The organism is Corynebacterium sp. HMSC034H07 (genome assembly GCF_001815175.1).
GTDB classification, from domain to species: Bacteria; Actinomycetota; Actinomycetes; order Mycobacteriales; family Mycobacteriaceae; genus Corynebacterium; species Corynebacterium hiratae.
Genome location: NZ_KV819530.1, coordinates 156,463 through 214,133 on the forward strand (window position 1 = coordinate 156,463; position 57,671 = coordinate 214,133).

The 57,671-nt window shown below is 62.4% G+C and carries 54 protein-coding genes (2 of these 54 only partly in view); 38 read left to right on the plus strand and 16 right to left on the minus strand.

Features of this window, described 5'->3' with window-relative positions:
• A protein-coding gene (locus tag HMPREF3009_RS07845) for a DUF3515 domain-containing protein (RefSeq protein WP_070681161.1) crosses the window boundary here: on the minus strand, positions 1–294 show its start. Its footprint begins 621 nt before the window's first position; 294 of the gene's 915 nt are visible here — the first part of the coding sequence; the start codon lies at positions 292–294; its stop codon lies beyond the left edge, outside the window.
• 92 nt (positions 295–386) lie between these two features.
• Between HMPREF3009_RS07845 and HMPREF3009_RS07850 the strand changes: the two genes are divergently transcribed.
• From HMPREF3009_RS07850 to HMPREF3009_RS07885, 8 genes are read left to right on the plus strand one after another with little or no spacing between them, the layout of a single operon-like run.
• Entirely contained in the window at positions 387–1,352 is a 966-nt protein-coding gene (locus HMPREF3009_RS07850; RefSeq protein WP_118783636.1) for a thiamine-phosphate kinase, read from the plus strand.
• 35 nt (positions 1,353–1,387) lie between these two features.
• Complete coding sequence (locus HMPREF3009_RS07855) at positions 1,388–1,996, plus strand: uracil-DNA glycosylase (RefSeq protein ID WP_198531126.1); 609 nt, start codon at positions 1,388–1,390, stop codon at positions 1,994–1,996.
• Positions 1,997–2,006: 10 nt separating this feature from the next.
• Positions 2,007–3,446, plus strand: a complete 1,440-nt coding sequence (locus HMPREF3009_RS07860; protein WP_070681166.1) for a DAK2 domain-containing protein — start codon at positions 2,007–2,009, stop codon at positions 3,444–3,446.
• A 3-nt stretch (positions 3,447–3,449) separates the two neighbouring features.
• Positions 3,450–5,546, plus strand: a complete 2,097-nt coding sequence (locus HMPREF3009_RS07865; protein WP_070681169.1) for an ATP-dependent DNA helicase RecG — start codon at positions 3,450–3,452, stop codon at positions 5,544–5,546.
• A gap of 42 nt (positions 5,547–5,588) precedes the next feature.
• Entirely contained in the window at positions 5,589–6,215 is a 627-nt protein-coding gene (gene rsmD / locus HMPREF3009_RS07870) for a 16S rRNA (guanine(966)-N(2))-methyltransferase RsmD (protein WP_070681172.1), read from the plus strand.
• A 2-nt stretch (positions 6,216–6,217) separates the two neighbouring features.
• Entirely contained in the window at positions 6,218–6,694 is a 477-nt protein-coding gene (gene coaD / locus HMPREF3009_RS07875; protein ID WP_046649077.1) for a pantetheine-phosphate adenylyltransferase, read from the plus strand.
• Between the two features lie 6 nt (positions 6,695–6,700).
• Complete coding sequence (locus HMPREF3009_RS07880) at positions 6,701–7,456, plus strand: sulfite exporter TauE/SafE family protein (protein WP_070681175.1); 756 nt, start codon at positions 6,701–6,703, stop codon at positions 7,454–7,456.
• Between the two features lie 25 nt (positions 7,457–7,481).
• Positions 7,482–8,336: a PPK2 family polyphosphate kinase gene (locus HMPREF3009_RS07885; protein ID WP_070681178.1), complete on the plus strand. Its 855-nt coding sequence runs from the start codon at positions 7,482–7,484 to the stop codon at positions 8,334–8,336.
• 3 nt (positions 8,337–8,339) lie between these two features.
• Here the strand turns inward: HMPREF3009_RS07885 and HMPREF3009_RS07890 are convergent, their stop codons facing one another.
• From HMPREF3009_RS07890 to HMPREF3009_RS07910, 5 genes are read right to left on the minus strand one after another with little or no spacing between them, the layout of a single operon-like run.
• Positions 8,340–8,852 carry a hypothetical protein gene (locus tag HMPREF3009_RS07890; protein ID WP_070516565.1) on the minus strand — a complete coding sequence of 171 codons (513 nt, stop codon included), beginning with the start codon at positions 8,850–8,852 and terminating at the stop codon, positions 8,340–8,342.
• Positions 8,849–9,370 (minus strand): hypothetical protein, encoded by a 522-nt coding sequence (locus HMPREF3009_RS07895; RefSeq protein WP_070516567.1) that lies wholly within the window; start codon positions 9,368–9,370, stop codon positions 8,849–8,851. The genes HMPREF3009_RS07890 and HMPREF3009_RS07895 overlap by 4 nt, the downstream gene beginning before the upstream one ends.
• A complete protein-coding gene (locus HMPREF3009_RS07900) occupies positions 9,367–9,888 on the minus strand; it encodes a YbjN domain-containing protein (protein WP_070516569.1) in 522 nt (173 codons plus the stop codon). The genes HMPREF3009_RS07895 and HMPREF3009_RS07900 overlap by 4 nt, the downstream gene beginning before the upstream one ends.
• A complete protein-coding gene (locus tag HMPREF3009_RS07905; RefSeq protein ID WP_046649083.1) occupies positions 9,881–10,396 on the minus strand; it encodes a YbjN domain-containing protein in 516 nt (171 codons plus the stop codon). Before HMPREF3009_RS07905 ends, HMPREF3009_RS07900 begins: the two co-directional genes overlap by 8 nt.
• 28 nt (positions 10,397–10,424) lie before the next feature.
• Entirely contained in the window at positions 10,425–11,822 is a 1,398-nt protein-coding gene (locus tag HMPREF3009_RS07910) for a TIGR01777 family oxidoreductase (protein ID WP_070681180.1), read from the minus strand.
• 161 nt (positions 11,823–11,983) lie between these two features.
• On the opposite strand from HMPREF3009_RS07910, the gene pyrR reads away from it, so the two are divergent.
• The 29 genes from pyrR to secG all read left to right on the plus strand — a co-directional run bounded on the left by pyrR (position 11,984) and on the right by secG (position 44,331).
• A complete protein-coding gene (pyrR, locus tag HMPREF3009_RS07915) occupies positions 11,984–12,574 on the plus strand; it encodes a bifunctional pyr operon transcriptional regulator/uracil phosphoribosyltransferase PyrR (RefSeq protein ID WP_070681183.1) in 591 nt (196 codons plus the stop codon).
• Positions 12,575–13,546: an aspartate carbamoyltransferase catalytic subunit gene (locus tag HMPREF3009_RS07920; protein WP_070681186.1), complete on the plus strand. Its 972-nt coding sequence runs from the start codon at positions 12,575–12,577 to the stop codon at positions 13,544–13,546.
• A 42-nt stretch (positions 13,547–13,588) separates the two neighbouring features.
• A complete protein-coding gene (locus HMPREF3009_RS07925; protein ID WP_070681190.1) occupies positions 13,589–14,977 on the plus strand; it encodes a dihydroorotase in 1,389 nt (462 codons plus the stop codon).
• 115 nt (positions 14,978–15,092) lie between these two features.
• The gene (carA, locus tag HMPREF3009_RS07930) at positions 15,093–16,256 is read left to right on the plus strand and encodes a glutamine-hydrolyzing carbamoyl-phosphate synthase small subunit (RefSeq protein ID WP_070681192.1); all 1,164 of its coding nucleotides are present in this window, start codon (positions 15,093–15,095) and stop codon (positions 16,254–16,256) included.
• Between the two features lie 30 nt (positions 16,257–16,286).
• Positions 16,287–19,628 carry a carbamoyl-phosphate synthase large subunit gene (gene carB / locus HMPREF3009_RS07935; protein ID WP_070511722.1) on the plus strand — a complete coding sequence of 1,114 codons (3,342 nt, stop codon included), beginning with the start codon at positions 16,287–16,289 and terminating at the stop codon, positions 19,626–19,628.
• Positions 19,612–20,460, plus strand: a complete 849-nt coding sequence (gene pyrF / locus HMPREF3009_RS07940) for an orotidine-5'-phosphate decarboxylase (RefSeq protein WP_070681195.1) — start codon at positions 19,612–19,614, stop codon at positions 20,458–20,460. Before carB ends, pyrF begins: the two co-directional genes overlap by 17 nt.
• A gap of 270 nt (positions 20,461–20,730) precedes the next feature.
• On the plus strand, positions 20,731–21,051 hold the full coding sequence (mihF, locus tag HMPREF3009_RS07945; protein WP_010186801.1) for an integration host factor, actinobacterial type: 321 nt from the start codon (positions 20,731–20,733) through the stop codon (positions 21,049–21,051).
• Between the two features lie 8 nt (positions 21,052–21,059).
• Positions 21,060–21,629: a guanylate kinase gene (gmk, locus tag HMPREF3009_RS07950; RefSeq protein ID WP_070516581.1), complete on the plus strand. Its 570-nt coding sequence runs from the start codon at positions 21,060–21,062 to the stop codon at positions 21,627–21,629.
• Between the two features lie 38 nt (positions 21,630–21,667).
• Positions 21,668–21,970, plus strand: coding sequence for a DNA-directed RNA polymerase subunit omega (gene rpoZ, locus HMPREF3009_RS07955; RefSeq protein ID WP_046649090.1), 303 nt, complete (start codon positions 21,668–21,670; stop codon positions 21,968–21,970).
• Positions 21,971–22,121: 151 nt separating this feature from the next.
• Entirely contained in the window at positions 22,122–23,390 is a 1,269-nt protein-coding gene (coaBC, locus tag HMPREF3009_RS07960; protein ID WP_070681197.1) for a bifunctional phosphopantothenoylcysteine decarboxylase/phosphopantothenate--cysteine ligase CoaBC, read from the plus strand.
• Between the two features lie 115 nt (positions 23,391–23,505).
• Positions 23,506–24,729 (plus strand): methionine adenosyltransferase, encoded by a 1,224-nt coding sequence (gene metK, locus HMPREF3009_RS07965; protein ID WP_070681200.1) that lies wholly within the window; start codon positions 23,506–23,508, stop codon positions 24,727–24,729.
• Positions 24,730–24,740: 11 nt separating this feature from the next.
• Positions 24,741–26,783 (plus strand): primosomal protein N', encoded by a 2,043-nt coding sequence (locus tag HMPREF3009_RS07970; RefSeq protein ID WP_070681203.1) that lies wholly within the window; start codon positions 24,741–24,743, stop codon positions 26,781–26,783.
• A gap of 127 nt (positions 26,784–26,910) precedes the next feature.
• Entirely contained in the window at positions 26,911–27,420 is a 510-nt protein-coding gene (gene def, locus HMPREF3009_RS07975; protein WP_049157473.1) for a peptide deformylase, read from the plus strand.
• Between the two features lie 53 nt (positions 27,421–27,473).
• The gene (gene fmt / locus HMPREF3009_RS07980) at positions 27,474–28,475 is read left to right on the plus strand and encodes a methionyl-tRNA formyltransferase (RefSeq protein WP_049157471.1); all 1,002 of its coding nucleotides are present in this window, start codon (positions 27,474–27,476) and stop codon (positions 28,473–28,475) included.
• Positions 28,472–30,106, plus strand: a complete 1,635-nt coding sequence (locus HMPREF3009_RS07985) for an RsmB/NOP family class I SAM-dependent RNA methyltransferase (RefSeq protein ID WP_070681206.1) — start codon at positions 28,472–28,474, stop codon at positions 30,104–30,106. The genes fmt and HMPREF3009_RS07985 overlap by 4 nt, the downstream gene beginning before the upstream one ends.
• Positions 30,107–30,134: 28 nt before the next feature.
• Positions 30,135–30,812 carry a ribulose-phosphate 3-epimerase gene (gene rpe / locus HMPREF3009_RS07990; RefSeq protein WP_070681209.1) on the plus strand — a complete coding sequence of 226 codons (678 nt, stop codon included), beginning with the start codon at positions 30,135–30,137 and terminating at the stop codon, positions 30,810–30,812.
• On the plus strand, positions 30,809–31,834 hold the full coding sequence (gene ribD / locus HMPREF3009_RS07995; protein WP_083306514.1) for a bifunctional diaminohydroxyphosphoribosylaminopyrimidine deaminase/5-amino-6-(5-phosphoribosylamino)uracil reductase RibD: 1,026 nt from the start codon (positions 30,809–30,811) through the stop codon (positions 31,832–31,834). The genes rpe and ribD overlap by 4 nt, the downstream gene beginning before the upstream one ends.
• 25 nt (positions 31,835–31,859) lie before the next feature.
• Positions 31,860–32,498 (plus strand): riboflavin synthase, encoded by a 639-nt coding sequence (locus HMPREF3009_RS08000; RefSeq protein WP_070681212.1) that lies wholly within the window; start codon positions 31,860–31,862, stop codon positions 32,496–32,498.
• An 11-nt stretch (positions 32,499–32,509) separates the two neighbouring features.
• Positions 32,510–33,772, plus strand: coding sequence for a bifunctional 3,4-dihydroxy-2-butanone-4-phosphate synthase/GTP cyclohydrolase II (locus tag HMPREF3009_RS08005; protein ID WP_046649096.1), 1,263 nt, complete (start codon positions 32,510–32,512; stop codon positions 33,770–33,772).
• Between the two features lie 74 nt (positions 33,773–33,846).
• Positions 33,847–34,329, plus strand: coding sequence for a 6,7-dimethyl-8-ribityllumazine synthase (gene ribH, locus HMPREF3009_RS08010; RefSeq protein ID WP_046649097.1), 483 nt, complete (start codon positions 33,847–33,849; stop codon positions 34,327–34,329).
• 85 nt (positions 34,330–34,414) lie between these two features.
• The gene (locus HMPREF3009_RS08015) at positions 34,415–35,041 is read left to right on the plus strand and encodes a PH domain-containing protein (RefSeq protein ID WP_070681215.1); all 627 of its coding nucleotides are present in this window, start codon (positions 34,415–34,417) and stop codon (positions 35,039–35,041) included.
• Positions 35,041–37,095, plus strand: a complete 2,055-nt coding sequence (uvrC, locus tag HMPREF3009_RS08020) for an excinuclease ABC subunit UvrC (RefSeq protein ID WP_070511746.1) — start codon at positions 35,041–35,043, stop codon at positions 37,093–37,095. Before HMPREF3009_RS08015 ends, uvrC begins: the two co-directional genes overlap by 1 nt.
• A gap of 62 nt (positions 37,096–37,157) precedes the next feature.
• Positions 37,158–38,039, plus strand: coding sequence for an RNase adapter RapZ (gene rapZ / locus HMPREF3009_RS08025; RefSeq protein WP_046649100.1), 882 nt, complete (start codon positions 37,158–37,160; stop codon positions 38,037–38,039).
• 87 nt (positions 38,040–38,126) lie between these two features.
• Positions 38,127–39,125, plus strand: a complete 999-nt coding sequence (gene yvcK / locus HMPREF3009_RS08030; protein ID WP_070681218.1) for a gluconeogenesis factor YvcK family protein — start codon at positions 38,127–38,129, stop codon at positions 39,123–39,125.
• A 101-nt stretch (positions 39,126–39,226) separates the two neighbouring features.
• Positions 39,227–40,216, plus strand: a complete 990-nt coding sequence (gene whiA, locus HMPREF3009_RS08035; protein WP_046649102.1) for a DNA-binding protein WhiA — start codon at positions 39,227–39,229, stop codon at positions 40,214–40,216.
• 443 nt (positions 40,217–40,659) lie between these two features.
• Entirely contained in the window at positions 40,660–41,667 is a 1,008-nt protein-coding gene (gap, locus tag HMPREF3009_RS08040; RefSeq protein WP_070511751.1) for a type I glyceraldehyde-3-phosphate dehydrogenase, read from the plus strand.
• Between the two features lie 207 nt (positions 41,668–41,874).
• Positions 41,875–43,092 carry a phosphoglycerate kinase gene (pgk, locus tag HMPREF3009_RS08045; protein WP_070681220.1) on the plus strand — a complete coding sequence of 406 codons (1,218 nt, stop codon included), beginning with the start codon at positions 41,875–41,877 and terminating at the stop codon, positions 43,090–43,092.
• A gap of 44 nt (positions 43,093–43,136) precedes the next feature.
• Positions 43,137–43,916 carry a triose-phosphate isomerase gene (gene tpiA, locus HMPREF3009_RS08050; RefSeq protein WP_046649105.1) on the plus strand — a complete coding sequence of 260 codons (780 nt, stop codon included), beginning with the start codon at positions 43,137–43,139 and terminating at the stop codon, positions 43,914–43,916.
• A 181-nt stretch (positions 43,917–44,097) separates the two neighbouring features.
• A complete protein-coding gene (gene secG / locus HMPREF3009_RS08055) occupies positions 44,098–44,331 on the plus strand; it encodes a preprotein translocase subunit SecG (protein ID WP_046649106.1) in 234 nt (77 codons plus the stop codon).
• Between the two features lie 113 nt (positions 44,332–44,444).
• Here secG and pgl read toward each other — a convergent pair whose 3' ends face one another.
• From pgl to tkt, 5 genes are all read right to left on the minus strand, one after another.
• On the minus strand, positions 44,445–45,206 hold the full coding sequence (gene pgl, locus HMPREF3009_RS08060; protein ID WP_070681222.1) for a 6-phosphogluconolactonase: 762 nt from the start codon (positions 45,204–45,206) through the stop codon (positions 44,445–44,447).
• Positions 45,207–45,261: 55 nt separating this feature from the next.
• On the minus strand, positions 45,262–46,194 hold the full coding sequence (locus tag HMPREF3009_RS08065) for a glucose-6-phosphate dehydrogenase assembly protein OpcA (protein ID WP_070681225.1): 933 nt from the start codon (positions 46,192–46,194) through the stop codon (positions 45,262–45,264).
• A gap of 21 nt (positions 46,195–46,215) precedes the next feature.
• Positions 46,216–47,667, minus strand: a complete 1,452-nt coding sequence (gene zwf / locus HMPREF3009_RS08070; RefSeq protein WP_369799708.1) for a glucose-6-phosphate dehydrogenase — start codon at positions 47,665–47,667, stop codon at positions 46,216–46,218.
• 209 nt (positions 47,668–47,876) lie between these two features.
• Entirely contained in the window at positions 47,877–48,965 is a 1,089-nt protein-coding gene (gene tal / locus HMPREF3009_RS08075; protein WP_070681228.1) for a transaldolase, read from the minus strand.
• Between the two features lie 41 nt (positions 48,966–49,006).
• Positions 49,007–51,082: a transketolase gene (tkt, locus tag HMPREF3009_RS08080; RefSeq protein WP_198531127.1), complete on the minus strand. Its 2,076-nt coding sequence runs from the start codon at positions 51,080–51,082 to the stop codon at positions 49,007–49,009.
• A gap of 315 nt (positions 51,083–51,397) precedes the next feature.
• Between tkt and HMPREF3009_RS08085 the strand changes: the two genes are divergently transcribed.
• Positions 51,398–52,342 carry a heme o synthase gene (locus HMPREF3009_RS08085; RefSeq protein WP_070681234.1) on the plus strand — a complete coding sequence of 315 codons (945 nt, stop codon included), beginning with the start codon at positions 51,398–51,400 and terminating at the stop codon, positions 52,340–52,342.
• A gap of 4 nt (positions 52,343–52,346) precedes the next feature.
• Here the strand turns inward: HMPREF3009_RS08085 and HMPREF3009_RS08090 are convergent, their stop codons facing one another.
• From HMPREF3009_RS08090 to mptB, 5 genes are all read right to left on the minus strand, one after another.
• On the minus strand, positions 52,347–53,315 hold the full coding sequence (locus tag HMPREF3009_RS08090) for a quinone oxidoreductase family protein (protein WP_049157446.1): 969 nt from the start codon (positions 53,313–53,315) through the stop codon (positions 52,347–52,349).
• A 126-nt stretch (positions 53,316–53,441) separates the two neighbouring features.
• Entirely contained in the window at positions 53,442–54,455 is a 1,014-nt protein-coding gene (locus tag HMPREF3009_RS08095; RefSeq protein WP_070681236.1) for a COX15/CtaA family protein, read from the minus strand.
• Positions 54,456–54,537: 82 nt separating this feature from the next.
• A complete protein-coding gene (locus HMPREF3009_RS08100) occupies positions 54,538–55,299 on the minus strand; it encodes an ABC transporter permease (RefSeq protein WP_070547338.1) in 762 nt (253 codons plus the stop codon).
• A 62-nt stretch (positions 55,300–55,361) separates the two neighbouring features.
• Complete coding sequence (locus HMPREF3009_RS08105; RefSeq protein WP_049157441.1) at positions 55,362–56,276, minus strand: ABC transporter ATP-binding protein; 915 nt, start codon at positions 56,274–56,276, stop codon at positions 55,362–55,364.
• Positions 56,277–56,282: 6 nt separating this feature from the next.
• Positions 56,283–57,671: the 3' portion of a polyprenol phosphomannose-dependent alpha 1,6 mannosyltransferase MptB gene (gene mptB, locus HMPREF3009_RS08110; protein ID WP_049157439.1), read on the minus strand. 348 nt of this gene lie beyond the right edge of the window; only the last 1,389 of its 1,737 coding nucleotides appear in the window; its start codon lies off the right edge, out of view — the gene reads right to left on this strand; its stop codon occupies positions 56,283–56,285.

A 57,671-nucleotide genomic window follows, 5' to 3' on the forward strand; every position in this document is an offset into this window, starting at 1 on the left:
ACCGCAGCGCAGCGTTATCTTGTCCTCCGAGCTCTTCGCCCACGCCGCAGCACCCGCGGGAGCTGGCTCGACAAGATCGACGCGTGGGTACCCCAGTAGTTTGTCTGGCAGCGCATCGACCACGGCGGCGCACTCGGGGGAATCCGCGGCCTCAGATGGGGTGGGAGGCAGCGCCACCGGTTGCTGGGCAGCGGTGGTGAAGACGTATTTTGCCCCAAAAATCACCGCGAAGACCATCGCGATGGCGATCCCGAGTGAGACGTAGATTGCGGTGCGGTTAAATTGGGTATCCATAGGGGCTTATCCTATCGCTGATAGTCCAGGAAGAACGAACGTGGACGGTGCGCACGCGTATAGTGCGTGGCCCGCGCAACACAAAGGAGTCCGTGACGGTGGGTTTATCGCATACCCTCGACCAGGCCGGTGAGCGGCAAGTCATCCATGAGATTGTCACCGCCGCCCCGAGTGCGCTCAATGGTGACGATGCCGCGGTGCTGTACCCGGCAGCGCCCAATTCCCGCACGGTGGCAGCGACAGACATGATGGTAGAAGGCAGGCATTTCCGCCGGGATTGGTCGACCGCTGCAGAAATTGGGCAAAAGGCCATCGTGCGCAATTTCGCCGATATCGAGGCGATGGGTGCCCGGCCCACCGCAGCACTGCTGGCTATTGCTGCCCCAGGGGAGACCCCGGTGGATTTCGTGCGGGGGATTGCGCAGGGCATCGCTGAGCGCTGCGCGGTCTATAACGCAGAGCTGGTCGGCGGCGACCTTACCCGCAGCGACAGCTTGGTCATCAGTGTCACGGCGATGGGCTCCTTGGGAGGAAGTGGAGCGCCGTTGACCCTGGATGGAGCACGCGCGGGCCAAAAGCTGGTGGCGCACGGCAAGATTGGCTACTCCGGAGCGGGCCTTGCTCTGCTCCAGCGCTTTGGCCGCGCGCTGCCCCCGGAACTAGAGGAGCTGTGGCCGTTGGTCGACGCCCACTGTGCACCCACCCTGAGCCCCGGGCGTGGGGTTATCGCTCGGGCAACGGGTTCGACCGCGATGACAGATAATTCGGATGGCTTAGTGCGTGATGTGGGGCATTTGGCACAACGCTCCGGGGTGCGCATCGACCTCGACCGCGCAGCTATTGCCCCGGATCCGCTCCTAGCTGCTGCCGGCGCGGTGCTCGATATTGATCCCTGGGAATGGGTCCTGACGGGAGGGGAGGACCACACGTTGTTGGCCACCACCTACAAGGCCGCTCCCTCTGGGTTTCGGGAAGTGGGCCGGGTGGTGCGCGGTACCGGTGTCACCATCGACGGAGAAGAGCCTCGCTACCGCGAAGGCTGGGAGGGATTCGCGTGAGCCACATCGATACCTCTCGCATTCACTATTCGTGGATGCCCCACATCCGGCAAGCGCTGGAGGAGAATCTGCCGCGCCTTGAGCAGCAGATCGGCCAAGACTTCCTGCCCCCGGCCGAGGACGTATTCGCTGCCTTGTCGCTGCCCCTCGATGACGTACGTGTCCTCATCGTGGGCCAGGATCCCTATCCCACCCCGGGCCATGCCATGGGCTTGTCCTTTTCTACGCGCCCCGGGGTGCCGGCTCCCCGCTCGTTGCAGAATATTTACGCCGAGCTTCACGACGACCTCGGGATCACCGGCCGCGCGGATGGGGACCTGCGGGCGTGGTTTGACCAGGGCGTGCTGCTGCTTAACCGAGTGCTTACCGTGGCCCCGGGCCAGGCCGGCTCGCACCGCAGGCTTGGGTGGGAAGCGATTACGGAGGCCGCCATCAGAGCACTGGCGGGGCGCGATATCGTGGCCATCTTGTGGGGGCGCGATGCCCAAACCTGCCAGGCCTTCCTGCCAGGGACGGAATGCATCACCTCCCCGCACCCTTCACCCCTGTCAGCACGACGCGGCTTCTTCGGATCGCGTCCATTTTCCCGGGCGAATGCGGCCTTAGAGGCCCGTGGCGTCTCGCCAGTGGACTGGCGCTTGTAGACTAACCAACATGTCTTATCCCGCCGAGTTGGATGCCCGTAGCCTGCACGAGTGGGCCGCGCGAACCGTTAAGGAGCTACAGCGCCGCCGCGCCGAGATTAACGCCCTCAACGTGTTCCCGGTCCCCGATTCTGACACGGGATCCAACATGGCGCACACCATGGAATCTGCCCTGGCGGAGGCCGATAAAGGCGAGATGGACGTGGCTGAAGCCCTGGCCATCGGTTCGGTACGCGGAGCGCGCGGCAACTCCGGGATGGTGCTGTCCCAGGTATTGCGCGGGGTGGCTGACGCCACGACGGATTCGCGGGTGGATGGTTCGGTCTTGGCGGATGCCCTCTCGCTGGCCGTCACGCTGGTCGACCGTGCTCTGGCCTCCCCAGTGGAAGGCACCATCATCACCGTGCTGCGTGCCTCGGCCGCCGCTGCTACTAAGGCCGCCGAGGAGTTCGGCGCGCAGCTGCACGGTATTGTGGTCGCGGCGGTCGACGCCGCCCGGCAAGCCTTAGCGGAGACTCCTTCCCAGCTGCCGGCGCTGCGCGAGGCCGGTGTTGTAGACGCCGGCGGAGCTGGCTTCGTCATCTTGTTGGAATGCTTGCTGGCCCAGCTCACCGGTGAAGACACCGTCCCCGAACCTGTGGCTATAGAGACTGTAGGGGCAGAGCCCACGCAGAGCGAATCGCTGCCGTCTCACGGAGAGAACTGTGCCGCGCCACAGCCAGGGGCCGGCGCGGAGATTGAAGTCATCTTCTTCTTCGAGGGAGACCTCGCCCAGCTCGAGGAGGCCCTCAACCCGCTGGGCAATAGCCTCGTCATCGCACGAGCCACGGAGGATTCGGCCAGCGTGCACATCCATAGCTGCCAAGCTGGTGCGATCATCGAACAAGCCTATGGCCTCGGAAAAGTCAGTAACCTGCGCCTCGAGGTGCTTCCCTCCGCCGGCGATACAGCGGCCGGCGAAATGCAGGCCGCCGACCGTGCCGGGCGGCGAATCTTCGCCGCAGTGCCCGAAGGGGCCGCCCGTGAGCTTTTTGAAAAGGCCGGGGCGGATACCGTCAAGCCCGGCGACGGCCCTCGCCACGCGAAGACGGGTGACCTCTTCTTGCCCAACGGCTTCGGCGGTGCGCCTGGTACAGCCACGCTTATCCCGACTGATTCCCTCGTGTCCGGACTCGCCGCGCTGTCGGTCTACTCACCGGGTTCCACCCACACCGCCGAGGCCGTGGCCGCCATGGCGGATGCCGCACGCTCGATGCGGGTGGTGCATCCGGATACAGAATCCATCGACGGGATTGTGGCGTCGTGCCGCAGCCAATTGGCCTACGGCGGGGAGCAGATCACAGTGCTCACCGGACTAGAGATCGATGAGGACGAGCTGGCGCAGCTTTTGGGCGTCGATGTGGTGGTGCTGCGGGTTCCCGGGCTGCGTACCGAGATCGGGGTGGAGTAAGCCATGCTGGGGTGGCAGGATGACCGTGCGCTGACGGAGATTCTGGCAAAGAAGGATGCCTCAGCAATCAAGCGAGCCTTCGGGTACACCACGTGCGGCGAGCTGCTCAGCCACTATCCACGGGACTACATCCGCCACAACAAGGACGTCGGCCTCGGCGGTGCCGAGGACGGTGACCACGTCACCATCACCGGTGTCATTGAGGATGTCCGCGTCAAGCACACCTCCAAAGCCATGGTCTTTATTCTCTACATGGATAGTGGAGTCCAAGCCTCTTTCTTTAACGCGCACTACGTGCAGCGCGTGCTGGGGCGCGGCATGCGCGTCATGCTGTCTGGCAAGCTGAAGTACTTTCGGGGATATCCCAGCCTGCAGCACCCTGACTTCCTCATCCTCGATCCCGGCCGTTATCAGGAATCCTTGCTGGATAGCACGTCCGGGCAGGGGACGGGCTCGCTGAAGAAGCTCTCCCAGTTCGGTTCACTGGACACCTTCCTGCAGCGCGAGTGGATCCCCGTCTACCCGGCGAGCGGGAAGGTGACATCGTGGTACATCATGGGTGCTATCCACAAGGTGCTGGAAAATACGCCTTCGATTCCGGAGCCACTGGACTACCGCATGATGGTGACGCTGGACCAAGCCGTCCGTGAGATCCACGAACCGGGTGAGCACGGGCCCGAACGCGCCATCCAACGCCTGAAATACAATGAGGCGCTGTCGATTGGGCTGGTCATGGCCCTGCGCCAGCGCGATGTCAAGGCGCGTACGGCAACCCCGATGCCAGCGATTTTGGACGGCTACCGCGACGAACTGCTCAGCGAGCTGCCCTTTGAACTGACTGCGGGCCAGCGCCGCGTCATCGCGGAGATCGACGCGGACCTGTGTGGCACCGCGCCCATGATGCGTCTGCTGCAGGGCGAGGTGGGCTCGGGCAAGACCCTGGTGGCCACGTGCGCCATGCTGCAGGCGGTCGACGCTGGCAAGCAGGCTGCCCTTCTCGCGCCGACGGAGGTGCTGGCGGCGCAGCATGGGGCGTCGATTAGCGCCAGCGTTCCCGAAGGAGTCACCGTCACCGTGTTGACCGGCTCGATGAAGACGGCGGAGAAGCGGCAGGCGCTGCTGGAGATTGTCTCCGGCGAGGCCGATATCGTCATCGGAACGCATGCCATCATCCAAGACACGGTGGAGTTCTTTGACTTGGGCCTCGTCATCGTGGATGAGCAGCACCGATTCGGCGTGGAGCAGCGCGATAGCCTGCGCACCAAAACCCGGGAGGGCACGAGCCCCCACCTGTTGGTCATGACGGCGACACCGATCCCGCGCACGATTGCCATGACCGTCTTCGGCGATTTGGCCGTGTCCACTCTCAAGGAGCTGCCAGGCGGGCGAAAGCCTATCTTGTCCGCGGTGGTGCCCGAATGGAAACCGGAATGGGTACGCCGCGCCATCGAGAGAATTCGCGAAGAGGTAGAAAAGGGCCACCAGGCCTATATCGTCTGCCCGCGGATTGAAGGCGAAGGCGGCGTGGAAACGATGTCCGTACAGCTGCGCAACTTGCCGTTGCGGGGGCTGCGGGTGGAGATGCTGCACGGCAAAATTCCCGATAAGGATGAGGTCATGGAGCGCTTCGCCCGCGGGGAAATCGACGTCCTCGTGGCGACCACCGTCATCGAGGTTGGCGTCGACGTGCCCAACGCCACCGTGATGTTAATCCGTGAATCGGAGAATTTTGGCGTCTCGCAGTTGCACCAGCTGCGTGGGCGCGTGGGTCGCGGTGGTAACGACTCCGTGTGCTTGCTGCATACCACCGCCGAGCCCGACAGTAAGTCCTACCGGCGCATCCAGGCCATCGCGGATACGCCGTCAGGTTTTGATTTGGCGGAGCTAGATCTTCGGCAGCGCCACGAAGGGGACATCCTAGGAACGCTGCAATCTGGCACCAAGCGCACTCTGAAGCTGCTGGATCTCAGCCATGATAGGGACATTGTTGAGCGCACGCATGCTGATGCTGCCGCATTGGTGGAGCGCAATCCCGAGCTAGCGGTGGAGTTGACACACAATTTGAGTGCGGATGAGCAGGAGTTTTTGGAGAAGAACTAGGTCAGTCACCGCGCGCAGCTGTGGGGAGATAGGGTAGAGGCCATGACCAGAATCATTGCTGGGGAGGCCCGGGGGCGCACCATCAAGGTGCCGGAAGCCGGGACTAGACCTACCTCTGACCGTGCCCGCGAGGGCCTTTTCTCATCGTTGAACGTGCGTTGGGGTTTCATCGACTCCCGCGTGCTGGATTTGTTTGCTGGCTCCGGTGCCTTAGGCCTGGAGGCAGCCAGCCGCGGCGCTGAGGAAGTGGTCTTGGTGGAAAACAATCCTGCGGCGGTGAAGATCATCCGGCACAACATAGGGGTGGTGAAGCACCCGCGCGTCGAGGTACGCGAGATGAAGGCCTCGTCCTATCTAGCGACCGCCCCGCGCGGGTATTTCGATATGGTGCTCGCGGATCCTCCCTATGAGTTCGATGATGTGGATGGGCTGTTGGCCGCGATCGAACCGGTGTTGGATGATGCCGCAATCGTCGTCATCGAACGCCATGTGGATTCCCCACAAACGCAGTGGCCGGAAGGCTTTGAGCCCACCGGCCAGAAACTCAAGAAGCGGACCTTTGGCATTGCGCGTTTTGATATGGCGATTTATCACCGCGCTGAGGACAGCGACTACAGCGACAACGCGGGTAGCGAAGACACCGCCATGACCGAAACCAAGGAGGATTAGCCATGCCCACCCACGCCGTCTGCCCGGGATCTTTCGACCCCATCACGCTGGGCCACGTTGACGTATTTAACCGCGCCAGCGAATTGTTTGACAAGGTCACCGTGCTGGTGACGGGAAATCCTGACAAGCCGTCCGGACTGTTTAGCGTGGAGGAGCGCGTGGATCTCATCCGCCGTACCGTCGCGCCAGAGATCCAGGTGGACTGGTGGGGCGGCCTGCTCGTGGATTACACCAGTGCCCATGGCATAGACACCATTGTCAAAGGCCTGCGCTCCTCCTTGGACTACGAGTATGAGCTGCCGATGGCACAGATGAACCGGCGCCTTTCCGGGATCGATACTGTCTTCTTGCTCACTGATGAAAAGTACGGCTATATCTCCTCCTCCCTGTGCAAGCAGGTGGCACAGTACGGCGGCGATGTCACGGGTATGTTCCCAGAGCACGTTGCGGCCGCCGTAATGGAACGCTACCGAGGCTAAGGAGACATGTCTGTACTGGCAATACCTTTCGTCGTCCTCGTTACCGTCATAGTCGGCTCCTGCCTGCAGCGAGTCTCCGGCATGGGGTTGGGCCTCATTGGCGGGCCCATCTTGACGCTCTTCCTCGGCCCCGTGGAAGGCATCATGGTCATCAACGTTTTGGCCTGCATTAACGCCATCCTCACGACCTATTCGATGCGCGAGAATGTGGCTTGGAATAAGTGGCTGCGCATCGGCCCCTTCATGGTCCTCGGCTCAATCCCGGCGGCGCTGCTTATCGCGCGCATCGATACCTCGGCGTTATTGGTGCTCGTGGGCGCCGCCTTGTTGATCGCGCTGGGCGTGGTGGTCTTCGGCCGCAAATTCGTCCCAGAGATGCGGGGGACGGGGCCCGCGATCTCCGCGGGTATCTTGGGCGGTTTTACCAATACCCTGGCCGGCGTCGCCGGCCCCGTCATCACCGTGTACGCCCAGGCTGCGCGGTGGCCTAAGTCAATCCTCGCCGCGACCCTGCAACCCTGCTTTGTCATCGGCGGATTGTCCTCTGTTCTGACGAAGTACTTCCTGGGCTCCGGCGGTTTCGAGGGCCTGCACTGGCTGGTGTGGCCTTGCGGAATAATCGGCATGTGCGTCGGCATCCTTGTAGGCAAGAAGATCGCCGGGCACGTCTCGCGGGAGAAAGCCCACACGCTGTCGCTGGCGCTGGCTAGCCTGGGAGCGCTGAGTGCTCTGCTGCGCGGTCTTTCCACGCTGGGCGCTTAAAACACTGCCTGGGTAAGGTGGACCCATGGCGAAGTTCAAGATTGAAGACGCGCTCTCCCTGCGCGCAGGCAAGAATTTTCAGATCGACTCGGTCGATGCCTCCGCAACCCCCGGCTTCGACGGTGACAAGGACGAGCTCGATGCCCGTTTCACCAAGTACGATGACGAGCTCTATGAACTGCAGGAGCGGCTCTTTGCCAACGGTCGCAGCTATGGTGAGGACGCCCCAGCGGTGCTCATTGTGTTGCAGGGAATGGATACCTCGGGCAAGGGCGGTGCTATTCGCCACGTGCTCAGCACCTTCGACCCGCAGGGAACCACCACGGTTGGTTTCGGAAAGCCCACCGAGGAAGAGCTGGAACATGACTTCTTGTGGCGCATCCGCAAGCACGACCCGCAGCCGGGACAGATTGTGGCCTTTGACCGCTCCCACTACGAAGACGTCCTCATTCAGCGCGTGCACGAGTGGGTCGACGAAGAAGAAGTGGACCGCCGCATCGAGGCTATCCGGGATTATGAGCTCGACCTGACAGCGAAGGGTGTCAAGGTCATCAAGATCTTCCTACACCTGTCCAAGGAAGCCCAGAAGGAGAATCTGCTGGAGCGCACGGAGCGGGAAGACAAGTTCTGGAAATACGATCCCGCCGATGTGGAGGAGCGCGCCTATTGGGATAAGTACATGGCGGCCTACCAGGACGCCATCCAGCGCACGGATGAAAACTATGCGCCCTGGTATGTCATTCCTACCGATAACAAGAAATACGCCCGCATGGCGCTGAAGTTCCTCATCGTGGATCTCCTACGCCATATTGACCTCGAATGGCCGGCGCCCGACTTCGACCCGGAGGTGGAGCGCCAGCGCATCGAGGACGCCGACTAAGAACTAGTCGCTCTGTGCCTCATCGACGTCGCTGGCGAGCTCACGGGCGGCGGCGTTGAAACTATCGAGGACGGACAACAGCGCTTCCTGGGCATTGATAATTCCCAGGTTGAGGGCGTGGAAGAGCTGGTCCTCGTTCAGACCCGCCGTGGTGACGAAGCAGGCATCACCACGCAGCTCCACCTCATCCTCAACGAGGCCAACGATCGCGCGCCCATCGAAGGCACTGGAATTGAACTCGTTGCACAAGACGTGGAAGATCGGGAGCATGTCCGCGTCGAGCTGCGTCGGCAGCACGCATTCCATGCGCACGAGGCCATCGTCGACGGTGATAACCCAATCAAGGTCATTGAGGCGGGCAACCGCCGCAGTGGGGTCCTCCGGGTGCGCGGTGGCCGCCATATCTAGTTCCGTACCGTTGAGCACGCTCAGCACGCTGTCCCGGCTGACGGCGGGCAGCGGAGACCCAGACAGGATGTCGAAAGGATCGGTGCCTTCGCTAGCGTTGTGGTTCATGCTTGCTCCTCCTCGTTCCAGGTGACCGCCTGGGGAAAACGCTGCGCCACGACGTCGAAAATCTCCGCGAAGCTGGCGAGCGAGCTCAGCAGGAAATGCCCCAGCTGGGCCAAGGACAAACCTTCGCCCACGGCCATGGCGCGGTTGGCGCCTAGGTGGATCTCCGCGTTGCCCTTCGCGTCCTCTTCGACGAGGAAGTTCAAGGTGGGCGCCACGCTGGCCCAGTTCAGCTCCGCCACGGCAGCAGCAACGTCGTGTTCGAGGTGCGCGGGAAGCGTGCCTTCCCAGGAGGCGAAGGCGCTCAATACGTCGCCTTCCGCGTCGAGGTCACAGTGCACCGCGATATGCGGCACACCGGTCTGCAGGACGCGGCGCGCGGGGGCGTTGTCGTCGCCGGCACCAGGAGCGTCGCCTTCCTCGGGGGCAGCTTCGATGAGCGCGTAGTCGGCATCGATAAGCTCGCACAACTGCGCCAGCCGGTCAATGGTGACCGGCTCAACCACGTGGAGATCGGTCACTGCTGCTCACCCTGCGCGCCCTCAGCTCCCTCGCCCGCCTGTGCAGCAGATTCGGAACCGAGCTTGGCCATTTCCTCGGCGGCGGCGACCATGGCGTTCTGGGCGTTGATGACACCATCCACGGAGGCGCGCAGCGCGGCCGCGAGTTGTTCGTCGGTCATGCCGGCCGCGCACGGAATATCGGCCTCGGTGCGCACGAGCAGCATGCCGTCGAAGTCAGCAATGACGGCGCGGGCCCCCATAGCCACGGAATTGATCTGGTTAGCCGCGAGGAAAAGGCCGGCGTCGGCCTTGGCGTAGTTGACGTCCGTTGGCACATCGCAGCGCACGATGGCAACGCTTTCCAGCACAGCGAACATGCACGGCAGGCCGTTGAGGTTGGCGGTGGCGGCGTCGTCGCGGCCGGTGACCGGCTCGAGTTCGATGTCGAAGGTCTTCATTGCCTCAATGATGCGGTCGAGGGTGACCTCCGGCAGTGCGTGCGGATCCTCGGCGGGGGTAGTCGCAGGATTAGTCATGGTTGTGCTCCTTCCAGGTGACGAGCTGCGGGTACTGCTGTTCAATCCACTCGAAGGACTGCAACACGGCATCCAGGGTGGACATGACGAACGCGCCTAACTGGTTGCGGGAAGCGCCGTGGGTCAGGTCGAGATCGCGCGCACCGGAGACTGCCAAGGCGTTGTCCGGAGCCTCAAAGAAGCGGAACGTCGGCGTGAAGTGATCCTGGTTCCAGGCGTTGATGTGCATGAGGAGCGCCGGGCCCTCGGAGGCGGGCACAGAACCGCGCCACACGGAATCAACGATGAGGGAGGAGCCAACCAGCTGGAAGGCAATGGCGGCGTTCGAGAAGCCGGTGCGCAAAAGGTTGACCGTCTGGCCGTCCTGCGTCTTTTGCTCTTCGATGCGGTATTCCAAGCCTTCTGACTTAAAGATCTCCGCAATGCGCTCGAGTGTGACCTCCTCAATCGGAGTATCGGGCTGCAGCTGGCGCTGCTGCGCTTCGTCGTGATTAGTGGTGTCAGTCAATTCTTCTACTCACTTCGCTACATTCTTCTTAATCTTTTCCGGCCCCGACACTACCGGAGCCGTCTTCCTGGGGTGCGCAGGTGGGGTCCTCGTAGAGCTTTTCCCCGCCCAGCTCGTGGGCAAGCGCTGGAGCGATCTCGGGATAGCGGAAAGTATGGCCGAGCGCTTCCGCGCGCGTGGGCAGAACCTTTTGGTTAGCCAGCGCAAGCTCACGCGCACCTTCCTTGCCCAGCAGCAGCGCCGGACCGACGCTGGGAATCGGAATGATGGTGGGGCGGTGGAGCAAGGAACCAAGGGCATCAACATAATCGCGGTTGAGCACCGGAGTGGGGGAGACCGCGTTGATGACGCCGTGCCAGGCTGGGTCGAGCGCGGCGCGGACAAACATGTCAGAAAGATCATCGTGCGCAATCCAGCTATTCCACATGGTGCCTTTGCCAAAAGCGCCGCCAAGACCAGTGGAAAACAGCCCGCGTAGCAGCGGCAGGATCCCTGCATTGGCTGATTGCACAATACCGGTACGCAGGTTAACCACGCGCTTTCCAGCCTCCCGCGCCGGCTCACACGCCGCCTCCCAGTCGGCGACGACGTCAGCGAGAAAACCCTCGCCGCGCTCCGATTCCTCGGTCAGTTCCGTCTCACCCCTGTCCGGGCCGTAGATTCCAATGGCGGAGGCGCACACCATGGCGGTCAGGGACGGGGTCTCAGCAGCCAGCTGGGCCAGTAGGCGAGTAGGCTCGACGCGGGAATCGCGAATGGCCTCTTTATGCGCGGAATTAAAACGCCCAAAGATAGGTTCGCCGGCCAAGTGGATGAGAACGTCAACGCCCTCCAGCAGGTCCTTCGCTGGCAACTGTGGGCGCCAGAGGCGCTCGCCAGGCCCGGGGTTGGAGCGCACCAAAGGGATGACGGTGTGGCCCAGGGTGCCCAATTGCGCAGCCACAGCCGCGCCCACCGTCCCGTGCGTTCCGGTTATCGCTATCGTGCGGGGCTCGGCGTTGAGTGCGCCGAGCCTGTGGGCAAAGCGAAAGTCTTCGATGAGCTGCTGCTGGCGGTAAGCGAAGATCGATTCCAGGGCTCCGGCGGGGATGCGGGTCTCCACCTTGTCCGTGATGAGCGTGCCCTCCGGGTGATCCTCAAAGAAGTGCTCGTGGCGCCAATTCGCCAAGGAGCGGAAGGGGGCGTTGATACAGACATCCGCGAAGGACCGCCGCGGTTGGTAGCGGCTGAGGTCGTGGCGGGCAACCCATTTCAGGCCGCCGGGAAAGCCCAATATTGAGGTTCCATCGGCCAAGGACTCGGCTTGCTGAAGCGGGGTCATAAAACCGAAAGGTGGGGTGAGGCGAGCAAACGCCCCCTGGCGGGTATGCCACTGCCATACGTCTTCGCGCGGGGCGGGGACAACGTGCTGGGTAGTGAAACTCACTGTCTATAGACCTGCCTCAGGAGATTCGGGGGTGCGAGGGCGTACCAAGCACGCGTGAAGAGTGCTATGGTTAGTGCTGGCTTTCAAGCATAGACAAGTCCACTGAACCATTGTCCGACATCCTTTAAAGACCGCACCGTGAGGCGGGGAAGGAGGTCACGATGAGTGAATCCGGCACCCACGCGGAGTCCACCGAGCTGCTGAGCTCCTCAGACGTCGCGCGTACTGTCGCACGCATCGCGCACCAGATCATTGAAAAGACGGCGCTAGATTCGAGTGATTCTTCTCGAGTCCTGCTCTTAGGCATTCCCTCTGGTGGCGTGCCTTTGGCGCAGCGCCTTGCCGAAAAGATTGAGGAATTCTCTGGGGTGGAGATTCCCTGGGGCTCCCTCGACATCACTTTGTACCGAGACGATTTATATGCCCGCCCGCACCGTGCCTTGCAGCCCACGACGGTGCCTGACGGCGGGATCGATGGCGCCACCGTCATTCTTGTCGACGACGTCCTTTACTCCGGCCGCACCATCCGTGCCGCCCTCGATGCCCTCGCGGACATCGGCCGCCCCGACATCATCCAGCTCGCCGTCCTCGTGGACCGCGGGCACCGCCAGGTACCCATCCGCGCCGACTACGTGGGCAAGAACATCCCCACCGCGCGGGATGAGGATGTCACCGTGTACAACGCCGACATTGATGGGCGCGATGCCGTCGTTCTCACCCGCTTCACTGCACAGCCCGGCAAGGAGGCATAAATGAAGCACCTTATTAACATCGCCGACCACAGCGCCGAGGAGATTCTCGGTCTGATGGATGAGGCCGACCGCTTCCGGGAGGCCCTAGAAGGCCGCGAGGTCAAGAAGTTGCCCACGCTGCGCGGTCGTACTGTCTTTACCCTGTTCTATGAGAATTCCACGCGCACTCGTTCCTCTTTCGAGACGGCGGGCAAGTGGATGTCGGCGGATGTCATTAACCTCTCCGCTTCGACGTCCTCGGTCAAGAAGGGCGAGTCCCTCAAGGACACGGGCCTGACCCTGGCGTCCATCGGGGCGGACGCCATCATCATGCGCCATCCTTCCTCCGGTGCGGCACAGCAGCTAGCCAGCTGGGTAGCGCCCGGCGGCCAGGGCCCGAGCGTGATTAACGCCGGCGATGGCTCCCACCAGCACCCCACGCAGGCGCTTCTCGACGCCGTCACGATGCGCCAGCTCCTACAGCTGGACGCGGATCGCTCTGCAGCCGGCACCGGTTTTGAGGGGCTCAACGTGGCCATCGTCGGTGACTGCCTGCATTCTCGCGTGGTGCGCTCCAACGTGGACCTGCTCTCCACGCTGGGTGCTGAAGTCACGCTCGTCGCCCCGCCGACGCTGCTGCCTTTCGGCGTCGACACCTGGCCGGTGCGCGTCTCCCACGATTTCGATGCCGAGGTGGCCAAGGCAGACGTCGTCATGATGCTGCGCGTGCAAGCAGAGCGCATGAACGGCGGTTTCTTCCCCTCGCACCGCGAGTACGCCACTCTCTACGGGCTGTCCAAGGACCGCGCAGCGGCCATGAAGAAGGACGCCATCATCATGCACCCAGGCCCCATGGTCCGCGGCATGGAGATCAACTACGCCGTGGCTGACTATGACAACACCGCGGTCCTCCAGCAGGTTAACAACGGTGTCCACGTGCGCATGGCGGCTTTGTTTACGCTGCTCACTAACGGCGAGAACGCCGGTATCTAAATCGATATGTCCCACTTAGCAACGAGGAGAGCTGAAGAATCCATGACTACTTATCCAGACACCGGCGTGCTCTCTGCTCCCGCGGCCGGCACTCTGCTCATCACCAACGTTCGCCCCTATGGCGAGGGTGAGCCCACCAGCATCCTGATCAAGGATGGCGTCATCGAAGCCATCGGTGCTGCCGCTGACGCCGGTGACGCCAGGGACGCCGGGGCCGTGACCCCGGCAGTTGAGGTGGACCGCACTATCGACGGTAGCGGCAACGTGCTGCTGCCGGGGCTGGTGGACATGCACGTTCACCTGCGTGAGCCCGGCCGCGAGGACACCGAGACCATCGAAACCGGTTCGCGGGCTGCCGCCAAGGGTGGCTTTACCGCCGTGTTCACCATGGCCAACACCTCACCGGTGACGGACCAGCCGATCATCGCCGAGTCCGTCTGGGCCAAGGGCCAGGCACGCGGCCTGTGCGATGTTCACCCGGTCGGCTCCATCACGAAGGGCCTCGAGGGCAAGACCCTGACCGAGTTTGGCATGATGGCCCGCTCGGATGCCAAGGTGCGCATGTTCTCTGATGACGGCAAGTGCGTCCAAGACCCGCAGCTCATGCGCCGTGCCTTGGAGTACGCCAAGGGCCTTGACGTCCTGCTGGCCCAGCACGCAGAGGACCACCGCATGACTGACGGCGCTAGCGCCCACGAGGGCGAGGTTGCGGCCCGCCTGGGCCTGCGCGGCTGGCCCCGCGTGGCCGAGGAGTCCATCGTCGCCCGCGACGCACTACTCGCGCGTGACTATGGCAACCGCATGCACATCTGCCACGCTTCGACGAAAGGCACCGTGGAGCTGCTCAAATGGGCCAAGGAACAGGGCATTCCGCTGACCGCCGAGGTGACCCCGCACCACCTGCTGCTGACCGATGACAAGCTGGTGACCTACGACGGCGTCTACCGCGTCAACCCACCGTTGCGCGAGGAATCCGACACCCTGGCCCTGCGCCAGGCCTTGCTCGACGGGCTTATCGACGTCGTGGCGACCGACCACGCCCCGCACGGCAGCGAAGACAAGTGCGTCGAGTTCGAACACGCCAAGCCGGGCATGCTGGGACTGGAATCCTCCCTGGCGGTCATCGCCAAGCTTTTCGTTGCCACCGGTCTGGCCGACTGGCGCTTCGTTGCCCGCGTCATGTCGGAACGCCCGGCCGAGATCACCCGTCTGCCCGGCCATGGCCGCCCGATTGCCGTGGGAGAGCCCGCAAACCTTACCATCGTTGATCCGGAACACCAGTGGGTATCCGATTCCACGCGCCTGGCCTCGAAGTCGGAGAACAACCCCTATGAGGGGGAGGAATTCGGTGCACGCGTGGCCTACACCATCCTGCGGGGCGCGGTGACCTACGACCTAGCGGCTGAAAGCGGCAGCGAGGCGGCCGAGTAATCGGGATAATCGACAATCAGAGTTGCTCACCACTTAAGTAGTCAACGCACACCAACGCACGTCCCCAACACAATCACCCTTCACCGAGAAAATTCACTGAAAGGTTCAACACACAGTGACTTCCACTACTACCACCCCCGCCATCCTGGTCCTCGCTGATGGCCGCACCTTCCGTGGCTTTGGCTTTGGCGCCACGGGTACGACCCTGGGCGAGGCTGTCTTCACCACCGCCATGACGGGCTACCAGGAGACCATGACGGATCCGTCGTACCACCGCCAGATCGTCGTGGCCTCCGCGCCGCAGATTGGTAATACAGGTTGGAATGATGAGGACAATGAGTCCCACGGCGACAAGATTTGGGCCGCCGGTCTGGTCATCCGCGACCTTGCCCGCCGCGTCTCCAACTGGCGCGCCGAGCGCTCACTGCCGGAGGAGATGGAAAAGCAGGGCATCATTGGTATCAGCGGCATCGATACCCGCACCCTGGTGCGCCACCTGCGCAACCATGGCTCCATCAAGGCCGGTATCTTCTCCGGTGCCGATGCTGAGCGGGACGTCGAGGAGCTCATCGCTGAGGTGAAGAATCAGCCCTCCATGGCCGGACTCGACCTGTCGGCAGAGGTCTCGACTGATGAGGTTTATTCCTTCCCGGCCGTAGGGGAGAAGCTCTTCACCGTCGTGGCCTACGACATGGGAGTCAAGACCGCCACACCGAAGAACTTTGCCGAGCGCGGCATCGAAACCATCGTGGTTCCCGCCAACACCCCGTTCGAGGAGATCAAGCAGTACAAGCCGGACGGTGTGTTTGTCTCCAACGGTCCGGGCGACCCGGCTACTGCGGACACCATGGTTGGCATCGTCCGCGACATCCTCGCCGCCAAGTACCCGTTCTTCGGCATCTGCTTCGGCAACCAGATCCTCGGCCGTGCGCTGGGCATGGATACCTACAAGCTGAAGTTCGGCCACCGCGGCATCAACGTGCCGGTGCGCAACCAGCTCACCGGAAAAATCGACATCACCTCTCAGAACCACGGCTTCGCCCTGGCTAGCCCGTCAGGCAAGGAAGACCCGGCCGGTGAGGAATTCGATACCAACTTCGGCCCGGCAGTGGTGTCTCACACCTGCCTCAATGACAACACCATCGAAGGTGTTGCGCTCAAGGATGGCATGGCCTACTCCGTGCAGTACCACCCAGAGTCCGCGGCTGGCCCGCACGATGCTAACCCGCTCTTTGACCAGTTCATTGAGCTCATGACTGAAAAGTCTCCGAACAAGTAGAACACAACCAGGAAAAGGAAGAAGAAACACATGCCAAAGCGCAACGACATCAATCACGTCCTGGTTATCGGCTCCGGTCCGATTGTTATTGGCCAGGCCTGCGAGTTCGACTACTCCGGCACCCAGGCCTGCCGCGTGCTCAAGGAGGAAGGCCTGCGCGTCACGCTGGTCAACTCCAACCCGGCAACGATCATGACGGACCCGGAATTCGCAGACCACACCTACGTAGAGCCCATCGAGCCCGAGTTCATCGAGAAGATCTTCCAGAAGGAGAAGGAAGAGGGCAACCCCATCGACGCCGTCCTGGCTACCCTGGGCGGCCAGACCGCTCTGAACGCCGCGGTACAGTTGGACCGCCTCGGCATCCTGAAGAAGTACGATATCGAGCTCATCGGTGCCGATATCGACGCGATTGAGCGCGGCGAGGACCGCCAGAAGTTCAAGGATATTGTCGCCTCCATCGGCGGCGAATCCGCGCGCTCCCGCGTCTGTCACACCATGGAGGAGGTCCACGAGACCGTCGCCGAGCTTGGCTTGCCGGTTGTCGTTCGCCCGTCGTTTACCATGGGCGGCCTCGGTTCGGGCCTGGCCTTTAACGAGGAGGACCTTGAGCGCATTGCCGGCGGCGGTCTGGCTGCGTCCCCAGAGGCGAACGTCCTCATCGAGGAGTCCATCCTTGGCTGGAAGGAGTTCGAGCTCGAGCTCATGCGTGACGGCGACGATAACGTTGTGGTCATCGCGTCCATCGAGAACGTCGACGCCCTCGGCGTCCACACCGGTGACTCCGTCACCGTAGCCCCGGCCCTGACACTGACGGACCGCGAGTACCAGAAGATGCGCGATCAGGGTATCGCCATCATTCGTGAGGTGGGCGTCGACACCGGCGGCTGCAACATCCAGTTCGCCGTGAACCCGGATGACGGCCGCATCATCACCATTGAGATGAACCCGCGCGTATCCCGCTCCTCGGCGCTGGCCTCCAAGGCTACCGGTTTCCCGATTGCCAAGCTGGCCGCCAAGCTGGCCATTGGCTACACCCTGGATGAGGTGCGCAACGACATCACCGGTGTGACCCCGGCGGCCTTTGAGCCGACTCTGGACTATGTCATCGTCAAGGCTCCGCGTTTTGCCTTTGAGAAGTTCCCGGGCGCCGACGACACCCTGACCACCACGATGAAGTCCGTGGGTGAGGCCATGGGTATCGGCCGCAACTACATTTCCGGCCTGAACAAGGTCATGCGCTCGCTGGAGGGCAAGCCTTCTGGTTTCTGGACCAAGCCGGATGAGTACTTCGCTGAGGAGCGCGCAACGGACGTGGAGGCCGTTCTCAAGGACCTGGAGCGTCCGACCGAGGGCCGCATCTACGATGTCGAGCTGGCCCTGCGCCTCGGTGCCACCATCGAGCAACTGCACGAGCACTCGCACATCGACCCGTGGTTCCTCGCCGAGCTTGAAGCGCTTGTTGAGTTCCGCGAGGAGCTCGTGGGCGCTCCGGTGCTCGACGCCGAGCTGCTGCGCCGCGCCAAGGTCTTTGGCCTGTCCGACGCCCAGATCGCGGCTCTTCGCCCAGAGTTCGCCGGTGAGGATGGCGTGCGCTCCCTGCGCTGGTCTTTGGGCATTCGCCCGGTGTACAAGACCGTTGATACTTGTGCGGGTGAGTTTGAAGCCCAGACCCCGTACCATTACAGCGCTTATGAAATGGACCCGAACGCTGAGTCCGAGGTGCGCGAGAGCAGCGAGAAGACCAAGGGCAAGGTCATCATCCTGGGCTCCGGTCCGAACCGTATCGGTCAAGGCATCGAGTTTGATTACTCCTGCGTGCATGCCGCCCTCGAGCTTTCCCGTGAGGGCTACGAGACGGTCATGGTTAACTGCAACCCGGAGACCGTGTCTACCGACTATGACACGGCAGACCGCCTCTACTTCGAGCCGCTGACTTTCGAGGACGTCATGGAGGTCTACCACGCGGAGGCCGCGTGCGGTGAGGTTGCCGGAGTCATTGTCCAGCTGGGTGGTCAAACCCCGTTGGGCCTGGCTGAGCGCCTGACTGCTGCCGGCGTTCCGGTCGTGGGTACTTCTGCCGCTGCCATCGACTTGGCGGAGGACCGTGGTGAGTTCGGCAAGGTGCTTGCTGAAGCCGAGCTTCCCGCACCGGCCTTCGGCACCGCGACCTCCTTCGAGGAGGCACGCCAGGTTGCCGCGAAGATCGGCTACCCGGTACTGGTCCGCCCGTCCTACGTGCTGGGAGGCCGCGGCATGGAGATCGTCTACGACGAAGATTCGCTGCGCGATTACATTGAGCGCGCTACCGAGATCACCTCGGATCACCCGGTCTTGGTTGACCGCTTCCTGGATAACGCCATCGAGATTGACGTCGACGCGCTGTGCGACGGCGAGGAAGTCTACCTCGGCGGCGTGATGGAGCACATCGAGGAGGCCGGTATTCACTCCGGTGACTCCTCCTGTGCGTTGCCGCCGATGACGTTGGGCCCAGAGGATATTGAGAAGGTGCGGGAGTCAACGCGTCGTCTAGCGCATGGCATTGGTGTTAAGGGCCTGATGAACGTTCAGTACGCCCTGAAGGATGACACTCTCTACGTCATCGAGGCCAACCCGCGTGCCTCCCGCACCGTGCCTTTCGTCTCCAAGGCCACCGGCGTTCCGCTGGCCAAGGCCGCCGCGCGCGTCATGCTGGGTGCATCCATCGCCGAGCTGCGCGAGGAGGGCATCATCCCGTCTACTTACGACGGTGGTTCCCTGCCGCTGGAGCACCCGATTGCGGTCAAGGAGGCCGTGCTGCCGTTCAACCGCTTCCGTCGCCCCGATGGCCAGCTACTGGATACCTTGCTGTCTCCGGAGATGAAGTCCACCGGTGAGGTGATGGGCTTGGCTGATAACTTCGGTGCCGCCTATGCCAAGGGTGAGATGGCCGCCTTCGGCGAGCTGCCCACCGAAGGCACCGTGTTTGTCTCCGTAGCCAACCGCGATAAGCGCACGCTTATCTTCCCGATTCAGCGCCTGGCCTACATGGGCTACACCATTGTGGCTACCGCTGGAACCGCGCAGATGCTGCGCCGCAATGGCGTCGAGTGCGAGGTCGCCCGGAAGGTTTCGGAGGCCACGGAGGGCGAGGAGTCCATCGTGGATCAGATTCTCGCTGGAAAGGTAGATCTCATCCTTAACACCCCGGCAGGCTCCGCCGGTGCCCGCCACGACGGCTATGACATCCGCGCTGCTGCCGTATCCGTGGGTATTCCGTTGGTGACCACCGTCCAGGGCGTGACCGCCGCCGTGCAGGGCATTGAGGCTCTGCGTCGCGGGGATCTCAAGGTGCGCGCGCTGCAGGAGCTTGAGCATGACCCAGCAAACTAGGAAGACGCCGTCTTTCGGTGAGCGCCTCGTAGCAGCCGGTGCGGAGCGCGGGCGCCTGTGCGTAGGCATCGACCCGCACCCGCATCTGCTGGAGGACTGGGGCCTGTCGGTTGATGTGGATGGTCTGCGCACGTTTACCCTGCGCTGTGTAGAGGCCTTCGCTGAGACTGCCGCAGTGGTGAAGCCACAGGTGGCCTTCTTTGAGCGTTTCGGTTCGCGCGGCTTCGCAGTTCTTGAGGAGGCCCTCGCGGGGCTCCGCGAGCAGGGCTGTCTGAGCTTAGCGGACGCGAAGCGCGGAGACATCGGTTCCACCATGGCGGGCTACGCGCAAGCCTGGCTGGGGGAGGACTCGCCGCTGCGTTCTGATGCTGTGACGGTCTCGCCCTACCTTGGTGTGGGCGCTTTGAGCCCAGTCTTCGACCTAGCGGAGCATACTGGACGCGGGGTCTTTGTCCTTGCGGCGACCTCCAACCCGGAGGCCGTGGCGTTGCAGTCGTTGAGCGTCGACGGCCGCAGCGTGGCACAGCGCGTCGTCGATGAGCTTGCACAGCGCAATGCGTCCGCGGCTGGGCCAGACACCACCGTGGGTGCCCTTGGTGTTGTCGTTGGCGCGACATTGGAGGCTCCGCCTGCACTAGACCAATTAAACGGTCCGGTGCTGCTGCCGGGTGTGGGCGCCCAGGGCGCCACGCCCGCCGATGTAAGGGAACTCACCGCAGCGGCGCCCGAGCTCGGCTTTGCCAACGTTTCCCGGGCCATTCTTTCGCAGGGGCCGAATGTCTCTGACCTGCGGAAAGCCGTAGTGGATACGGCGGCGGAGTTCCGAGACTAAAAATCAGACCAGGTAGCGGCGTGCTGGATTAACGGGCGCGCCGTTTACCTGGTATTTTGTTTAAGGCATGTGCGTTGACGTGCGGGAACCTTTAAAAGAAGGGGGCCGCGTTACGTCATCGCGTACAGACCAGTGCTAGGATTGCCAGAAGTCGGTTCGTGGAGGTAGCAAAAGCTATCCCGCGCTGGGGAAACCTTCCCACCGTGAGCCGAGATTCTGGTGCTAGCCATCAGATGACAATGTTCGAACTAATGAAATCGGAGGAAACCCGTGGCCCTTCCCAAGTTGACAGATGAGCAGCGCAAAGAAGCTCTCGCAAAGGCCGCTGAGGCCCGCAAGGCTCGCGCTGAGCTCAAGGCTGCGCTGAAGCGCGGCGAGACCAACCTGCAGGAAGTTCTAGAGAAGGCCGAGACCGATGAGATCATCGGCAAGACCAAGGTCTCCGCTCTCCTCGAGGCCCTGCCGAAGGTTGGCAAGGTCAAGGCTAAGGAAATCATGGAGGACCTGGAGATTGCTCAGACCCGCCGTCTGCGTGGCCTGGGTGACCGTCAGCGTCGCGCCCTTCTCGAGCGTTTCGGCTACGGCGAGTAATTAGCGCAATGGCTGACGAAACTGCACGCGGGCGCCTGGTCGTTCTGGCCGGGCCGTCTGCTGTGGGTAAGTCCACTGTGGTTTCGCGCCTGCGCGACGATGTCGACAACCTCTACTTCAGCGTCTCCATGACGACGCGCCAACCCCGTCCCGGAGAGACTGATGGGGTGGACTACTTCTTCGTCTCCCCAGAGACCTTCCAACAGCATATCGACGCCGGTGACATGCTCGAATGGGCAGAGATCCACGGCGGTTTGCAGCGTTCCGGGACGCCCGCTCAGCCGGTCCAAGAAGCGATGACGGCTGGACGCCCGGTGTTGGTAGAGGTTGATCTTGCAGGCGCCCGCAACGTGAAGGCGGCGATGCCGGAGGCGGAAACCGTGTTTCTCGCCCCACCATCTTGGGAAGTTTTGGTCGAGCGCCTGACAGGGCGTGGGACCGAACCGCAGGATGTCATCGATCGCAGGTTGCAGACCGCTGAGTCGGAGCTTGCCGCGCAAAAGGAGTTCGACCACATCGTTGTCAATGAAGATCTCGATGAGGCCGTTGCTGCTATTAGTGCTATCCTGCGTGGATAGACCACGATTTTGACCATCTACCAACAGTAAAGGTGCATGTGACCAACGTGACCACACCTGCTAATTCTGAGGCCGTTAAGCCGGAACCAGTATTCGATCCGCCGACGGGCATTACCGATCCGCCGATCGATGAGCTGCTGGGCAAGGTCTCGTCCAAGTACGCTCTGGTGATCTTTGCCGCTAAGCGCGCACGCCAGATCAACAGCTACTACCAAGAACAGGATGAAGGCGTCTTCGAGTTTGTCGGACCGCTGGTGACCCCAGAACCGGGGGAGAAGCCGCTGTCCATCGCTTTGCGCGAAATCGAAGCTGGCCTGCTGGACCACGAGGAAGGCAACTAAGCTTTTCCGTGCCGGTAGCGGCCTAAAGCACATTCTGAACTGAACCCACCCACGTGTCTGCTAGGACGCTGGGTGGGTTCAGTGCGTCTTGGGTAACATCGTCCGAGTGAAGGACGTACAGCATTTCCAAGAAGTTCGAGAGAGTAACGCGGTGAACAACACAGAGTCCGCAGGTGTTGGGTCAGTTCAACGGCGGCGCATCCTCATCGGTGTGGCAGGAGGAATTGCCGCCTACAAGGCGTGCCATCTTATCCGCGATTTCACTGAGCATGGCGATGATGTTCGCGTGATTCCTACAGAGGCCGCACTGAATTTCGTTGGGGCGGCGACCTTTGAGGCCTTGTCGGGGCATCCGGTGTCGACCACGGTCTTTGATGCGGTGGATGAAGTCCAGCACGTCTCCCTAGGCCAGCAAGCGGATGCCATCGTTATTGCCCCGGCAACCGCAGACCTGATCGCGCGTTTGGCTGGTGGTCGCGCAGACGATCTTCTCAGCGCGTCTGTCCTCGTTGCGACGTGTCCAGTGATTATCGCCCCGGCGATGCACACGGAGATGTGGCTTCACCCGGCAACCCAAGACAACGTGGCTACGCTGCGCCGTCGCGGAGTTACTGTCATGGAGCCCGCCCACGGCCGCCTGACCGGTACCGATACGGGCGCAGGCCGGTTGCCGGATCCGGAGCAGATCGCGGAGTTTGCTCGCACCATCATTGCCGGCCACCGCGTGGACCATGATTGGCAGGGCCGGAAGGTCGTGATCTCCGCTGGCGGGACGCAAGAGAACCTTGACCCAGTGCGCTACCTTGGCAACCGCTCGTCCGGGCGGCAGGGCTTTGCGTTGGCTGAGATTGCCGCACAGCGGGGTGCCGATGTCACCATCGTTGCTGGTAATACGGAGGCGCTTCCGGTTCCCTCCGGTGCCGCGGTCGTGCGGGTGACCTCAACCCGCGATATGCAGGAGGCAATGAATGCAGAGTCCGCGGACGCGGACATCGTCATCATGGCCGCGGCCGTTGCGGACTATCGCCCAGCTTCCGTGGCTGAGTCAAAGATGAAGAAGGGGTCCGCGGACGCCGATTTGGCGCATCTGGAACTGGTAGAAAATCCAGATATTCTCAAGGGCCTCGTCGAGCGCCGCGACAGTGGCACCCTCAACCCCGATGCCATCATCGTCGGCTTTGCCGCAGAAACCGGTGATGAGACGACGACTGTCCTGGAGTACGCCCGGCGGAAGTTCGCAAAGAAGGGCTGCGATGTACTCATGGCCAATGAGGTTGGGGAGGGAAAGGTCTTTGGACAGCCTACGAGCGCTGGGTGGATCCTGCGGCGTGATGCCGAGCCAGTGGTGGTCGAGCCTGGCTCGAAACAGGTCGTGGCCGCGCAGATACTTGAAGCTGTGAATGAAATCCTGAAAAAGTAGTGGTCGTTCTTGCAGCTGTAGACCGCTTGGTCTACGATGGGGCGGTGTTATCAGCCGAGGCGTGGGCAAGGCGCTGTCCCACCCACGACGCGCAGAACTAGCTTAAGGAAAAGTTGTGACTGAAAGAACTGCACAGGCGGTACGCCTCTTTACCAGCGAATCCGTAACAGAAGGCCACCCGGATAAAATTTGTGACGCGATCTCGGACGCCATTCTTGACGCCCTCCTCGAGGAAGACCCCAACGCCCACGTCGCCGTAGAGACCCTCGTGACGACGGGGCAGGTGCACGTCGTCGGTGAGGTGCGCACCACTGGTTATGTAGAGATCCCCCAGATCGTTCGCAAGACCCTCGTGGAGATTGGCTTTACTTCCTCCGACGTTGGCTTCGACGGCCATACCTGTGGCGTCAACGTCGCCATCGGTGAGCAGTCCCAGGAGATCGGGGCTGGCGTGGATGCCTCCACCGAGGTTCGTTCCGGCACCTTCGAAGACGATGACCAGTACGGTGCGGGTGACCAGGGCCTCATGTTTGGCTATGCCACCAATGAGACCCCGGAGTTTATGCCGTTGCCGATTTCCACGGCGCACCATCTATCGCGCCGTCTCACCCAGGTGCGCAAGGAGGGCATCGTGCCTTCCCTACGCCCCGATGGCAAGACCCAGGTCACCTACGCCTACGACGAGAATGATGTACCCACGCGGCTGGAGACGATCGTCATCTCTACCCAGCACGATCCGGACGTCACCCAGGAGTGGTTGGCCGAGCAGCTGCGCACGCACGTCGTCGAATGGGTCGTCAACGACGCCGACTTGGGCAAGTACTACACCGAGGACACCGAGCTGCTCATCAATCCTTCTGGCTCCTTCATCCTCGGCGGACCCATGGGTGATGCCGGGTTGACCGGCCGCAAGATCATCGTGGATACCTATGGTGGCATGGCCCGCCACGGCGGCGGTGCCTTCTCCGGTAAGGATCCGAGCAAGGTGGACCGCTCCGCTGCCTACGCCATGCGCTGGGTGGCCAAGAACATTGTGGCCGCCGAGCTTGCCGACCGCGCCGAGGTGCAGGTGGCGTATGCCATCGGCCGCGCCAAGCCAGTTGGCCTCTACGTCGAGACCTTCGGTACTGCGCACGGCGGGCTGAGCGACGCCGACATCCAGGCCGCAGTGGACAAGGTCTTCGATCTGCGCCCGGCCGCCATCATTCGCGAGCTCGACCTCCAGCGCCCGATCTACCGCCAAACCGCGGCCTACGGTCACTTCGGCCGCACCGATGTTGACCTTCCGTGGGAGGACACCCCGCGGGCCGTCGACCTGCGCCGTGCCGCCGGCCTGTAGAATCGGGCGCTATGCCCAAGAAGACACCCGCCGCCCAGCAACCGGTCGCGCGGGTGTTGCCCTTGTTAGGGGTGGCGCACCTCGACCGCGGCTTCGATTACCTTATTGAGGAGGCGGATTCCGACGCCGCGCAACCGGGCGTCCGGGTGCGTATTCGCTTCAACGGCAGGTTGGTTGACGCCATCTTGCTCTCGCGCAGCAGCGACTCTGATTTTTCCGGTTCGCTCCGCTATATCGAACGCGTCATCTCCCCCTATGCGGTGTACACACCGACCATGGCGGCGCTCATCGAATCCCTTGCAGCCCGCTACGGCGGCGTGCGCTCCGATATCATCCGCACCGCCATCCCGGCGCGCCATGCCAAGGCCGAAGAAGCGGATATCACCACTCCCTGGGAAGAGCTCGGCACGGCAGAGCACCCGGATCTCTCTGCGTGGTCGAGCTACCAGCATGGCGAGTCTTTCGTGGATTCGGTGCTGACGGGGAACATTGCGCGGGCAGCGTGGCAGATCGCACCGGGGTCAGATTGGGCTGGCGCGCTTGCGGCCTTGGGCGCTAGCGTGGCGCTGCAAGGCGGCGGGGTGCTCATGGTTGTGCCGGATCAGCGTGACCTTGACCTGTTGGAAGCGGCGTTTCGTCGCCACCTCTCCGCCAAGCAGATCACGGTGCTCGCGCACAGTACTGGCCCGCAGGCTCGCTACCGCCGCTATCTGTCCGCACTGACGGGGCAGGCACGCATCGTTATCGGCACGCGCTCCGCGGCCTTCGCCCCAGTAAAGAACCTGAAGCTGGCCGTTGTCCTCAATGACGGTGACGATAGCCTGGTGGATAACCTCAAGCCCTACGTCCACACGCGAGAGGTATTGAGCACGCGCTCCGCGCAGGAAGAATGCAGCCTTATCCTTGCTGGCCACGCGCGCACGGCCGAAGCGCAGCTGCTCGTTGAGTCGGGATGGGCACACGATCTTCTCCCAACTCCGGAAGCCCTGGAAGCGGCGCGCCCCGATATTGTTGCGGTGGGTGCGTTCGGTATCAATCTGGCGCGGCACATGCAGGGCGGGACGACGTCGGTCAGCGGCCCAGCTTTTCAAGCCACTCGGGCGGCGCTCGACCGCGGTGAACCCGTCCTTGTCCAAGTCCCGCGCAAGGGCTACGCCCCAATTCTGGCTTGTGGGCAGTGTTCATCCCCGGCACGGTGTCGACACTGCAACGGGCCACTAGGTTTGCCCTCTGTCCGTGGCGCGGCGGATGGGGCGCAGGATTCCGCCGCGCTTCCCACGTGTCGCTGGTGCGGGCGTGTCGACGCCCATTACCGCTGTTCCGAGTGTGGTTCCCCACGGCTGCGGGCCATTGTGCTGGGCTCCGAGCGCACCGCCGAGGAGATGGGGCGCGCCTTTCCCAACACGCGCGTTATCCAATCAGGTGGCTCCACAGTCGTCGACGAGGTCCCTGCCGGCCCCGCGCTGGTGATTGCCACGCCTGGCGCGGAGCCACGCGTTGCCGAGGGAGGGCACTATGGTGCTGCGCTCCTGGTGGAAACCGGGGCGTTGCTGGGCCGTCAGGATCTCCGAGCTACGGAGGATACCTTGACCACATGGGCTGCCGCAGCCACCCTCGTGGCCCCGGCTGCGCAGGGCGGAGCGGTGATCGTGGCAGCAGATGAGCAGCTCCCGCTCGTGGGCTTCTTTAGCCGGTGGGACATGGTGGGAGCCGCGGCGGCCGAGTTGCAGGCACGCCGCGAGGTACGCTTCCCGCCCGCGGTGCACATGGCGGCCGTCGACGGTGCCGATGCCTCGCTCGACGCTTTCCTGGAGCTGGCAGAACTACCGGAGCACGCGGAGCTTCTTGGCCCGGTCCCGCTGCCGCCCGGGGTGAGCTTGCCGGGCGAGGATGACCACGAACGCGGCGGCGAGCCCCAGCGCCTGCTGATCCGCACGCCATTGGGGCCGCGCTCGGAGCTTGGGCAGGCGCTGCGAACGGCCAATTCGCTGCGCAGCGCGCGCAAGGACGTGTTGCCTCTGCGCATCGCCGTGGACCCGATCAACATCGGATAGACAGAGCAGCCGACCCCACCCCTGGAGGGCACGCACTGCTTACTGTGAACTATTCTCGGTGCAGGAGCACTACGGATGGCAATCCCTGCTTACCGTGAAAGACTGCAAACCACGAGGAGTTCATACTATGACCGTGCGCGAGGTTCGCCTCTATGGCGATCCCGTCCTGAGCACCCGGGCCGAGGAGATCACCGAATTCGGGCCATCGCTCGAGCGTCTAGCTCAGGACATGTTGGAGACCATGGAAGACGCCGGGGGAGTAGGCCTAGCGGCTAACCAGATCGGCGTGACCAAGCGCATCTTCGTTTTTGACTGCTCTCACTATCAGCACGGCCTGCGCGGTGCCATCATCAACCCCGAGTGGGAAGCAGTGGGAGAAGAGACTCAGCTGGGACCAGAGGGCTGCCTGTCCATCCCCGGTATTTCCCAGCCCACCGAAAGGTTCAATACCGTACGCCTTACAGGCTTCGATCCCCTAGGCCGCCCAGTGTCTATGCTCGCGTCCGGACTGATGGCACGCTGCATCCAACACGAAACGGATCACCTCGACGGAATTTTGTTCCTCAAGCGCCTGAGCGATGAGTTGCGAAAGGAATCCATGAAGATCATCCGCCAGTCGGAGTGGTTCAACGCATAGGCGTCAGACTTTAATCAACAATCAACCTCACGAGAGAAAGGCATGCACCCACTGTGCGCATCGTTTTCGCCGGAACCCCCGAGCCCGCCGTCGTGGCTTTGGAGAAACTCATTGCCTCACACCACGACATAGCCGCCGTCATCACCCGTCCTGATGCCCGCCGCGGCCGCGGGCGCACCCTGCACCCCAGTCCCGTGAAGGCGCTGGCCCAGGAACACGGAATCGAGGTTCTTACGCCAACCACACTCAAGCCAGGCACCGAGGACGGCGACGCCCTGCGCGCGCGGTTGGCGGAGATTGCTCCGGAGGCTATTCCGGTGGTGGCCTACGGAAACTTGATCACCGAGGATCTGCTGGGCCTTCCAACGCACGGCTGGGTCAACCTGCACTTCTCCCTGCTTCCAGCGTGGCGCGGCGCAGCACCGGTCCAGGCAGCCATTGCGGCCGGCGACGAGCGCACTGGCGCCACGACCTTCCGCATCGATCAGGGCCTGGATACCGGGGACATCCTGGCCACCATCGAGGAAGCAATCCTGCCCACCGATACCGCTGATGACCTGCTCACGCGACTGGCATACGCGGGTGGTGACCTCCTAGTCCAGACTATGAATGGCCTGGAGGACGGCAGCATTACGCCGCAGCCGCAGGAAGGTGAGGCCACCTATGCGCACAAGATTGCGACCGACGACGCCCGCATTGACTGGACCCGGCCTGCTGACGTCATTGATCGCCACATCCGCGCCCATACCCCGGGGCCGGGAGCCTGGACCTTAATGGGGGAATCCCGCCTGAAGGTAGGGCCTGTAAGCAGCGTGGTACCCGCCGAACTCGAGGCGCTGCCAGAGCCTGCCGCAGTGCGCGCACTCCAGCCAGGAGAAGTGCACGTGGCCAAGAATGCCGTCATGGTCGGCACCGGTAGCTCCCCAGTACGTTTGGGCAAGATTCAACCGCCCGGCAAGAAGATGATGAACGCCGCCGATTGGGGCCGAGGTCTTGCTAGCCAAGGCTCTTGCGGCACGGATTCCACAGACACAGACGAGGTGAAGTTCTCATGACCGGAGGGTTTAGGTCCCGCAGCAAGTCTGGTGACCCGGCGCAGCGCGCGGGGGCAGGCGCAGAGAAGGGAAAGCAGCAACGGGGCAGCCAACAGCGTGGAAGCTCCCGCGGTGGAAACGACCACAAGGGACGCGGAGGTTATAAGAACACCGGTGCGCAGCGTGACCGCCGAGGCGGACAGCGCCAGACTGCTCACCACGATCGCCAGAACCCGTCGCTGATTTCCGCGGCACGGCGCAGCGGGGTCGACGTGCCGCGCGCGGTCGCCTTCGAGGTACTGCAGCGGGTAGCGGCGGATGACGCTTTTGCCAACCTCACGCTGCCGAAGGCCGTGAGCTCGAACAAGCTCAGCGGCCGCGACGCCGCCTTTGCCACGGAACTGACCTATGGCACGCTGCGCACCGAGGGCGTTCTCGATGCGGTCATCGCTGAATGCTCGTCGCGCGGGCTCGACGCCATTGCGCCCGAGGTGCTCATGGCCCTGCGACTGGGAACCTACCAGGTGCTCTACACCCGGGTGGAGGCGCACGCGGCGGTCGATACCACCGTTCGCCTCGTGGAGGCGGCCGGCCACGAGAAAGCCAAGGGCTTTGCCAACGGCATCATGCGGACTATCACCCGCACACCTGCGCAAGAGTGGCTGGACAAGCTAGCTCCGAGCGGAGAGGGCGCGGCTTTGGCCTTCCGCCACGCTCACCCCGAGTGGATCGCCCGCTCCTTCGGCCGCGCGTTGGGGCTCCTCGACACCGCTGACGATAACGCGCTCAGCGCCGAGCAAACAGCGGAGCTGGAGCGCGCACTCGAGGCGGACTCTGAGCGGCCCCTCGTGCACCTGGTAGCGCGACCGGGCGAGATATCCGCCGAAGAACTCGCGCTCATTACCGGCTGCGAGGAAGGACGCTATTCCCCTTATGCGGTCTACCTTGAGCAGGGTGACCCGGGCTCCCTCGAGCCTGTCCGCCAGAAACTCGCGGCGGTGCAAGACGAAGGCTCCCAGCTCATCGCACGCGCGGTGACGGAAGCTGAACTTATTGGCGAGGACACCGGGCGTTGGTTAGACCTGTGCGCCGGCCCCGGTGGCAAGGCCGCCCTGATGGGTGCCATCGCTCGCGTCGAGGGGGCGAAGGTCGATGCCGTAGAAGTCTCCCCGCACCGCGCTACCTTGGTGGAAAAAACAGTGGGTGACCTACCCGTGCGCGTGCACCGTGCGGACGGTCGTGCGCCGGGGCTCGACGCAGGCTTTGACCGGGTGCTTGTCGACGCCCCCTGTTCCGGCCTCGGTGCACTCCGTCGCCGCCCCGAAGCCCGCTGGCGCAAGGCCGAGTCCGATATTGCGGAGCTCAACACACTGCAGACCGAGCTCCTCGAGTCCGCGTTGGACCTCGTGCGCCCAGGTGGCGTCGTGGTGTACTCCACCTGTTCGCCCGATCTGCGAGAGACCCGAGGCATTGTGGATGCGGCCTTGGAGCGCCATGGAGCTGGGACAGAGGCGCGTATCGAGGAGCTGGATGCGCGGGAGGTGCTGCCGGAGATGGGGGATCTCGGCAGCGAGCTCTCTGCCCAGATGTGGCCGCACCGTCACGGCACAGATGCAATGTTTTTCGCCGTCCTCCGCCGAGTAGCGGACTAGCGGGGCGTGAGGGACTAGGCTGAGTGTCATGTCTGCACACTCGTCTGCTCCCATTATCTCCCCATCCATTCTGGCCGCCGACTTCACCCGCTTGGGCGAAGAGGTCAAAGCAGTGGCCAACGCGGATTGGATCCACGTTGACATCATGGATGGACACTTCGTGCCGAACTTGTCCTTCGGCCCGGATATTACCGCGACGGTGGACGGGATTACCTCGCAGACCCTCGACGTTCACCTCATGATCGAGGAGCCGGAGAAATGGGTGGAAACCTACGCCAAGGCGGGCGCTGATTGCATCATCTTCCACGTCGAGGCCGTGGCCGACAAGGACGCGGCCATCGCCTTGGCCCGCAGGATTCGGGACCTAGGGGTGCGCGCGGGCTTCTCGATCAAGCCGGGCACCCCGATTGAGCCCTGGCTGGATGCGCTGGAGCACTTCGACGAGGTTCTCGTCATGTCTGTCGAACCCGGCTTTGGTGGTCAGAGCTTCATGCCGGATCAGCTGGATAAGGTGCGCACCTTGCGCGCGGCCATTGACGCGCGTGGCCTCGATGTCCTCATCGAAATTGATGGCGGTATTTCTGCCGAGACGATCCGCTCCGCCGCCGAGGCGGGCTGTGATGCCTTTGTCGCGGGTTCGGCCATTTACAAGCAAGCAGATAAGGCGGCGGCCGTCGAGGAGCTGCGCCGACTGGCCACGCTGTGATTCCACGCCACGATTCTGCTGTCCTATCGCAAGCATTGCGCGTCGCCATGGAGGCCGGCGAGCGGGTTCGCGGTACGACGAGTCCGAACCCGCCGGTCGGCGCGGTGATTCTCGATGCTGCCGGCCAGGTCGCCGGCGTCGGCGCCACCCAGCCCCCGGGCGGGCCGCATGCTGAAGTCATGGCGCTGCGCGATGCGGGGGACAAGGCCCGCGGTGGAACCGCCGTGGTGACCTTGGAGCCCTGCAATCACACGGGTCGTACGGGCCCGTGCGCGCAGGCGCTTATCGATGCCTCCGTGGCCGCCGTGTACTACCTCCACCCGGACCCCACCCCACAAGCCGGGGGCGGATCAGCAACACTGCGCCGCGCCGGAGTCACGGTGGGACAGCTCGCGCCGGCGGAGGGCGTGGACGATGCGCTCGAACCGTGGTTGAGCGCGGTGAGTCTCGGCCGCCCGCACGTCACGCTCAAATTTGCACAGAGCCTGGATGGTTTCACCGCTGCCGCGGATGGCAGTAGCCAGTGGATTACCGGAGAGCGGGCCCGCGAGCACGTGCATCGTGATAGAGCTCAGCGCGATGCCATCCTTATCGGAACGGCCACGGCGTTAGCGGATAATCCATCGCTGACCGCGCGCTACCCCGATGGTTCATTGCGTGAGCGGCAACCGCGGCGCGTTGTCATCGGTTCCCGCGATGTTAGCCGGGGCGGGGCTAGTAACCTGGTCGAGCTAGGCTTCGAGCACTATTCCACGCCGCAGGAGGCACTAGATCAGCTGTACGCCAGCGGCGCGCGAGACATCCTTGTCGAAGGCGGCGCAGGGCTAGCCACCAGCTTCATGGAGTTGGGCTACATCGAGCGTATTCAGGCCTACCTGGGCAACGTCATTCTCGGCGAGGGCAGAGGAGTTCTCACCCGTGCACTGTCCCAGAATCTGGCCCAGGCTGAGAGGTGGCAGCGCGTGGCGGTTACCGAGCTAGGCGAGGACCTGCTCGTGGAATATAGAAAGCTCAAAGGTTAAAAGATAGGGAAGGGGAGTGCTGGCTATGTTTACTGGACTCGTTGAAGAAATTGGCCACGTCGATAGCGTGGAGCCGCAGGGTGATGCCGTGCGCCTCGGCATCGCCGCAACCATCGTGCTGGGGGACGCCCAACTGGGAGATTCCATCGCGGTCAACGGCGTGTGCCTGACCGTTGCTGAGTTGGGAGAAGGAACCTTCACCGCAGATGTCATGAAGGAGTCTTTGAACCGGAGTTCCCTCGGCGAACTCGAAGTGGGCGCGCCGGTCAACCTCGAGCGTGCGGTGCTCCCGACGACGCGCTTGGGTGGCCACATTGTGCAAGGGCACGTCGATGGCACCGGGACCTTGCTGAGCCGCACGCCGTCGGAGCACTGGGAGGTGCTGCGCTTTAGCCTGCCGGCCGAGCTGGAGCGCTACGTGGTGGAGAAGGGTTCCATCGCGGTGCAGGGAACCTCCCTGACGGTATCGGCCTTGTCAGACGGGCAGGGAGAGCCCGACGCGGAGAGCTATTTCGATGTCTCACTCATTCCCACCACGCTGCGCGATACCGTGTTTGGTTCGATGGCGCCAGGCGCTCGCGTCAACCTCGAGGTAGACGTGGTTGCAAAGTATGTGGAGAAAATGGTTCACCCCAACGCCTCCGCCAGTGGCACGGAGGGATAGAGTAAGTCCTTATGAGCGCTGCAGATTCAGCTTTTAGTTTAGATAGCGTCGACCAAGCCATCGCGGACATCGCGGCCGGCAAGGCGGTCGTCGTCGTGGACAATGAGGACCGCGAGAACGAAGGTGACCTCATTTTTGCCGCTGAGCTCGCTACCCCGGAGCTCGTGGCTTTTATGGTGCGCTACAGCTCCGGCTACATTTGCGCACCGCTGCTCCCAGAAGACTGCGAGCGTTTGAACTTACCCCCGATGTTCGCGGTGAACCAGGACGTACGGCAGACCGCCTACACCGTCACGGTGGACCTGGCTAATGGTTCCACTGGTATCTCTGCCACCTCACGTTGCGAAACTATCCGCAGGTTGGCCGATCCCTCCTCTAAGCCCTCGGAATTTACCCGCCCCGGACACGTGGTCCCGCTCGCCGCGCGCCCGAATGGCGTGCTCGAACGTGACGGGCACACGGAAGCCGCCATCGATCTGGCTCGCTTGGCAGGCCTTCGCCCAGCTGGCGTGCTCTGTGAGATCGTCTCTGAAGAGGATCCCACGGACATGGCGCGCTCCCCGGAGCTGCGCCGCTTTGCCGACGCCCACGGGCTGACGATGATCTCCATTGAGCAGCTCATCGAGTGGCGTCGCCACAACGAACAGCAGGTTCACCGCCAAGTCGAAACTCGCCTGCCCACCGAGTACGGCGAGTTTCGCGCGGTAGGTTATTCGAATGACGTCGACAAGCGCGAGCATATCGCCCTTTTCGTTGGTGACGTGGAGAGCTATTCCGGTGCCGAGGATGTACCCGTTCGCGTTCACTCTGAGTGCCTTACAGGTGACGTCTTTTCCTCTCAGCGCTGTGACTGCGGACCGCAGCTGCAGGAATCCCTCCGTGCGGTGCAAGAAGCGGGACGCGGCATCGTCATCTACCTGCGTGGACAGGAAGGGCGCGGAATTGGCCTGGTCAACAAGCTCAAGGCTTACCGTCTGCAGGACGAAGGCCTCGACACCGTTGATGCCAACGTGGAGCAGGGCCTGCCGGAGGATGCACGCGAATACTCCGTGGCCGGACAAATCCTGCGCGACGTCGGCGTGAAGTCCGTGAACCTCTTGACCAATAACCCGCACAAGGGCGAGGGGCTGCAAGGCTTCGGCATTGATGCCACCGCGCGCACAGCGCTGGCTACCCCCGCCACAGCGGAGAACATCAGCTATCTGCGCACCAAGCGTGACCGAATGGGGCATGATCTGCCCCAGGTAGCCGAATGGGATCAGAAACACTCCTAGAGTTGGGATGAAGCGCTTCAGCGCCCCTAACCATCACGCATTGAGTATCAAGCTTTGAGCACAAGGAGCACACTATGAGCAAGGAAGGCCTGCCCACCCCGAACAATGTCTCCGGGGAAGGTATCCGCGTCGCCGTCGTTACCGCAACGTGGAACGCAGAGATCTGTGATCAGCTGCATCGTCGAGCGCTCGAGACTGCCGAAGCCGCCGGCGCCGCGGTCACGCCCCTGCGCGTGGTCGGGGCCCTTGAACTGCCCGTCGTGGCCCAAGCCGCCGCGCGCACCCATGATGCCGTGGTTGCGTTGGGCTGCGTTGTTCGTGGTGGAACCCCGCACTTTGATTACGTCTGCGATTCCGTGACGCAGGGCCTGACGCGCATCGCGCTCGATGAATCGACCCCGGTGGCCAATGGAGTGCTGACGGTCAACGACTATGAGCAAGCCGTCGATCGCGCCGGCTTTGCGGACTCTGAAGAGGATAAAGGTGCCGAGGCCATGCACGCAGCTTTAGAAACCGTGCACACGTTGCGTACACTGAATGAGTCAAACCAAAAGTAGGCTGCCAAGTGCAACCACGCCGCCTGGCGTATCCGGCAGGGGGAGTGGCCTGCCTCAGCGGAGTGATGAGGAGATGGAAAACTCGATGACGGACTCACAGGTGCCTTCCGGGCACGAAGAGCGGGCACAATCGGCTCATGCCAACCAGTCCTCCGCAGCTTCGCAGCCGGCTGCGTCGATGGCGGCCGGGGAAGCAGGCCGCAGCATGAGTGATGAGCAAATGCTGGCCTATACCAGCGCGGATCCTTTCGCCCAGACGTCGTCCAAGCCCTGGGAGTATGAAGTTACCTCTCCCTACCTGCGCAAGGTGGCCATCATCTGGATCATTCTCGTTATGGCCGCGCACCTTTTCATGGGCTTTACGGTGGGTCTGTCCTTTACCGGCGCGACGGTGACGACGATTGATAAGTTCGCTTTTCCCGGCGTCGGCGTGGTAATTTCCATTTTGTCTTGGCTGGCGCTGACTCGCCCGCGGCTGCGCGCGAACTCCGACGGGGTGGAGGTCCGCAATATCGTGGGAACCCGTTTCTACCCGTGGCAGGTCATCTACGGCTTGTCCTTCCCCGAAGGCTCCCGCATGGCGCGCATCGAGCTTCCGGACTTTGAATACGTGCCGGTCTGGGCCCTGCAGTCGGGCGATAAGGACGACGTGATCACCAATGTCCGCTCTTTCCGCGACCTAGAAGCCCGTTACATGCCGCAGGATGACTAGTGGCTGATCCCTCTCAGTACCGTCCCGCGCCCGGAAGCATCCCTACAGATCCGGGCGTTTATAAGTTCCGTGATGAGAACCGCCGGGTCGTCTATGTGGGCAAGGCAAAGAACCTGCGGGCGCGGTTATCCAATTACTTCCAGGACATCACTCAACTACACCCGCGCACTCGCCAGATGGTGCTGACGGCGGCCTCGGTGGAATGGACCGTGGTGGCCAGCGAGGTGGAAGCGCTGCAGCTGGAGTACACGTGGATTAAGCGCTTCGATCCGCGATTTAACGTGATGTACCGCGATGATAAGACTTATCCCATGCTCGCGGTATCCGTTGGGGAGACCATTCCGCGTGCGTTTTTCTACCGGGGCCCACGCCGCAAAGGCGTGCGCTATTTCGGTCCCTATTCCCATGCCTGGGCGGTGCGTGAATCCCTGGATCTTCTCACTCGCATCTTTCCCATGCGTACCTGCGCCAAGGGTGTGTTCAACCGCCACGAGCGCTTGGGGCGGCCCTGTTTGCTGGGGTATATCGGCAAGTGCGATGCCCCCTGCATCGGCCGCGTTAGCCCGGAAGAACATCGCGATACGGTTAACCAACTCATCAGCTTCATGAACGGTAACACCGCACCCGTTCGCAAGCGGGTCACGCAGCGCATGGAGGAGGCCGCGGAGAACCTGGAGTTTGAGTTGGCGGCCCGCCTGCGCGATGACTTGGGTGCCATCGACAAGTTGATGGAGCAGCAGGCAGTGGTGTTGCCTGATGGCACGGATGCGGACCTCATTGCGTTTAGCTCGGATGAATTGGAAGCTGCAGTTCAGATCTTCCATGTGCGTTCGGGACGCATCCGCGGGCAGCGCGGCTGGGTTGTGGAGCGTTCCGGAGATCAGGCAACGACTGACGCGGTGCGCGAAGGCGAGCCAGATCCTGGTCTGCCGGCTTTGATCCAAAACTTCCTCATTCAGTTCTATTCTGACGCGGCAGAACGCCAGCGCCTAGAGGCTGAAGAAGACGCGAAGTTGGAGCGTAGGGGAGTGGACCAGGAATCCCATGCCGAGGAGCATCGTGGAAACGCTATTCCGCGGGAGATTTTGGTCCAGGAACTGCCCGACGAAGCCGATGAGGTCAAGATCGTTTTGGAGGAGCTGCGTGGCGCCCAGATCGATCTGCGCGTTCCGCAGCGAGGGGATAAGCGCGCGTTGATGGAGACCGTCGAGCGCAATGCCAAAGAGCAACTGAAACAGCACAAACTCAAGCGCGTTGGCGACCTCACTGCGCGCTCCGCCGCACTCCAGGAGCTGCAGGAAGCACTGGGCATGGATTCCGCGCCGTTGCGCATCGAGTGCACGGATATCTCCCACATTCAGGGCACCGATGTTGTGGCCTCCCTGGTGGTTTTCGAGGATGGGCTGCCCCGTAAGTCCGACTACCGGCGTTATCGCATCAAGGAAGCGGCGGGCGATGGCCGCTCGGACGATGTCGGTTCCATCGCCGAAGTCACCCGCCGCCGGTTTAAGCATCACCATGACGATAAGCGGGCGGTGCCTGACGAAGAGCTAGAGAACACCACCTTCGCTGAGGAGTTGGTGCGCGAAGAGGCGGCGAGCCAGACCAAACGCAGCTCTTATCCGCCTCAGCTCTTCATCGTTGATGGCGGCGCGCCGCAGGTGGCAGCCGCGCAAGCTGTGTTTGATGAGCTCGGCATCGTCGATGTGACACTCATCGGTCTGGCCAAGCGCCTAGAGGAGGTGTGGGTGCCTGGTGATGACGAACCGGTGATTCTACCGCGCAATTCGCAGGCGCTGTTTCTACTGCAGCACCTGCGCGACGAGGCCCATCGCGTAGCTATCTCTTATCACCGCCAGCAGCGTTCAAAGCGGATGCGCTCCTCCGTCCTCGACGCGGTCCCGGGCTTGGGGCCGCAGCGTCGCACGGACCTAGTGAAGCACTTCGGCTCGGTAAAGAAGCTCAAGGAAGCAAGCGTGGAGGACATTGCTGAGGTGAAGGGATTCGGCCCCAAACTAGCTCAGACCGTCTTTGATCACCTTCACGACTCTTAGGAGGGATTCCCACCGTATTCCTAGACAGGATTCCTACCGTGGCAACCACTTAAGTGGTAAGAATGGAGGCCATGACGTTGTTTGATTCTCCGCCCATTTTGATTACCGGCATGTCGGGCGGCGGCCTGACGTCGGCGGCAAAAGTGTTGGAGGATAAGGGCTACTACGTCGCCCACAACATCCCGCCGAAGGCCATCGTTGACCTCTTGAAGCTGTGTGCGCGTCCGGATTCTCCAGTTACGAAGATCGCCGCGGTCACCGACGTACGCTCCCGCATGTTCCCTGGTTCTTTGGCAGAAACCTTGGACGAACTAGAGCAGCTGGATATGAAGCCGACCCTGCTTTTCCTCGATGCGCGCGATGACGTGCTGATTCGCCGCTTCGATTCGGTGCGTCGCACGCACCCGCTGCAGGACGGTGAAACACTGAAGGCCGGCATCCAACGCGAGCGCGCCGCCGTGCAATCCATTCGTGAGCGTGCGGACATTATCATCGACACGACGAACCTGTCCGTTCATGACCTACGCCGTGCCATCGAGGCTGCCTTCGGTGACATGCGTGGGGAGCGCCAGCACGTCACGCTCCAGTCCTTTGGCTTCAAGCATGGTTCTCCGCGGGACGCTGACCTTGTCGTCGACGTCCGTTTTCTTCCCAATCCTTATTGGGTACCGGAACTGCGGGGCTACCGGGGCACCGATGAGCCGGTGTCGGATTATGTTCTGTCTCAGGACGCCGCTGAGCCTTTTATCGAGCGCTTCATCGAGATGTTGGACTCGATGCTCACGGGGTATCGCCACGAGGGGAAGAATTTCATCACCGTAGGCATTGGTTGCACGGGTGGGCACCACCGTTCCGTGGCCGTCACGGAAGAGATTGCCCGCCGCCTTAGCGAGCGCGGAGACTTGGATGTGAGCACCCTGCACCGAGACATCGCCCGCGACTAGGCGCGATACGTATCGAGAAGATTCGTATTCATTCCTTTTATTACATGACTGAAAGCTAGTACTTACGTGACGACTCTCCCACTCCACATGGCTAGCCTGGGCGGCGGCCATGGTCTTTATCAAACCTTGCTCGCTGCTCGCCGCACGGGCGCGGAGGCAATCTCTGCCATCGTCACCGTGGCCGATGACGGCGGTTCATCCGGCCGGTTGCGCCGCGAGATGGACATTATTCCGCCGGGTGATTTGCGCATGGCGCTCGCCGCTTTATCCAGTGATACGGAGGATGGCCAGCTGTGGGCTGAGACGCTTCAGCATCGCTTCCAGAGCACCGGAGCGATGGCCGGCCACGCCGTGGGCAACCTCCTCATCGCTGGACTCACTGAGGTGTTGGGGGATTTCCAGGCCGCTCTCGATGCCGTTGCACGCTTGACGGAGTCAGCCGGCCGGGTACTGCCAGCCGTGAACTTACCTCTGGAGATTGAGGCGGATGTTTCTGGGCTTGACGACGACCCCCGTATCATTCGCTCGGTCCGCGGCCAGGTGGCTGTTGCATCGACCGTGGGGCAGGTGCGCCGAGTGCGCATCATTCCGGAGAAGCCTGGGGCCAACCCGGAAACCATTAGCGCGCTGCACGACGCGGACCTGATCACCCTAGGTCCTGGTTCCTGGTTTAGTTCCGTTCTTCCACACGTCCTGGTGCCGGATATCGTCGACGCGATTACCTCATCGGATGCTCTCCGCGTGGTGGTGCTCAATCTTTCTGCTGAGCCGGGTGAGACCCAAGGTTTTTCTGCCGAGCGCCACCTGCATGTCCTAGCGCAGCACGCCCCGAGCCTGCGGGTAGACCGCGTTATCGTCGACGCATCCGGGCTTCCGAACGAGTCGGAGCGAGTCTTTGTCCAGCGCGCCGCCAGTGTTCTGGGCGCTACGGCAGTCTTCCGAGACGTGTGCCAATACGACGAGGACGGAAGGTCGATTAATAAGCACTGCCCAGACAAGCTGGCGCAGGTGCTCACCGAGCTTTACGCCGAGTATGCCGCCGATCGCGATGGCACAGCGGGAGCCCCAGACGCTCATCGCGGTTAAGCGCGCGATAGACTATGGGGCATTCATCGTTCACCGCCGCGTCTCGCCCACGCCAATCTGCGCGGTGCGCTACGTCCACGAGTTGAAAGGGGAGGCACGAGGTGTCTGCGTCATTGACCGATCAGGTCAAGGAGGAACTTACGGCGGTGTCCGTGCCGCGCCAGTCCGCCCGCGCGGCGGAGGTTGCCGCGATCCTCAGGTTCGCTGGCGAGCTCCACATCACCGGGGACCGCGTGATGTACGAGGTGGAACTGGAGTCGCAGAGCGTAGCGAACCGCCTCGTCACCGCACTCGATGAGCTCTATTCGATTTCCGCCAGCACCCACGTCGCTGGACCCGCGGCTTCGTCCAAGAAGAGTCGCGTGCAAGTGCGCATCACCACCGGTGCCAAGGAACTGACCAGACGCCTTGGTTTGGTAACACGCTCCGGCCACCCCGTGGTGGGTTTGCCTCCACAAGTCATCTCTGGTTCTGTAGCCGATAATGAAGCAGCCTGGCGCGGCGCCTTCTTGGCGCAAGGTTCCTTGACCGAACCGGGCCGCTCCTCAGCGCTTGAGGTGACCTGCCCGTGCCAGGAGGCTGCACTCGCTCTTGTCGGCTGCGCGCGCCGTTTGGGCGTGGCGGCGAAGACAAAGGAAACGCGCGGCGCGGACCGCGTCGTCGTGCGCGACGGCGATGCCATTGGCGCGCTGCTGACCCGTATGGGCGCCCAAGAGACGCGCCTGACATGGGAAAAGAAGCGGATCCAGAGAGAAGCCCACGATACGTCTCGCCGTCTCGATAATTTCGATGATGCCAACTTGCGCCGCTCTGCCCGCGCGGCCGTGACGGCTGCAGCACGCGTCGAACGCGCGATGGTCATCTTGGGCGATGACGTTCCGGAGCATCTCGCGGATGCCGGCCGCTTGCGCGTGCAGCATCGTGAGGCCTCTTTGGAAGAGCTCGGCCGCTTGGCTGATCCGCCAATGACTAAGGATGCGGTGGCCGGGCGTATTCGGCGCCTTTTGTCTATGGCGGACAAGCGTGCCAAGGAGCTTGGGGTCCCAGATACGACGAAGGCCGTCACTGAGGATCTTTTCGAAGAGTCCTAGTTACTCGTGCCCGTTCGGGCATTAGACCGGGTATCACGCCCGATTTCCGTGCGGCTGTTGCCGCATTTCTTTTTGGATTAATCCGCTCTTTTTTGCTTTAGTGAGATATCCCACCCCGCAGTGAAAGTCCCCAACATAATCCCACACAAACGGGCATATCTGCAGGTGTATAGCTCGAGGGTTGTCTCAAATTCTCTGCGACGGCCCAACCACTATACGCCTCTTTTTGGCCTCGTGCGACCACTCGCGTTGGGGACGGGCAGGAGCACTGCGGGATGCACAAACCGTGGGTACTATCGGCCGTGTTGGGAAAACCACCGAGCACGTCACGGAAGTGGCAGGGCAACGGTGCCGCAAGAACGGTCCACCGCACTGCCTATAAAGACAAAGTCTCGGAAGCCCCCACGATAGAACTTCACTCGATTATTTGAGGAGACATTACAGTGACCATTCGCGTAGGTATCAACGGATTTGGCCGCATCGGCCGCAACTTCTTCCGTGCAGTCGCACAGGGCAACAATGACCTCGAGGTCGTCGCAGTCAACGACCTGACCGACAACGCAACCCTGGCCAACCTGCTCAAGTACGACTCGGTGCTGGGTCGCTTCGACGGTGAGATCGAGCACGACGACGAGTCCATCACCGTCAACGGTCACAAGATTGCAGTCTCCGCAGAGCGCGATCCGAAGAACCTGAACTGGGGCGAGCACAACGTCGACATCGTCATCGAATCCACCGGTTTCTTCACCGATGGTGAGGCCGCCAAGGCTCACATCGAGGCCGGCGCCAAGAAGGTCATCATCTCTGCTCCTGGTAAGAACGTCGACGCAACCTTCGTCTACGGCGTTAACTCCGATGAGTACGACGCTGAGAAGCACAACGTCATCTCCGCCGCATCCTGCACCACCAACTGCCTGGCCCCGATGGCCAAGGTCCTGCACGAGAAGTTCGGTATCGAGAAGGGCCTGATGACCACCATCCACGCCTACACCGGTGACCAGCGCATCCAGGATGCTCCGCACCGCGACCTGCGCCGCGCCCGCGCCGCAGCCGTCAACATGGTTCCGACCTCCACTGGTGCAGCAAAGGCCGTCTCCCTGGTTCTCCCGGAGCTGGAGGGCAAGCTCGACGGCTACGCAATGCGCGTTCCGACCATCACCGGTTCCGCCACGGACCTGACCTTCCAGGCATCCCGCGACGTCACCGCTGAGGAAATCAACGCTGCTATCAAGGAAGCCGCCACCGGCGAGTTCGGCGAGACCCTGGGCTACACCGAGGATCCGATTGTCTCCACCGACATCATCACCGACTCCCACGGCTGCATCTTCGATGCGGGCATGACCAAGGTTTCCAACGGCAACTTCGTCAAGGTCCTTGGCTGGTACGACAACGAGTGGGGCTACACCAGCCAGCTCGTGCGCACCACCTCCCTGGTTGCCTCCAAGCTCTAAAGTTGACTCTTTAGAATGACCACAGTGAACCAAGCTGTGATCGCCTGTGACAGCTCCACAGGCTAGACACCGGCCCATGCGCCACGCCTCACCCTCCATAATCTCGTGGCGTGCGCTGGGCCGATAGTCGTTTATAAGGAACCAGCACACTTTCCCATTGAATAGCATTAACCTTTAGCTTGAGTACCTACTTTTAAGGAGAACATCATGGCTTTCAAGACTCTGGACGACCTGCTCGCAGAAGGCGTCTCCGGCCGCCACGTCCTCGTCCGTTCTGACTTCAACGTCCCACTTGATGATGAAGGAAACATCACCGACTCCGGCCGCATCACCGCTTCCTTGCCCACCATCAAGGCCTTGATTGAAGGCGGTGCGAAGGTCATCCTGTCGGCGCACTTGGGCCGCCCGAAGGGCGAGGTCAACCCGAAGTACTCGCTGGCCCCAGTAGCAGAAGCTCTGTCTGAGGCACTGGATCAGTATGTCGCCCTCGCCGGGGATGTCAGCGGCGAGGACGCCCACGAGCGCGCTAACGGTCTGAACGAGGGCGATGTCCTGTTGCTGGAGAATGTCCGCTTCGATCCACGCGAGACCTCGAAGGACGAGGCAGAGCGTGGCGCCTTCGCTGACGAACTCGTCGCCCTGGCTGCAGACAACGGCGCCTTCGTCTCCGATGGTTTCGGTGTCGTTCACCGCGCGCAGGCTTCCGTGTACGACGTGGCCAAGCGCCTGCCTGCTTACGCCGGCAAGCTCGTGCAGAAGGAAGTGGAAACCCTGGCGGCGGTAGCAGAGAAGCCAGAGCACCCGTATGTGGTTGTTCTTGGCGGCGCCAAGGTATCCGACAAGCTTGGTGTGATTGAGGCGCTCGCCGGTAAGGCCGACAACGTCATCATCGGCGGCGGCATGTGCTACACCCTCCTGGCAGCACAGGGCTACAACGTCCAGAACTCCCTGCTGCAGGAAGACCAGATCGACAACTGCAAGGAGCTGCTGGAGCGCTTCGGCGATAAGATCGTCCTGCCGGTCGACCTCGTCGCTGCCACCGAGTTCAATGCCGATGCAGAAAGTAAGGTTGTGGGCCTCGACGGTATCCCGGAGGGATGGATGTCCCTCGATATCGGACCGGAGTCGGTGAAGAAGTTTGATGAGGTCATCGCTTCCTCCAAGACCGTCTTCTGGAACGGCCCGATGGGTGTGTTCGAGATGGAAGCCTTCTCCAAGGGTACCGCAGGTGTGGCGCAGTCCATCATCGATGCCACGGCCAAGAATGGTTCCTTCACCGTCGTGGGCGGCGGTGACTCCGCAGCTTCCGTCCGACTGCTCGGCCTCGACGAGGACGGCTTCTCCCACATCTCCACCGGTGGTGGCGCTTCCCTGGAGTTCCTGGAAGGCAAGGAACTGCCGGGCGTCAAGGTCCTGGAATCCTAATCAACCACCCTCTCAACACAGTCTGACTTCGAGAAAGGCTAATCATGGCACGTACCCCACTTATCGCTGGTAACTGGAAGATGAACCTCGACCACAAGGAAGCTATCGGCTCCCTGCAGAAGTTCGCTTTCTCCTTGCCGAAGGAATACTACGAAAAGGTCGACGTGGCTTTCATGGTCCCGTTCACCGACATCCGCACGGTCCAGACGCTTGTCGACGGCGACGACCTGCAGTTCACCTACGGCGCGCAGGACATCTCCAAGCACGAGTCCGGCGCCTACACCGGTGAGGTATCCGGCAAGATGCTCTCCGCCCTGGGCTGCTCCTGGGCAGTAGTGGGCCACTCCGAGCGCCGCGAGTACCACGGCGAAACCGATAAGCTCGTCGCAGAAAAGGCTGCCGCAGCGTTGGCCAACGGCATCAGCCCCATCGTGTGCGTCGGCGAGCCCTTGGATGTCCGCGAGAAGGGCACTCACGTCGATTACGTGGTGACCCAGACCCGCAACTCCCTGGAGGGCCTGTCCGCTGAGGATCTGGCAAAGACCGTCATCGCTTATGAACCTGTCTGGGCTATCGGCACCGGCAAGGTTGCTTCTGCCGAGGATGCGCAGGAAGTGTGCGCAGCTATTCGTCAGCTCGTCCGCGAGCTCGGCGGCGACGAGGTTGCTGAAGGCATCCGCATCCTCTACGGCGGCTCCGTCAAGGTGGACTCTATCGCGGAGATCGTGGGCAAGCCCGACGTTGACGGTGGTCTCGTCGGCGGCGCCTCCCTCAAGGGCGAGGAGTTCGCCAAGCTGGCGGCTAACGCCGCCCAGGGCGCCTAATCTCCCCGCATCCTGCCGTGGCGGGTCGGAATAGTTTCTGGCCCGCCACGTGGTGTATCATCGAGGATTATTGCGCGCGCTGTCTTCGCGCCCTTTTCCCACGCGTGACGGTGGCTCACCACGGTGATTCACTAACGCGCGTCATACTCACTGTACATACGCGTAAACAAGGAACTACTTCATGATCTTGGCACTGGAAATCCTCCTCGTGATTGCCGCAATCTTGATGACTATCTTCGTGCTGCTGCACAAAGGTAAAGGTGGTGGCCTGTCGAGCCTTTTCGGCGGCGGCGTACAGTCCAACCTCTCTGGTTCCACCGTGGTAGAGAAGAACCTTGACCGCTACACCGTGGTCATGGTGGTTATCTGGCTTGCCTGCATCGTGGCTCTGAACCTGCTGCAGGCTTATAGCTAAAAGGTCCCGCCGCACACATACGCCAAACGCCGCGTCCCTTCTCCAACAAAGGTGAAGGACGCGGCGTTGTAGTTTTCATCGGCGGCCCTAGAGAAGCCGCCGGGGAGCTGCTGCTAGAGACGCTGCGCGGCATCCTCGCTTAAGAACAGCAGCGTTTCCTCAGTGCCCTGAGCACCTGCGGCCGGCCAGTCCTCAGCCGCAGCGCCAGCCACGAGGTGGGAGACAGCCTCGGCCTTCTCCTCACCGGAAACCAGGAACCAAATGCGCTGGGAGCGGTTGATGGCCGGGTAAGTCAACGTCACGCGCTCAGAAGGCGGCTTGGGGGAGTCGTGGACCGCGAAAGCATAGTCGGTGTCTTCATAGACTGCTTCTGAATGCGGGAACAGGGAGTTAATGTGGCCTTCGTGACCCATGCCCAGCAGGTGAATATCGAAGCCTTCCGGCGCAAAGTCACGGATCTCGCCCTCATAGGCTTGTGCTGCGTGCTCCATGGATACGGCTCCCAGGTCATAGCCGTGAATGTGGCGCTCCGGGATATCCACGTGTGCCAAGAGAGCCTCACGGGCTTGGCCCTCGTTAGAGTCCGGATCGCTCACCGGCACGTTGCGCTCATCGCCAAAGAAAACATGGATGCGCGTCCAGTCCACCGCCAATGCTGGGTAGTCGCTGCCTTGCTGTTGTGCGGCGTCGTGAAGCCGCGCCAGCTCGCGCAACATACCTATTCCTGCTCCGCCACCGGTGAGCACGACGCGGGCGACACCATCCTTGTGGAGGCCGCCGCCTGGGGCTTGAATCGCCGCAACCGTCTCAATAAAGGCGAGTGCGGCGGAGGATATGAGCTCGTCGATGTCGCTAACGCGGCGAAGCGTGACCATGGTGCAGAAAGATCCTTCTGAATGATGAGACTAGGAAACGATGAAATGATTATGCCTACACACTGTAGTCCACGCGGGCTAAGGCGCGGAGAGCGTGAGCGTATGTCTTATCCGCATCGAGATGGCGGAGTTCTTCCGAGAGCACTTCTGCTTCGGAACGCACCGCGAGGCTAACGAGTGATTCCGGGGAGCCCGGAACACTGACCTCCACTGTCGCAGGGTCAACGACAGTGACGCTAACATCGGCAGTGGGACGTTGGAAAACCACCGAGGTAATCGGGAAGGTACCCTCCGCGCAGTCCGACACGGTACGGGTAACGGGGACGGAGAGGGCGTCGAGAAGCCAGCCGGCAGCAAAGTCGACGGCGGCGTGGTGCTCGGCACCGGAGATCTTCACAGAGGTGATCGGCTCGTGCGGGAACCTGTCGAGGGCCGAAGCGACGATACCGCGCCAGAGGGTGATGGCACCCCACGACATGTCGGAATCTCCGGGCTTATAGCCAGAGGAGAGCACGTGGAGGTCATACTGATCGACGCCACTGCCGAAGGCAACGTTGGTAATACGGCGCTGGGCCAGCGCACCGATCGGAACAGAGGACGGGGACGGCGGGCATGCCGTAGGCCACCACGCCACGATTGGCGTATCTGGAAGAAGCAGGGGAGTTACCACCGCTTCTGCCTGATCCGCGAGGGCGCCATGCAGGTGCATGACGACGATCTCCGAGGCACCCGCTTCGCCACCGACGCGCAACTCGGCGTCGAGCCGAGTGTCCTCGCCGAGATTTCCAGTAGCGATGACGATGACACGGGAAGGGTGCTCGTGGGAGGCATCGCGCACCGAAGCGAGTAGGTTGTCCAGGTCATCGCCCTCTTCGGTCATGACGATGAGCGTGAGGACCCGGCCGGTCGTGAGCGTGTAGTGCTCCTGCATCTCTACAAGCTTCTTAGAGATCTTGCGCGTCGTCGTATCGGGCAAGGGGATAATCATAAGGCCATTCCTCCTAAGGACCTACGGACGGCGCCAGGAATGACCCCGGCGGCGCAGCATTCTATTAGCGGACTCCGGCCCCCACGTGCCAGCGCGGTATTGCTCCGGCTGTCCGATACTGGACCAGTACTCAATGATGGGGTCGAGGATGGACCACGACAGCTCCACTTCCTCGTTGGTGGGGAAGAGGGAGGACTCGTCCAAGAGGGCGTCGAGAATCAGGCGCTCATAGGCTTCCGGCGATTCTTCCGTAAAGGCCTCGGCATAGGCGAAGTCCATGTTGACGTCACGCACCTCCATGGTGGAGCCCGGAACCTTGGAACCAAAGCGCATAGTGACGCCTTCATCAGGTTGGACGCGGATCACCACGGCATTCTGTCCCAGCGCATCGGCTTGGCCCTGATCAAAAGGCTGGTGCGGGGCGGTCTTAAACACCAGTGCAATCTCGGTTACGCGGCGGCCCAGCCGCTTGCCGGTACGTAGGTAGAAAGGAACGCCCGCCCAGCGACGGGAATTGACCTCGAGGGTACACGCGGCATAGGTCTCCGTCGTGGACTCCGGATCGAATCCTTCCTCCTCCCGCAGGCCCTTGACATACTCTGAGCCTTGCCAGCCGGCGGAGTACTGGCCGCGGGCGGTGGTCTTGTTGAGCGGGTGTACCGCGTTGGTGGCGCGCAGCACCTTGATCTTTTCCGCCTGGAGCGCCTCTGGGTCGAAGGAGGAGGGTTCCTCCATGGCGACGAGGGCTAATAGCTGCAGGAGGTGATTCTGGATGACGTCGCGCGCAGCGCCGATGCCGTCGTAATAGCCGGCACGTCCGCCCAATCCGATGTCTTCGGCCATCGTGATCTGCACGTGATCGATGTAGTGCGCGTTCCACATCGGCTCGAAGATCTGGTTGGCAAAGCGCAGCGCCATGATGTTTTGCACCGTTTCCTTGCCCAGGTAATGATCGATGCGGAACACCGAAGACTCCGGGAAGACGGCATTGACGATCTCATTGAGCTGGCGCGCGGAAGCCTGATCGTGGCCGAAAGGTTTTTCAATGATGACGCGGCGCCAGGAGCTTTCCGTGCTGTCCGCCATACCGACGCGCTCTAGCTGGTGGCAAATATCGGAGAAGAACTCTGGCGGAACCGAAAGATAATAGGCCCAGTTTCCGCCGGTGCCGCGGGAAGCGTTGAGCTCAGACAACCGGGCGGAGAGCTTATCAAAGCCAGCGTCGTCGAAGTTGCCTTGGACAAACTCGATTCCTTTGGCGAGGTGCTCCCACACATGCTCACTGAAGGTGGTTCGGGCACCCGCTTCGGCAGCCTCGCGGACGTAGTCGCAAAAGGCTTGCTTGTCCCAGTCGCGGCGGCCGTAGCCAACCAGCGTGAAGCCGGCGGGCAGCAGCCCTCGGTTGGCCAGGTCGTAGATGGCAGGGAGGAGCTTTTTGCGCGCCAAGTCACCCGTGACGCCGAAAATCACCATGCCGGATGGCCCGGCGATACGTGGTAGGCGCTTGTCCTTCGCGTCGCGCAACGGGTTGACCCACGCGCTGGTAGTGCTCACTAAGTGTCCTTTCGGTCTGTGTGAGATTAGTCCAACAGCTCAGCATAGCGACACGCGCCCCGCCGGCCACAGTTGGATGGCCGTTGGTGGCGCGCGCCGATGGTGAGCACTTAAAACCTCATGCTCTTTTAGGAGAGGCGGTCTGTCATCGAGGCAAGCAGTTCCTCCCACGCATCGACGAACTTGTCGACGCCCTCCTGCTCGAGCACGGTGAAAACATCGGCGAAGTCGATGCCGACAGCCTCCAGCTGTGCCCATACCTTCTCTGCGTCGTCAGAAGCTTCAGTCAGTGTATCGCCGTGCAGGTTCCCCTGCGCAAGAACCGCATCAATGGTTTTCTCGGGCATCGTGTTGACGGTCTCCGGCCCAGCGAGCTCGGAAACGTACAAGGTGGCAGGGTAGTCAGGGTTTTTGACTCCCGTCGACGCCCACAGTGGCCGCTGCGGGTGGGCACCGGAAGGCAAGTCGCTACCGTTGTCCTTGAACTCCTTCAGGAAAAGCGCATAGGCGCGTTGGGCGTTGGCCACGCCGGCCTTTCCACGCAGCGCGAGGGCTTCATCAGAGCCGTTCAACTCGAGGCGCTTGTCGACTTCGGTGTCCAAGCGGGAGACAAAGAAGGAGGCCACGGAGTGAATAGTGGAGATATCCTTACCTGCTTCGGCGGCGCGCTGAATTCCCTCCTTGTAGGCGGCAATCACCTGCGCGTAGCGTTCGACAGAGAAGATCAGGGTGACGTTGACGGAAATACCTTCTGCCAGAGCATCGGAGATGGCGGGAAGGGAACCGTCGGTTGCCGGGATCTTGATCATGAGGTTGGGGCGGTTGACCTTGGACCACAGCTCGCGGGCCTGTGTCAAGGTTGCCTCCGCATCCGCTGAGATTCGTGGATCAACCTCGATGGACACCCGCCCATCCCGGCCATCGGTTGATTCATAGATCTCGGTGAAGAGATCGCAGGCATTGCGGACATCGTCGATGGCGAGCGAGTACACCGCGTCGTCCGCGGTAGCGGACTTTTCCTTCAGCGCTGCGATGTCGGCATCGTAGGAGGTGCCGGAGGACATTGCGGCAGCAAAGATTGCCGGGTTCGTGGTGACACCCACGATGGACTTGGTGTCGAGGAGTTCGCGGAGGTTGCCGGAATCCAAGCGTTCGCGGGAGAGATCATCGAGCCACGTCGAGGTACCGAGGCGGGCGAGCTCATCAATATGTGTCATGGTGTGTGCAGGGTCCTTTCGTAGTGGACAGCAGTAGGGGGTTAGCCTGCCTGAGCAGCGTTGAGGGACTCGCGGGCGGCGTCAACAATGGCGTCGGCAGTGAAGCCGAACTTCTCAAAGAGTTCCGCGGCAGGTGCGGAAGCGCCGAAGTGCTCCAAGGACACGGTGCGGCCGAAGGAACCGGTGTACTTGTGCCACGGCATGGAGATACCGGCCTCGACGGAGACGCGCGCGCGGACGGAGGAGGGGAGGACGGACTCGCGGTAGGAAACGTCCTGCTCGTCGAACCACTCTAGGCACGGCGCGGACACCACGCGGGTCGCGGTACTGTCCGCCTCGAGTTGCTTGGCGGCCTCCACGGCGAGCTGTACCTCGGAGCCGGTGGCGATAAGAATCACGTCCGGGGTTTCCTTCGATGCCTCAACGAGGACGTAGGCGCCGCGGCGCACACCTTCGGCAGCCTTCTCCTTGGTTCCTTCGAGTACAGGCAGGTTCTGGCGGGACAGAGCGAGGCCCTTCGGAGCGGCCTTGTACTCAAGGGCCGCCGCCCACGCCTGAGCGGTCTCGTTGGCATCTGCCGGGCGGATGACGGAGAGGTTGGGGATGGCGCGCAGGGCAGCGAGCGTTTCCACTGGCTGGTGGGTGGGGCCGTCCTCGCCCAGCCCGATGGAATCGTGCGTCCAGACGTAGTAGGTATCGGTGGACATGAGCGCGCCGAGGCGGACAGCCGGGTACTGGTACTCAGAGAAGATGAGGAAGGTACCACCGTAGACGCGGGTATTGCCGTGCAGTGCAATGCCGTTCATGACTGCGGACATGGCGTGCTCGCGGATGCCGAAGTGCAGGTTGCGGCCGTAGGGGGTGGCAGTCCAAGTATCGGTGGTGATGGACTCTGGGCCGAAGGAATCCGCGCCCTTGATCACCGTGTTGTTGGAGCCTGCCAGATCGGCGGAGCCGCCCCACATCTCCGGCAGGGAGGCTGCAAGTGCCTGGATGGCGGCCTCGGAAGCCTTGCGCGTGGCCAAGGATTCGCCCGCTTCCCATGTCGGAAGTTCTGCGGCGAAGTCAGCCGGCAGCTCGCGAGCCTGGAGGCGGTCGAAGAGCTTCTTCTCCTCCGGGTTGGCAGCTGCCCACGCGTCAAACTTTTTCTGCCACTCTGCGTGCTTCGCGGCACCGCGAGTGGTCAGCTCGCGGGTGTGTGCGAGGACTTCCTCGTCGATGTGGAAGGACTGCGCCGGATCGAAGCCGAGGACCTCCTTGGTGGCGGCTACCTCATCCTCGCCAAGAGCTGCACCGTGGACGCCACCGGTGTTCATCTTGTTCGGTGCCGGGTAACCAATCACGGTCTTAACTCGGATGAAGGAGGGGCGGGAGGTTTCGGCGCGTGCCGCGGCGGCAGCTGCTTCGATGGCTTCGACATCTTCGCCGGACTCCACGGTCTGCACGTGCCAGCCATAGGCCTCGTAACGCTTAGCCACGTCCTCGTTGAAGGCAATGTTGGTGTCGTCCTCAATGGAGATGCGGTTGTCATCCCAGAAGACGATGAGATTGCCCAGCTTCTGGGTGCCCGCCAAGGAAGAAGCCTCAGCGGTGACACCCTCTTGCAAGTCACCGTCGGAGGCGATGACGTAAACGAAGTGATCGAAGGGGGATTCGCCGGCCGGGGCCGAGGCATCGAACAGGCCGCGCTCTTTGCGTGCGGCCATTGCCATGCCGACCGCGGACGCCAAGCCTTGGCCCAGGGGACCGGTGGTGATCTCGACGCCATCGGTGTGGTGAACCTCGGGGTGGCCCGGAGTCTTCGAGCCCCAGGTGCGCAGCGACTTGAGATCCTCCATCTCGAGACCGAAGCCGCCGAGGAAGAGCTGGATGTACTGCGTCAGGGAAGAGTGTCCAACGGAGAGTACGAAGCGGTCGCGCCCTGCCCAGTGAACATCGGCCGGATCGTGGTTTAGCACGCGCTGGTAGAGCGTGTAGGCCAGCGGTGCCAGGGACATGGCGGTACCGGGGTGGCCGGAGCCGCAGTTCTGGACGGCGTCGGCAGCTAGGACGCGCACGGTATCCACGGCGCGAGTGTCGAGGTCACTCCAGTCCGAAGGATAACGGCGCTCAACCATAGCCTTTAGTTCTGGGGACAACTTTTCGTTCGACACGGCGAAAACCTCACTTCGCTTCTGGAAACAGATATACCGTTAATCAGTGTAAAGGTTTTTCGATCTTCGGCGGGGGATTATATAAACCAGGTTTCGGGCGGTAGTCTGGCATGGTTGACGCTGTTGCCCCGCTGTCAGCCAGTGGGCGGCGACTATCCCCGAAGAACGCTTGGGGGATTCGCCACAAAGTTCTCGGGAACTTTTTAGCGCGGGCAGCCGACCAGTACGTCAGACCCATAAGCCATACACCCACGTGCCGGATATACGGAGGATTGTTCCTTGGAGACCATCAAGGCCTATTTTGCGCTAACGAAACCGAGGATCATTGAGCTCCTCCTCGTGGCGGCAATCCCGGCTATGCTCCAGGCGCAGCGTGGATTCGAAGCTGTGTCCTCCAACTTCTGGCTCATCGTCTCCACCATCTTCGGTGGATGGATGGGTGCCGCGGCTGCCCACACATTTAACAACGTCGTCGATTATGAGATCGACCAGAAGATGCAGCGCACCCGTGCCCGGCCGCTAGTGCGCAAGACCATCTCGCGGCGCAATGCTGCGATCTTCGCGTGGATCATGTTGGCGCTATCCGTCTTTTGGCTGGGTGTGCTCGCTAACTCGTGGCTGGCCGCGTTCTTCGTGCTCTTGACCAACTTCTTTTATGTCATCGTCTACACGAAGTTCCTCAAGATGCGGAACTCCCAGAACATCGTCTGGGGTGGCCTCGCTGGCTGTATGCCCGCCATGGTGGGTTGGGCCGTCATTCGTGATAATGCACCGGCAGGGGAGCCGGACCGTTGGTGGCAGGCCGTGGTGCTGTTCCTCATTATCTTCTTCTGGACCCCGCCCCACACGTGGGCGCTGGCGATGAAGTACAAGGAGGACTACCGCAAGGCTGGGGTGCCGATGCTGCCCGTCGTTGCCGGGGAAATAGAGGTGACCCGCCAAATCGTGTGGTACACGATCGGCACGGTTATCGTGACCTTCCTTATTATCCCTGCGGCCTCGTGGATCTACTTGGTGGCCGCGGTGTCTTCCGGCGCGGTCTTCCTTTGGATGGCGATTCGTCTGCACCAAGGGGTAAAGAAGGGCGCAAAGGTCAAGCCCATGCGCCTGTTTATTTACTCCAACAACTACCTGTCGGTGCTCTTTATCGGCCTGTCCATCGACGCAGTCGTGGGCTGGGAGCCCATCGGGCGCATGCTGGGATGGTCGGCCGCGCTGTTCTAGCGAGCTAGTCTTCGCGTACCCGGAGGACGATCGAGCCTGTGGTCTTGCGCTCTTGGAGGTCGCGGTGGGCCTGAGCAGCTTCGGCGAGCGGATACTCTGCGGAGATGCGGAAGTCGAGGTCGCCATCGATGACCGCCTGCACCACTGCCTGGGCGCGCATCTGGAACTCGCCTTCCTGGGAGGTCCAGGCGCCGAGTGAGGGGCGGGTGAGGAAGATGGAGCCGTGCTTGTTCAGCAGCTGCGGGTCCATTGGCGGGACGGGGCCCGACGCGGCACCGAAGAGCGCTACCGTGCCGCGCGGTCGCACAACCTCAAGGGATTCACCGAAGGTGGCTTTGCCGACGCCGTCGTAAACCACGTCCACGCCGCGCCCACCGTTGTGACGACGCACCTGCTCGGCCAAGCCGCTGCTGTAGCGGAACACGTGGTCTGCGCCCGCGCCATAGGCCAGCTCTTCCTTCTCATCCGTGGAGACCACGGAATAGACGGTGGCGCCCAGGGACTTCGCCATCTGGGTGAGGATCAAGCCCACGCCGCCTGCACCGGCAGTGATCAGACAGGATGCTCCTTCCCCTAGCTGATACACACCGTGGGTGAGGTAGTGCGCCGTCATGCCCTGCAGGAGCATCGAACCGGCGACGGCGGAGGGAATCTCGTCGGGGACGGCCACCACGCGGTCGCGCGGCACGCAGACCTGCTCCGCATAGGAGCCGAAAGCGTGATCCCAGGCCACCATCGTGCCCGGGGCGATTTCTCCCTGGGGGTCGTGCACAACGCGTCCGGTTCCTTCGAGACCGATGATGAAAGGCACGGAGGCGTTGTAGATGCCTTCGCGGTAGTAGGTGTCGATGTAGTTGACACCGGCCACGGAGACGTCGACAAGCAACTGCTCCTTCGTCGGCGTGGGGGATTCTACCTCGGCGTAGGTGAGGACCTCGGGCCCTCCGGTCGTGGTCACCTGAATAGCATGCATGGTGTCTAGGCTAAACGAAGCACAGACACCCGCGCAGCAAAAAGCACCGCCATCCTCACTTCCTGGTGAGAACGGCGGCGCTACGAGTACCTGTTGTAGTGGCTTTACTGGCTCCGCTGACTCTGCTTAGCCTTGGGCGGCGGGAACGTTCTCGTCACCGCGCTGGGCAGTGCTTGCAGTAGTGTCATCCTCGTTTCCGACGCGGCGCAAGCCATGCGCCCACAGCACGGCGGTGAAGGCCGTGACCACTGAGGACATGCCCACGTGGAAGGGAACAGTCCAGCGAGGGATGTGGAGATAGAACTGGGTGACACCGATAGCCCACTGGATAACGATGCAAGCAATGAGCACCCAGCCGGCCTTCTTGGCCACCTTGGGAGCGCCGGTGCGGTGCAGGAGGAAGACCACGATGAGCGTCAGCGCCAAGTAGACGTACATGCAGACCGCGTGAATGATGGCCATGCCATAGGTGTCCACGCCGAGGCGGCCCTCCATGCCCACACCGGCATCACCGGAGTGAGTACCCGAGCCAGTCACAAAGGTGCCGGTCAGCAGAACGATGGACAGGGCTACAGTGGCCACCACCGCGAGGGTGCGCACTGCGGCGGGGAAGAGGCGAGTGGGAGTGCCGTCATCGGGCTCGTTAATACGGGAGAACAGCATGGCCGCAATCCACACTAGGACCATAGATGGGAGGAAGTGAATTGCCACACTCCACCAAGAAAGCTTCAGCACGACCGACAGAGCGCCGATGAGTGCCTGCACGAAAACACCTGCGAGCCCCGCCCAGGCATAGACCTTGAGCTCCTTGCGACGCTGCGCCTTGTGGACCACCACGATGCTGGCGATGGCCGCCGCCGCCACAACGAAGGTCAGCAGGCGGTTGCCGAACTCAATGGCCTGGTGGAGCATGGGAGCCGCGCCCTGGATGGGAACCAAGGAACCAGGGTGGCAGTTAGGCCAGGTGACGCAACCAAGACCGGAGCCGGTGACGCGCACGATGGAACCCGATACCGTAATGCCGCCCTGGCAGAGCAGGAGGATGAGCGCGACGATGCGCTGCGTCTTCACCGAGGGACCGGTGGTCGGCGCAGCGGGCGCGGTGGAATGTTGAGGAGAGGAAATATTGGCGGTACTCACGGCTATTCAGCCTACCGCCCGGCCCCATCCGGGAACCAATATCGACGGGTGGGTCACACCACGCAAGGGAGAAGAATCACTTTTAGCCCTCGAAGCGGAACCAACGCACTGCGGCAAACGACGCCACCGCTGACCAACCGACGAGTACAAGGAGCTCAAAGCCCGGGAAGGACCCGTTCAGGGCGGTATCGAGTCCGGCGGCCATTGCCACGGTGGGTACGAGGGTCAACACCCCGTTATCACCGAGCCCCTGGGAAAACATGACCCATCCGACGGTGCCGAGAAGGATAAACCAAATGAGGTTGGCCACCGCCAAGACCACCTCCGAACTCAGCGTGCCGCCGAGCAGTAGGCCTAAGGCCGTAAACGTGGCCACACCCAAGGCGAGGGTGAGCACGCCGATGGCCGCGCCCCCAGCGGTGATGCGCAGCCCCAGGAAGGCGGCGATCGTCCCCAGCACGAGGACCTGGAGCACCACCATCGACAGCACGGCGAGAATCTTTCCCACCACAATGGCCCAGGCAGGAACGCCTGAAGCGCCTGTGCGTTTCAGCGCACCATAGCGACGGTCGAAAGCCAAGGAGATGGCCTGACCCGTGAAACCGGAGGAGGTCGCCGCAACGGCCAGCACCATGGGGAAGATTTCCTCCACGCCGTGGCCAGTGCTGTCTTGCAGTGTCGCAGCGCCGATCAAGATGGCCACTGGGATGATGATGCTCAGCAGCTGCTGCTCGCCGTGACGCAGCATGAGCTTGGATTCGATAGCCCCTTGGGCACGTGCCATGGCCGCTACACCCACGCGCTGCGGGTGCGGGCTAAAAGTGCCGGGTGCGAAGGTGCTCATGGAGCTTCTCCTTGTTCAAACAACATGATGAAAGAATCGGGGTGAAGGGCCGAGGGGCAGTTCTAGCTGCGCATGTCGCGGCCCGTGAGATCGAGGAAGACTTCTTCGAGATTCCGGTGTGAGGTGTGCAGGTTGCGGAGGATGACGTTTTGCGCGGCCAAGCATGAAGCCAGCGCCGCGATGCCGGCGGGGCTGGGCTCCGAGGTGAGACGGTAGTGCAGGGGGCGGAGAGCTTCCGCCGCGATGCCGGCGTCCCGCAGCGCCTCGAGGTCCACCGGTGTGGCGGTATCGAAATTCACCTGTGGAACATCGGCCGAGTCCGTCAGCGATGCTGCGGTGCCGCTCGCCACGAGTTGGCCGTGGTCAATAATGACGACGCGGTCGCTGAGCGCTTCCGCTTCATCCATGAGGTGCGTGGTGAGGATGACGGTTACGCCATCGGCCCGGAGGGCGCGGATGAGGTCCCACACGGCAAGGCGCGACTGGGCATCCATGCCCGCGGTGGGTTCATCGAGAAAGACCAACTCTGGGCGCCCGATGATCGCTAGGGCTAGGGAGAGACGTTGTTGTTGCCCGCCGGACAGGCGGCGGTAGCTGCTCTTCGCCACCCCGCGCAGTCCGAGCGTGTCCAGCAGCCACTCCGGGTCCAAGGGATTCTCGTTATAGGAGGCGCTAAGCTCAAGCATCTCCTTGACTTTGATTCCGGAATAGGAGCCGCCGCCCTGCAGCATGATGCCGATGCGGGAGCGCACGGCATCGGGATTGCGCGCGGGGTTAAGCCCCAGCACCTCGATGCGGCCCGACGTGGGCTTCTTGAAACCCTCACACATCTCGATGGTGGTGGTCTTACCTGCACCGTTAGGGCCCAGCAAGCACAGGATCTCGCCGTAATTGGCGCGGAAACTCAGCCCGTTCACTGCGTTGACGTCGCCATAGGTCTTCATGACGTTATCTAAGACAAGAGCTGATGTAGTCACGAATCGCTAGTTTAGGACACGCACGCCCGCCCTGCGCAAAGCAACCCACCCCACGCCGGCGAGGACGAGGAATGTCACCAAGGCGGCGAGGTAAATGACGAAGACTGTCCCTGGGGGAAGGCCGAGGCCGCGGGGAAGCACGATGAAACTCATGAACCCGGAGTAGATGATCACAGCCATGCGGAAGAAGCGTCGGTTGGCCCAAGCCGCCAGCGGCAGCACCGCCCACAGGATGTACCAGGGTTGGACGACGGGGAAGAACACCACGAGCACGAAGGTCGATACCCCCAGGCCGCCCACGGGGTGGATGGCGCCGCGGTAGGTGGCAAAGAGCATGCGGATCATAAAGCCCGCGGCAATGATGACGCCCACAGTCCGGGTCACGGTGAGGATGGCCTCGGTGTGATCACCCAATCCCAACAGCATCCCAAGGAAGCCGGCGCCGACGCCTACGGAGGTCGTCGCAGACAGCCACGACCGGATGGTGGCCGCGCCGCCCTGGCCAAAGACCCAACCAATGTCGATCCCCGTGAGTACCGTCACTGCGGCGATGGAGGTGGCAAGCAGGAGAAGCTGCGCGGCCCCGGCGCCCAGCACTGCCCGCACGCCGGACACGCCGTGCTTGTCGACGAGCCTGCGTGCCGCCGCCATGCCAACGAACCCGAGGCCGATAAAGCCAGTCACCTTGACCATTCCGGCACACGAGATCAGGACGCCAGATGCGATAAACAGCGACCATGCTCGCCAGCGGGCCTCGTGGGAATCGTTAACCGCCCGCAACCCCAGCTCCACACCGACGAGAGCTAGCCCCAGCATGAAGGATTCATTGTGGATGCCTCCGACGAGGTGGAGGATGGTCAAAGGGTTAAGGATGCCCAGCCACAGCGCTGCCTCCGGGGATACTCGGCAGCGCGTAGCAAGCCGCGCGATGGCCCAACCGGCGGCGATGATACCGACGAGGGACAGTACCCGGTGCAGGACAACACCCCAGATAATGGAGTCGTTGGTCAGCCAACTGACCACCGCCGCTACACCTAGCGCCACAGGGCCATAAGGGGAAGGTGAGTTCGCCCAGATGAACGGGACGGAGCGGGCCAGGTCGTTATCGGCGCCTAGTAGCTCCACCGGCCCCGCCGAATAGGGATCGAGGCCTTGGAGCACGATGGAGCCGTTAGCGAGGTAGGAGTAAATGTCCTGCGTGAACAGGGGAGCGGTCACCAAAAGCGGGAGAACCCACCCTAGCCAGGTGCGCCACATCTGGCTCTGCGTGACCACCCGGGGCGAGTGGCTAAAGCGCCGAACCTTGGCCGGCTTCTGTAGGCGCAGGGGCGCGCCCACCAGCGGTGCCATGCAAATCCACGCCGTGACCATGAAACCGACCCCGATGAACACGAT

What these genes read in the sequence shown, in the direction of transcription:
- HMPREF3009_RS07855 (WP_198531126.1), top strand. Translation starts at nt 1,388, where the DNA reads ATGCCCCACATCCGGCAAGCGCTGGAGGAGAATCTGCCGCGCCTTGAG.
- HMPREF3009_RS07860 (WP_070681166.1), top strand. Translation starts at nt 2,007, where the DNA reads ATGTCTTATCCCGCCGAGTTGGATGCCCGTAGCCTGCACGAGTGGGCC.
- HMPREF3009_RS07865 (WP_070681169.1), top strand. Translation starts at nt 3,450, where the DNA reads ATGCTGGGGTGGCAGGATGACCGTGCGCTGACGGAGATTCTGGCAAAG.
- rsmD (WP_070681172.1), top strand. Translation starts at nt 5,589, where the DNA reads ATGACCAGAATCATTGCTGGGGAGGCCCGGGGGCGCACCATCAAGGTG.
- coaD (WP_046649077.1), top strand. Translation starts at nt 6,218, where the DNA reads ATGCCCACCCACGCCGTCTGCCCGGGATCTTTCGACCCCATCACGCTG.
- HMPREF3009_RS07880 (WP_070681175.1), top strand. Translation starts at nt 6,701, where the DNA reads ATGTCTGTACTGGCAATACCTTTCGTCGTCCTCGTTACCGTCATAGTC.
- HMPREF3009_RS07885 (WP_070681178.1), top strand. Translation starts at nt 7,482, where the DNA reads ATGGCGAAGTTCAAGATTGAAGACGCGCTCTCCCTGCGCGCAGGCAAG.
- HMPREF3009_RS07890 (WP_070516565.1), bottom strand. Translation starts at nt 8,852, where the DNA reads ATGAACCACAACGCTAGCGAAGGCACCGATCCTTTCGACATCCTGTCT.
- HMPREF3009_RS07900 (WP_070516569.1), bottom strand. Translation starts at nt 9,888, where the DNA reads ATGACTAATCCTGCGACTACCCCCGCCGAGGATCCGCACGCACTGCCG.
- pyrR (WP_070681183.1), top strand. Translation starts at nt 11,984, where the DNA reads ATGAGTGAATCCGGCACCCACGCGGAGTCCACCGAGCTGCTGAGCTCC.
- HMPREF3009_RS07920 (WP_070681186.1), top strand. Translation starts at nt 12,575, where the DNA reads ATGAAGCACCTTATTAACATCGCCGACCACAGCGCCGAGGAGATTCTC.
- HMPREF3009_RS07925 (WP_070681190.1), top strand. Translation starts at nt 13,589, where the DNA reads ATGACTACTTATCCAGACACCGGCGTGCTCTCTGCTCCCGCGGCCGGC.
- carB (WP_070511722.1), top strand. Translation starts at nt 16,287, where the DNA reads ATGCCAAAGCGCAACGACATCAATCACGTCCTGGTTATCGGCTCCGGT.
- pyrF (WP_070681195.1), top strand. Translation starts at nt 19,612, where the DNA reads ATGACCCAGCAAACTAGGAAGACGCCGTCTTTCGGTGAGCGCCTCGTA.
- gmk (WP_070516581.1), top strand. Translation starts at nt 21,060, where the DNA reads ATGGCTGACGAAACTGCACGCGGGCGCCTGGTCGTTCTGGCCGGGCCG.
- HMPREF3009_RS07970 (WP_070681203.1), top strand. Translation starts at nt 24,741, where the DNA reads ATGCCCAAGAAGACACCCGCCGCCCAGCAACCGGTCGCGCGGGTGTTG.
- def (WP_049157473.1), top strand. Translation starts at nt 26,911, where the DNA reads ATGACCGTGCGCGAGGTTCGCCTCTATGGCGATCCCGTCCTGAGCACC.
- HMPREF3009_RS07985 (WP_070681206.1), top strand. Translation starts at nt 28,472, where the DNA reads ATGACCGGAGGGTTTAGGTCCCGCAGCAAGTCTGGTGACCCGGCGCAG.
- rpe (WP_070681209.1), top strand. Translation starts at nt 30,135, where the DNA reads ATGTCTGCACACTCGTCTGCTCCCATTATCTCCCCATCCATTCTGGCC.
- HMPREF3009_RS08000 (WP_070681212.1), top strand. Translation starts at nt 31,860, where the DNA reads ATGTTTACTGGACTCGTTGAAGAAATTGGCCACGTCGATAGCGTGGAG.
- HMPREF3009_RS08005 (WP_046649096.1), top strand. Translation starts at nt 32,510, where the DNA reads ATGAGCGCTGCAGATTCAGCTTTTAGTTTAGATAGCGTCGACCAAGCC.
- ribH (WP_046649097.1), top strand. Translation starts at nt 33,847, where the DNA reads ATGAGCAAGGAAGGCCTGCCCACCCCGAACAATGTCTCCGGGGAAGGT.
- HMPREF3009_RS08015 (WP_070681215.1), top strand. Translation starts at nt 34,415, where the DNA reads ATGACGGACTCACAGGTGCCTTCCGGGCACGAAGAGCGGGCACAATCG.
- rapZ (WP_046649100.1), top strand. Translation starts at nt 37,158, where the DNA reads ATGGAGGCCATGACGTTGTTTGATTCTCCGCCCATTTTGATTACCGGC.
- yvcK (WP_070681218.1), top strand. Translation starts at nt 38,127, where the DNA reads ATGGCTAGCCTGGGCGGCGGCCATGGTCTTTATCAAACCTTGCTCGCT.
- pgk (WP_070681220.1), top strand. Translation starts at nt 41,875, where the DNA reads ATGGCTTTCAAGACTCTGGACGACCTGCTCGCAGAAGGCGTCTCCGGC.
- tpiA (WP_046649105.1), top strand. Translation starts at nt 43,137, where the DNA reads ATGGCACGTACCCCACTTATCGCTGGTAACTGGAAGATGAACCTCGAC.
- secG (WP_046649106.1), top strand. Translation starts at nt 44,098, where the DNA reads ATGATCTTGGCACTGGAAATCCTCCTCGTGATTGCCGCAATCTTGATG.
- pgl (WP_070681222.1), bottom strand. Translation starts at nt 45,206, where the DNA reads ATGGTCACGCTTCGCCGCGTTAGCGACATCGACGAGCTCATATCCTCC.
- HMPREF3009_RS08065 (WP_070681225.1), bottom strand. Translation starts at nt 46,194, where the DNA reads ATGATTATCCCCTTGCCCGATACGACGACGCGCAAGATCTCTAAGAAG.
- zwf (WP_369799708.1), bottom strand. Translation starts at nt 47,667, where the DNA reads ATGGTGATTTTCGGCGTCACGGGTGACTTGGCGCGCAAAAAGCTCCTC.
- tal (WP_070681228.1), bottom strand. Translation starts at nt 48,965, where the DNA reads ATGACACATATTGATGAGCTCGCCCGCCTCGGTACCTCGACGTGGCTC.
- tkt (WP_198531127.1), bottom strand. Translation starts at nt 51,082, where the DNA reads ATGGTTGAGCGCCGTTATCCTTCGGACTGGAGTGACCTCGACACTCGC.
- HMPREF3009_RS08090 (WP_049157446.1), bottom strand. Translation starts at nt 53,315, where the DNA reads ATGCATGCTATTCAGGTGACCACGACCGGAGGGCCCGAGGTCCTCACC.
- HMPREF3009_RS08100 (WP_070547338.1), bottom strand. Translation starts at nt 55,299, where the DNA reads ATGAGCACCTTCGCACCCGGCACTTTTAGCCCGCACCCGCAGCGCGTG.